Origin of the sequence: Pseudomonas sp. SAR267 (genome assembly GCF_052077595.1) — a bacterium.
GTDB lineage: Bacteria > Pseudomonadota > Gammaproteobacteria > Pseudomonadales > Pseudomonadaceae > Aquipseudomonas > Aquipseudomonas vlassakiae.
Genome location: NZ_JBQIHU010000001.1, coordinates 5,716,757 through 5,773,585, shown reverse-complemented (window position 1 = coordinate 5,773,585; position 56,829 = coordinate 5,716,757). Strand labels below are relative to the sequence as shown.

51 protein-coding genes and 1 pseudogene (2 of these 52 only partly in view) are annotated in these 56,829 nt (G+C 64.4%); 21 read left to right on the top strand and 31 right to left on the bottom strand.

The features are described from left to right. The 5 genes from ACTORR_RS27355 to mnxG form a co-directional block, all read right to left on the bottom strand. Positions 1–21: the beginning of a cytochrome c/ABC transporter substrate-binding protein gene (locus tag ACTORR_RS27355; RefSeq protein ID WP_409521019.1), read on the bottom strand. Its footprint begins 1,344 nt before the window's first position; the window shows 21 of its 1,365 coding nt (coding positions 1–21); its start codon is at positions 19–21; its stop codon lies off the left edge, out of view. A gap of 299 nt (positions 22–320) precedes the next feature. Next, the gene (locus ACTORR_RS27350) at positions 321–956 is read right to left on the bottom strand and encodes an SCO family protein (protein WP_409521020.1); all 636 of its coding nucleotides are present in this window, start codon (positions 954–956) and stop codon (positions 321–323) included. Positions 957–979: 23 nt separating this feature from the next. After that, the gene (locus ACTORR_RS27345) at positions 980–1,636 is read right to left on the bottom strand and encodes an SCO family protein (protein ID WP_313364846.1); all 657 of its coding nucleotides are present in this window, start codon (positions 1,634–1,636) and stop codon (positions 980–982) included. Continuing rightward, positions 1,633–3,621: a cytochrome D1 domain-containing protein gene (locus ACTORR_RS27340; protein WP_441344088.1), complete on the bottom strand. Its 1,989-nt coding sequence runs from the start codon at positions 3,619–3,621 to the stop codon at positions 1,633–1,635. Before ACTORR_RS27340 ends, ACTORR_RS27345 begins: the two co-directional genes overlap by 4 nt. 18 nt (positions 3,622–3,639) lie before the next feature. Then, a complete protein-coding gene (gene mnxG, locus ACTORR_RS27335; protein ID WP_313364845.1) occupies positions 3,640–9,483 on the bottom strand; it encodes a manganese-oxidizing multicopper oxidase MnxG in 5,844 nt (1,947 codons plus the stop codon). 164 nt (positions 9,484–9,647) lie between these two features. Here mnxG and ACTORR_RS27330 point away from each other — a divergent pair. The 3 genes and pseudogenes from ACTORR_RS27330 to ACTORR_RS27320 form a co-directional block, all read left to right on the top strand. After that, positions 9,648–9,831: pseudogene (locus ACTORR_RS27330) on the top strand (hypothetical protein); the annotation flags it as partial. A 211-nt stretch (positions 9,832–10,042) separates the two neighbouring features. Continuing rightward, complete coding sequence (locus ACTORR_RS27325; protein ID WP_054885289.1) at positions 10,043–10,330, top strand: hypothetical protein; 288 nt, start codon at positions 10,043–10,045, stop codon at positions 10,328–10,330. A gap of 84 nt (positions 10,331–10,414) precedes the next feature. Continuing rightward, the gene (locus ACTORR_RS27320; RefSeq protein ID WP_054885290.1) at positions 10,415–11,029 is read left to right on the top strand and encodes a Yip1 family protein; all 615 of its coding nucleotides are present in this window, start codon (positions 10,415–10,417) and stop codon (positions 11,027–11,029) included. Between the two features lie 18 nt (positions 11,030–11,047). Here ACTORR_RS27320 and ACTORR_RS27315 read toward each other — a convergent pair whose 3' ends face one another. From ACTORR_RS27315 to ACTORR_RS27295, 5 genes are all read right to left on the bottom strand, one after another. Beyond that, on the bottom strand, positions 11,048–11,308 hold the full coding sequence (locus ACTORR_RS27315) for a DUF1652 domain-containing protein (RefSeq protein WP_054885291.1): 261 nt from the start codon (positions 11,306–11,308) through the stop codon (positions 11,048–11,050). 214 nt (positions 11,309–11,522) lie between these two features. Next, on the bottom strand, positions 11,523–12,434 hold the full coding sequence (locus ACTORR_RS27310; RefSeq protein ID WP_313364844.1) for a DNA-3-methyladenine glycosylase family protein: 912 nt from the start codon (positions 12,432–12,434) through the stop codon (positions 11,523–11,525). A gap of 139 nt (positions 12,435–12,573) precedes the next feature. Then, the gene (locus tag ACTORR_RS27305; RefSeq protein WP_441344087.1) at positions 12,574–13,461 is read right to left on the bottom strand and encodes a pirin family protein; all 888 of its coding nucleotides are present in this window, start codon (positions 13,459–13,461) and stop codon (positions 12,574–12,576) included. A 100-nt stretch (positions 13,462–13,561) separates the two neighbouring features. Continuing rightward, positions 13,562–14,434 carry an alpha/beta fold hydrolase gene (locus tag ACTORR_RS27300; RefSeq protein ID WP_313364842.1) on the bottom strand — a complete coding sequence of 291 codons (873 nt, stop codon included), beginning with the start codon at positions 14,432–14,434 and terminating at the stop codon, positions 13,562–13,564. A gap of 21 nt (positions 14,435–14,455) precedes the next feature. Next, positions 14,456–15,085, bottom strand: a complete 630-nt coding sequence (locus ACTORR_RS27295; protein ID WP_313364841.1) for a LysE family translocator — start codon at positions 15,083–15,085, stop codon at positions 14,456–14,458. Between the two features lie 124 nt (positions 15,086–15,209). Between ACTORR_RS27295 and ACTORR_RS27290 the strand changes: the two genes are divergently transcribed. Then, positions 15,210–15,689 carry a GNAT family N-acetyltransferase gene (locus ACTORR_RS27290; RefSeq protein WP_313364840.1) on the top strand — a complete coding sequence of 160 codons (480 nt, stop codon included), beginning with the start codon at positions 15,210–15,212 and terminating at the stop codon, positions 15,687–15,689. A 3-nt stretch (positions 15,690–15,692) separates the two neighbouring features. Here the strand turns inward: ACTORR_RS27290 and ACTORR_RS27285 are convergent, their stop codons facing one another. After that, positions 15,693–16,826: an MFS transporter gene (locus ACTORR_RS27285; protein WP_313364850.1), complete on the bottom strand. Its 1,134-nt coding sequence runs from the start codon at positions 16,824–16,826 to the stop codon at positions 15,693–15,695. 351 nt (positions 16,827–17,177) lie between these two features. Between ACTORR_RS27285 and mexE the strand changes: the two genes are divergently transcribed. The 4 genes from mexE to ACTORR_RS27265 all read left to right on the top strand — a co-directional run bounded on the left by mexE (position 17,178) and on the right by ACTORR_RS27265 (position 24,248). Beyond that, positions 17,178–18,419 (top strand): multidrug efflux RND transporter periplasmic adaptor subunit MexE, encoded by a 1,242-nt coding sequence (mexE, locus tag ACTORR_RS27280; protein ID WP_054885304.1) that lies wholly within the window; start codon positions 17,178–17,180, stop codon positions 18,417–18,419. A gap of 12 nt (positions 18,420–18,431) precedes the next feature. Next, positions 18,432–21,611 carry an efflux RND transporter permease subunit gene (locus ACTORR_RS27275; protein ID WP_441344086.1) on the top strand — a complete coding sequence of 1,060 codons (3,180 nt, stop codon included), beginning with the start codon at positions 18,432–18,434 and terminating at the stop codon, positions 21,609–21,611. Then, positions 21,608–23,026 carry a TolC family protein gene (locus tag ACTORR_RS27270; protein WP_313365661.1) on the top strand — a complete coding sequence of 473 codons (1,419 nt, stop codon included), beginning with the start codon at positions 21,608–21,610 and terminating at the stop codon, positions 23,024–23,026. Before ACTORR_RS27275 ends, ACTORR_RS27270 begins: the two co-directional genes overlap by 4 nt. A gap of 166 nt (positions 23,027–23,192) precedes the next feature. Next, positions 23,193–24,248, top strand: coding sequence for a tetratricopeptide repeat protein (locus tag ACTORR_RS27265; RefSeq protein WP_054885307.1), 1,056 nt, complete (start codon positions 23,193–23,195; stop codon positions 24,246–24,248). 35 nt (positions 24,249–24,283) lie between these two features. On the opposite strand, the gene ACTORR_RS27260 is transcribed toward ACTORR_RS27265, so the two are convergent. Further along, positions 24,284–26,350 (bottom strand): response regulator, encoded by a 2,067-nt coding sequence (locus ACTORR_RS27260; protein ID WP_409521040.1) that lies wholly within the window; start codon positions 26,348–26,350, stop codon positions 24,284–24,286. Positions 26,351–26,570: 220 nt separating this feature from the next. On the opposite strand from ACTORR_RS27260, the gene ACTORR_RS27255 reads away from it, so the two are divergent. Together ACTORR_RS27255 and ACTORR_RS27250 are read left to right on the top strand one after the other, a co-directional pair. Continuing rightward, positions 26,571–27,257, top strand: coding sequence for a type 1 glutamine amidotransferase domain-containing protein (locus ACTORR_RS27255; protein WP_054885308.1), 687 nt, complete (start codon positions 26,571–26,573; stop codon positions 27,255–27,257). A gap of 132 nt (positions 27,258–27,389) precedes the next feature. After that, the gene (locus ACTORR_RS27250; RefSeq protein ID WP_262110293.1) at positions 27,390–28,196 is read left to right on the top strand and encodes a CSS-motif domain-containing protein; all 807 of its coding nucleotides are present in this window, start codon (positions 27,390–27,392) and stop codon (positions 28,194–28,196) included. 16 nt (positions 28,197–28,212) lie between these two features. On the opposite strand, the gene hppD is transcribed toward ACTORR_RS27250, so the two are convergent. Continuing rightward, entirely contained in the window at positions 28,213–29,289 is a 1,077-nt protein-coding gene (hppD, locus tag ACTORR_RS27245) for a 4-hydroxyphenylpyruvate dioxygenase (RefSeq protein ID WP_054885310.1), read from the bottom strand. A 301-nt stretch (positions 29,290–29,590) separates the two neighbouring features. On the opposite strand from hppD, the gene ACTORR_RS27240 reads away from it, so the two are divergent. Together ACTORR_RS27240 and rarD are read left to right on the top strand one after the other, a co-directional pair. Further along, a complete protein-coding gene (locus ACTORR_RS27240) occupies positions 29,591–31,177 on the top strand; it encodes a cyclic diguanylate phosphodiesterase (protein WP_313364220.1) in 1,587 nt (528 codons plus the stop codon). A gap of 31 nt (positions 31,178–31,208) precedes the next feature. Next, positions 31,209–32,096 carry an EamA family transporter RarD gene (gene rarD / locus ACTORR_RS27235; RefSeq protein ID WP_054885312.1) on the top strand — a complete coding sequence of 296 codons (888 nt, stop codon included), beginning with the start codon at positions 31,209–31,211 and terminating at the stop codon, positions 32,094–32,096. Here the strand turns inward: rarD and ACTORR_RS27230 are convergent. Beyond that, on the bottom strand, positions 32,059–33,630 hold the full coding sequence (locus ACTORR_RS27230; protein WP_313364221.1) for a TerC family protein: 1,572 nt from the start codon (positions 33,628–33,630) through the stop codon (positions 32,059–32,061). The genes rarD and ACTORR_RS27230 overlap by 38 nt on opposite strands. Before the next feature lie 258 nt (positions 33,631–33,888). On the opposite strand from ACTORR_RS27230, the gene ACTORR_RS27225 reads away from it, so the two are divergent. Beyond that, positions 33,889–34,470, top strand: a complete 582-nt coding sequence (locus ACTORR_RS27225) for a LysE family translocator (RefSeq protein ID WP_313364234.1) — start codon at positions 33,889–33,891, stop codon at positions 34,468–34,470. Positions 34,471–34,540: 70 nt separating this feature from the next. On the opposite strand, the gene ACTORR_RS27220 is transcribed toward ACTORR_RS27225, so the two are convergent. Further along, positions 34,541–35,350 (bottom strand): AraC family transcriptional regulator, encoded by an 810-nt coding sequence (locus tag ACTORR_RS27220; RefSeq protein ID WP_262110296.1) that lies wholly within the window; start codon positions 35,348–35,350, stop codon positions 34,541–34,543. A gap of 10 nt (positions 35,351–35,360) precedes the next feature. Further along, complete coding sequence (locus ACTORR_RS27215) at positions 35,361–35,903, bottom strand: helix-turn-helix domain-containing protein (RefSeq protein WP_054885316.1); 543 nt, start codon at positions 35,901–35,903, stop codon at positions 35,361–35,363. Positions 35,904–36,055: 152 nt separating this feature from the next. On the opposite strand from ACTORR_RS27215, the gene ACTORR_RS27210 reads away from it, so the two are divergent. Next, the gene (locus ACTORR_RS27210; protein WP_054885317.1) at positions 36,056–36,838 is read left to right on the top strand and encodes an aldolase; all 783 of its coding nucleotides are present in this window, start codon (positions 36,056–36,058) and stop codon (positions 36,836–36,838) included. Between the two features lie 33 nt (positions 36,839–36,871). Beyond that, positions 36,872–37,759 carry a dihydrodipicolinate synthase family protein gene (locus ACTORR_RS27205; protein ID WP_054885318.1) on the top strand — a complete coding sequence of 296 codons (888 nt, stop codon included), beginning with the start codon at positions 36,872–36,874 and terminating at the stop codon, positions 37,757–37,759. A gap of 125 nt (positions 37,760–37,884) precedes the next feature. Here the strand turns inward: ACTORR_RS27205 and ACTORR_RS27200 are convergent, their stop codons facing one another. From ACTORR_RS27200 to ACTORR_RS27190, 3 genes are all read right to left on the bottom strand, one after another. Next, positions 37,885–39,303 carry a short-chain fatty acid transporter gene (locus tag ACTORR_RS27200; RefSeq protein WP_313364236.1) on the bottom strand — a complete coding sequence of 473 codons (1,419 nt, stop codon included), beginning with the start codon at positions 39,301–39,303 and terminating at the stop codon, positions 37,885–37,887. A 190-nt stretch (positions 39,304–39,493) separates the two neighbouring features. Continuing rightward, positions 39,494–40,150 (bottom strand): CoA transferase subunit B, encoded by a 657-nt coding sequence (locus ACTORR_RS27195; RefSeq protein ID WP_027916751.1) that lies wholly within the window; start codon positions 40,148–40,150, stop codon positions 39,494–39,496. Between the two features lie 35 nt (positions 40,151–40,185). After that, on the bottom strand, positions 40,186–40,884 hold the full coding sequence (locus tag ACTORR_RS27190) for a CoA transferase subunit A (protein ID WP_262110303.1): 699 nt from the start codon (positions 40,882–40,884) through the stop codon (positions 40,186–40,188). Positions 40,885–41,024: 140 nt separating this feature from the next. On the opposite strand from ACTORR_RS27190, the gene ACTORR_RS27185 reads away from it, so the two are divergent. Next, positions 41,025–41,930, top strand: coding sequence for a LysR family transcriptional regulator (locus tag ACTORR_RS27185; RefSeq protein ID WP_054885321.1), 906 nt, complete (start codon positions 41,025–41,027; stop codon positions 41,928–41,930). Continuing rightward, positions 41,918–42,739: an aldo/keto reductase gene (locus ACTORR_RS27180; RefSeq protein ID WP_441344085.1), complete on the top strand. Its 822-nt coding sequence runs from the start codon at positions 41,918–41,920 to the stop codon at positions 42,737–42,739. The genes ACTORR_RS27185 and ACTORR_RS27180 overlap by 13 nt, the downstream gene beginning before the upstream one ends. Before the next feature lie 112 nt (positions 42,740–42,851). On the opposite strand, the gene ACTORR_RS27175 is transcribed toward ACTORR_RS27180, so the two are convergent. From ACTORR_RS27175 to lexA, 4 genes are read right to left on the bottom strand one after another with little or no spacing between them, the layout of a single operon-like run. Further along, positions 42,852–45,932, bottom strand: a complete 3,081-nt coding sequence (locus ACTORR_RS27175; RefSeq protein WP_313364237.1) for an error-prone DNA polymerase — start codon at positions 45,930–45,932, stop codon at positions 42,852–42,854. Then, positions 45,929–47,347, bottom strand: a complete 1,419-nt coding sequence (locus tag ACTORR_RS27170; protein WP_313364238.1) for a Y-family DNA polymerase — start codon at positions 47,345–47,347, stop codon at positions 45,929–45,931. The genes ACTORR_RS27175 and ACTORR_RS27170 overlap by 4 nt, the downstream gene beginning before the upstream one ends. Positions 47,348–47,353: 6 nt before the next feature. Beyond that, positions 47,354–47,974 carry a translesion DNA synthesis-associated protein ImuA gene (gene imuA / locus ACTORR_RS27165; protein ID WP_054885325.1) on the bottom strand — a complete coding sequence of 207 codons (621 nt, stop codon included), beginning with the start codon at positions 47,972–47,974 and terminating at the stop codon, positions 47,354–47,356. After that, positions 47,974–48,591, bottom strand: coding sequence for a transcriptional repressor LexA (gene lexA, locus ACTORR_RS27160; RefSeq protein WP_054885326.1), 618 nt, complete (start codon positions 48,589–48,591; stop codon positions 47,974–47,976). The genes imuA and lexA overlap by 1 nt, the downstream gene beginning before the upstream one ends. A 93-nt stretch (positions 48,592–48,684) precedes the next feature. On the opposite strand from lexA, the gene ACTORR_RS27155 reads away from it, so the two are divergent. Beyond that, positions 48,685–49,344, top strand: a complete 660-nt coding sequence (locus tag ACTORR_RS27155) for an HAD family hydrolase (protein WP_313364239.1) — start codon at positions 48,685–48,687, stop codon at positions 49,342–49,344. Positions 49,345–49,825: 481 nt separating this feature from the next. After that, positions 49,826–50,554 carry a DUF899 domain-containing protein gene (locus ACTORR_RS27150; protein ID WP_262110062.1) on the top strand — a complete coding sequence of 243 codons (729 nt, stop codon included), beginning with the start codon at positions 49,826–49,828 and terminating at the stop codon, positions 50,552–50,554. A gap of 4 nt (positions 50,555–50,558) precedes the next feature. On the opposite strand, the gene ureG is transcribed toward ACTORR_RS27150, so the two are convergent. From ureG to ACTORR_RS27110, 8 genes are read right to left on the bottom strand one after another with little or no spacing between them, the layout of a single operon-like run. Continuing rightward, a complete protein-coding gene (gene ureG, locus ACTORR_RS27145) occupies positions 50,559–51,182 on the bottom strand; it encodes an urease accessory protein UreG (protein WP_099813962.1) in 624 nt (207 codons plus the stop codon). Between the two features lie 11 nt (positions 51,183–51,193). Next, complete coding sequence (locus tag ACTORR_RS27140) at positions 51,194–51,868, bottom strand: urease accessory protein UreF (RefSeq protein WP_054887302.1); 675 nt, start codon at positions 51,866–51,868, stop codon at positions 51,194–51,196. Then, a complete protein-coding gene (locus tag ACTORR_RS27135) occupies positions 51,868–52,413 on the bottom strand; it encodes a HupE/UreJ family protein (protein ID WP_313431637.1) in 546 nt (181 codons plus the stop codon). The genes ACTORR_RS27140 and ACTORR_RS27135 overlap by 1 nt, the downstream gene beginning before the upstream one ends. A 23-nt stretch (positions 52,414–52,436) precedes the next feature. Further along, positions 52,437–52,928 (bottom strand): urease accessory protein UreE, encoded by a 492-nt coding sequence (gene ureE, locus ACTORR_RS27130; protein ID WP_099813960.1) that lies wholly within the window; start codon positions 52,926–52,928, stop codon positions 52,437–52,439. A 10-nt stretch (positions 52,929–52,938) separates the two neighbouring features. Beyond that, entirely contained in the window at positions 52,939–54,642 is a 1,704-nt protein-coding gene (ureC, locus tag ACTORR_RS27125; protein WP_313365687.1) for an urease subunit alpha, read from the bottom strand. Then, positions 54,639–54,956 carry an urease subunit beta gene (locus ACTORR_RS27120; RefSeq protein WP_054887306.1) on the bottom strand — a complete coding sequence of 106 codons (318 nt, stop codon included), beginning with the start codon at positions 54,954–54,956 and terminating at the stop codon, positions 54,639–54,641. Before ACTORR_RS27120 ends, ureC begins: the two co-directional genes overlap by 4 nt. Before the next feature lie 19 nt (positions 54,957–54,975). After that, complete coding sequence (locus tag ACTORR_RS27115) at positions 54,976–55,278, bottom strand: urease subunit gamma (RefSeq protein WP_027916767.1); 303 nt, start codon at positions 55,276–55,278, stop codon at positions 54,976–54,978. Between the two features lie 9 nt (positions 55,279–55,287). Then, positions 55,288–56,121 carry an urease accessory protein UreD gene (locus tag ACTORR_RS27110; RefSeq protein ID WP_313365686.1) on the bottom strand — a complete coding sequence of 278 codons (834 nt, stop codon included), beginning with the start codon at positions 56,119–56,121 and terminating at the stop codon, positions 55,288–55,290. A 270-nt stretch (positions 56,122–56,391) separates the two neighbouring features. On the opposite strand from ACTORR_RS27110, the gene ACTORR_RS27105 reads away from it, so the two are divergent. Together ACTORR_RS27105 and ACTORR_RS27100 are read left to right on the top strand one after the other, a co-directional pair. Continuing rightward, positions 56,392–56,769: a glyoxalase superfamily protein gene (locus ACTORR_RS27105; RefSeq protein ID WP_313365685.1), complete on the top strand. Its 378-nt coding sequence runs from the start codon at positions 56,392–56,394 to the stop codon at positions 56,767–56,769. Next, a protein-coding gene (locus ACTORR_RS27100) for a hypothetical protein (protein WP_441344084.1) crosses the window boundary here: on the top strand, positions 56,766–56,829 show its start. It continues 296 nt past the right edge of the window; the window shows 64 of its 360 coding nt (coding positions 1–64); the start codon lies at positions 56,766–56,768; the stop codon falls past the right edge of the window. Before ACTORR_RS27105 ends, ACTORR_RS27100 begins: the two co-directional genes overlap by 4 nt.

Genomic DNA, 56,829 nt, shown 5'->3' with positions numbered 1-56,829 from the left:
CACGCTGGCGGGCACGCTCATATCGCTGGCACCGACCCGAGCCATCAGCTGTGCGTCGCTGCTCGAGACCCCTTGCCGATAGAGGCGCTTGCCGGCCTGTTCATTGGCGGTAAGTTCCAGCGCACATGCTGAGCCGCCAATTACCCCAAAAAGGACGAATCCCAGAAGAAAGCGGGCCTTTGCAGGAACGGCCTTGCGTCGCGAAAGGGTCGCGCAGCGGCCCCAGTGACCCAGCACCCACCCATGAATGGCCGGGGCTGCTTTGCAGCCCTTTCGCGACACAAGGCCGCTCCTACAAGAATTGCGCAATTCCATGGCGGCTATCGCCCAGCCAACGGTTGCGCCAGCAGCTGCATGCGCTGGGCGATGGCCGCAGGCGGTGCATCCGGGCGGATCTTGCTCCAGCGCTTGCCGGCCACGTCACCGGCAATCAGCTGCGTCGAATGCTGCTCGGGGCTGGGCAGGAACTGGCCGATGCGCCCCAGCACCAAGTCGACATCAGCCTTGTCGCCGGTGAGGAACAGCCAGTTGGCGCTGTCCACGCCTTGCTTCTCGGCAAAGGCCTTGAGCGCTGCCGGGGTGTCGTTGAGCGGGTCGCTGCTGATCGACACGAAGGTCACCTGGCTGGCCAGCGCTGGCCCCATGGCGTCGCGCACCTCACGCAGCTTGCGGGTGATCAGCGGGCAGGCGTCGGTGCAGCCGGTGAATATCACGTTGAGCATGACCACTTTGTCTTTGAGCACATCGCTGTAGAAGCGCAGCTCGCGGCCGTTCTGGTCCTTGAGCACGGTGTCGGTGAACCACGCCTGCGCATCGCGGGTGCCTCCACCGCTGGTCATGGCCGGCGGTGCCGGTTGCGGGCTGGGCCTCTGTGGCCCATGGCCCTCATGGGCAAACGCTACCGCGCTGAGGATCCACAGCACGGCCACCAGGGCCAGCCAGTCAGTGCTGCGCATCGTGGTGTGGCGGGTTGTGCTGCTCATGGCTGCACCTCACTGCGTTCGGCGATGGCGGTGCTCTTGGCGTGGACGCGACGAGCACTCAGGCGGTTGATTTCCTCGACCAGCACGGCCGGGTCGGTGAAGCCGTAGTAGCGGGTCCAGTGGCCCGTGCGGCCGTCACCCACCAGAATCAGCGGCGGATGCTGGCTGAGGTCGGCACTGAAGCTGCCGAGGCCCTTGAGGGTTTCGGTGACTGCATACTGCGAGCCGGTCAGCCAGCTCCAGCCCGGGCCATGCTGAAAGGCTTTGGCGTAGCCCTGCAGGCGCTTGGCGTCGTCACGTTGCGGGTCGACGCTGATCGACACCAGCTGGATCTCCTCGCCCACCCGCCCCCCCAGCTGTTGCTGGACCTTGCCCATGATCGACGACACCACCGGGCACACCGTGGTGCAGCTGGTGTAGATGAAGCCCATGATCACCAGGCGCTCGCCCACCAGGTCGTGCTCCAGGCGCACCGGCATGCCGTCCTGGTTGAGCAGCGGAACGTCGGCAAAGCGCACGCTGGCCTTTTCCTGGTGGGCCATCGGCGGCGGCCCGGCGTGGCCTTCGGGGTCATGGCCGGCATGGGCCAGCGCCAGGTTGCTGGCCAATGCCAGGCTCAGGGCAAGCAGCTGGAAAGAATGCTTGGCGTTCATCGCACATGCCTCACTTCGGTCTGGGAAGCAGTAGCCGCTGCGGCTGGCAGCACGCGCAGGCTGGTGTAGTTTTCTTCGGCGAACGAGCGCCCGAGCGATGGCGATTGCACATGCAGGTACCAGGCGCCGGCTTCGGGCAAGGTCAACGCCGCCTGGTACACGCCCTCACCCACCTCTTCGAGCGGCAGGTTGCGCGGCAGCGAAGACGGCGCCAGGAAGTAGCGCAGGGTCAGGTCGCCCAGGCCCAGCCGTGGCCGACCGTCGTCGCCGACGATGCGTACCTTGGCGGTGAATTCCGTTTGCTGCGCCATGGGCTGGTCGAGGCCGATGAACTCGGCATGCGCCCCCCGGCGCTTGCTTGCCGCTGGCGCCGCGGCCACCTCGGTGCTGAAACAGTGGATGATCTGCGGCTGGTTGAGCAGGAAGGCCACATCGAACCTGCCTGCCGCCGGCATCTTCACCGTCGAGCCATACACGCCGGGTGCCAGCTCACGCAGGCTGCGGTCGATGACCAGGGTCGCGCGGGCCTGGTGACCACGGTTGTTGTAGCCAGACATCGGGGCGTTCATGCCCTCGGCGTAGAAGTAGGTGGTGTTGTCCACCGGGTTGACCACGAATACCGAATTGTCGTCACGCGACACCGCCAACCCTTGGGCCAGTGGCAGGTCGCCGGCCTGGCGGGGCGCCGCGGGGCCGGCTTCGAAACCCTGCACGATCGGCTGGCGCCCTTCGCCCAGGCTGCTGAGGTTGATCATGCTGACCTTGGGCGAGGCCAGGCCGCGGATGTAGGCATAGCCTTTGGTGAAGGTCAGCTGGTACGGTTCGGCCGCCACCGGAACCCGATGGATCAGCTTGTCGGTACTGGCATCGATCACCAGCGCCTGGTTGTCCAGGGTGTTGAGCACGATGCCATAGCGGCCATCAGCGCTGAAGCGCATCGGCCCGAGGCCTTGCTCGGCCTTGACGATGTGGCGCAACTGATGGCTGCTGGCATCGATCACCCGCACCGTGCCCTCTTCGCCGTCGGTGACGCAGACCGCCTGGGACAAAGCCGAGTAGGCCATCGACAGCGGGTGCGGGCCGACCTCCAGGGTTTTCACCAGGCGCATCTGGGGGATGTCGATGATGCTCAGCGTGCCGCCGTCGCGGTTGCTGACAAAGGCGTAGCGTGAGTCGGCGCTGAAGGCGATTTCGTGGTGCCCGGAGCCGGTGGCGAATGACTTCAGGGTGCTGCGCGCGGGAACGTCGATTACCGTGACCCCGCCTTTGGCCGGGTCGCTGCTGTTGTTGCCGACCCACAGCCGGTGCTGGTCCGGCTGCAGGGCCACGCGGACCGGTGACTCACCGGCCTCCAGGGTGGCCACGCGGGTGAAGGTCTCGGTATCGATGACTGCCACCTGGCCACGCTCCGGCATCGACACGAAGACCTGCTTGTCGTCGCCGGTGGCCGTCCAGTCCATGGGCCGGCCCGGCAGGTCGATGCGCGCCAGGGTACTGGTGATGCCGCCCACCGACACGGTCGGATCGATCACGGTCAGGCTGGCGTCCTTGTTCAGCACCAGCAGAAAGTAGCTGTTCAGGTCGAGCAACGGGCGTGCACCGATGCTGCTCTTGAGGAACAAAGCAACACGGGCCTTGCAGCTCTGGTCGCGGTTGCCGCCTTCTGCCGGTGCCGACTGTGCCGGGTCGATCCAGGCCCCCGGCGCCATGCCCGACAGCGGCTGGCCGCTGGCCTGGTCGGTGACTTTGAAGCGGATGTTGGCAAACGCGCCTTCACGCACGTCGCCGCCGGCCAAGGGGCGCGCCTCGAACTCCACCGTCACGCCGTCGCGGCTGAGCCGGTGCAGCGCCTGTGGGTCGTCAGGCTCCTGCAGCAGCTCGCGCGGGTCGCACCAGAGCTTTTCATACGCCACGCCCAGGCCGATCAGCGCCGCACCCAGCATCACCCCCAGTACTGCAGGCCGAGTCTTCTTGTTCTTGTACATGCTCGCGCTCCCCTACCCTTACTGGCTCGCCGCAGTTGCCGGCGGCGCATCGTTGGTCACCCGCAGGATGCCCCACAGCCCCGAGAGGTTGCCGTAGGCGGCATAGTCGCGGAACAGATAGTCGCCGGGCACTGCGTTGGCGCCACCGGCACTGGGCAGCATGAAGCTGAAGTGCGCGGCCGGCAGCACGCTTTCCTGGGCGCCGATGTACATGCTCATCGGGTTGTTGGCAAAGCGCACCGAGCCGATACCAGGCAGGTTCATCGGGTAGCCGTCGGTGTCGTTCTTCTCGGCCTGGTATGCATGCAGCGGCCAGACATGCCCATCCAGCTGGTAGACCATGCCGCGGCTGCCACCGCTGGGCATGACGATGTGGTTGCGCACCGGCTGGCCCGGCCTGGCGTACAGCACCGGGGTCAGCGGGTCGCCACCGACCAGGGCATTGGCGTAGGCCATGTGGGCGTTGGGCACATCGGCGAAGCCCAGGCCGTTGGCGTGGCCGAACGGCGAGTCCGGGGCCATGCCGAAGCGCAGCCACAGCGGTTCGGTGCGGTAGTTGACGGCCATGTTGCCGTTATCCTGCGGGTCGCCCGCCGCACCATTACCTTCGGCGTTGATGCCTTCCACCGGGCGACCATCGGCCCAGCGCATGTTCAGCGCGCGCTGCCAGACCGTGACGAAGTCGCGGTAGTCCGGCTGGCCGGTGACCTTTACCGTGGCCTGGGCGCGAGTGGCCGTGTCTTCGCTCCAGGTGGCGGTCTGAGGCAGGACACTCATGGCACCGACCAGGCCCTTCTGCGGTTGTTTGATGAAGTCCGCCGGGGTCAGGTTGAGGCCGCCGAACTCGATCGCCGTGGTGTTGATGTTGTCCACCGTGCGGCCCAGTTGCAGTACCGGCTTGCCTTCACGCTCCAGGTGGCCGGCGTAGTACTGGTACACCTTGCTCGGGTAGGCGCCACTGTTGCCGACCCGGGGCGGTACGGTCTGCACCGGGTTGAGACCAACGTTGGCACCATCGGACTTGGTGATGTCGTAGGCCAGCAACTGGGCGTGCAGGCCGACATGGCTGGATGGGCGCATCAGGTTGTTGGCAAAGGCGGTGGCGCCTTCGCTGTCGAACCGGTCACGCTTGACCACGTTGTGCATCACCGCGGTGCTGGGCAAGTCCGGCATCACCTCGGGCAAGCGGTTCTCCAGGGTGATGCTGATGCAATCGCCAGCGTTGGCCCGCAGGATCAGCGGCTCCACAGGTACGCCGGCTTTCAGCTTGCCGGTGCTGGCATCGAGGTCGGCCTTGCGCACGTACAGAATGGCCGTCGGGTCGTGCAGCGGCGCACTGTGGCCACCGATGCTGAACGGCATGCCGTCCTCGGGATCGACACCGCTCACCAGCGGGATGCTGGTCTTGCGATTGTTGAACACCAGGGTGCCGCCGTTGGCCTTCAGCGGCCCGCCGACATGCTGGCCGATACCGGCGATATCGTTGATGGCGACGCCGTTGCGGTTGTCGAGGATGTCGTTGGCCAGCGCGGCGACGATCTCGTAGCTGCGCTTGACGGTGGCGCGGGTACCAATGCCATTGGGGTTGGCCGTGGTTTTCGGGCAGATACCGTCGAAGTTGACGGTGTTGCGCATGGCCACCGGCTGCGGGTTGTTCGGCAGCGGGAACAGGTCGGCACGCTGGGCGGTGTAGTTGCGCATGATGCCCCAGATGCCGTTCCAGTAGCCTTCCAGCGCTGCGTCCAGCGAATACAGGTAGTCACCGTTGGTGGCGGCGGAACTGGAAATCATCGACACCGGTGCCAGGAAGCCAAGCTGCTCGGATATGCCGATCATCTGCGATGACTTCCAGCCCGAGTTGGAGCTGTTGCCGAAGCCGGAGCCATTCTGCAGCCATTTCACGCCGTGCAGCGTCACGTTGTGCTCCTCTTCATGGCCGCCGGCATGCATGCGCAGGCGCACATTGTCGCCGCTGTAGGTGCGCAGCATCGGCGTGAACGGGTCGCCCGGCTCGCTACCACCGCGGTTGATGTGCGGTGGGAATAGCGTGGTGCCACCGGTTGGGCCGACCGCCGAGGTGATCGCCGAAGGCGCCAGGTTCATGGCCGGGATGGCGCGGTCGGTGCGGGTCTGCAGCGCGTAGCTGAGGTCACCGCCAAGGCCCTCGGCCTGCATGCCGCGCTTGCCGTCCGGGCCGACCTTGTTCGGGTCGAACACGCGCAGGGCCAGCGGTTCGTTACGGTAGTTGACGACGAACATGCCAGGGTCATCCACCGAGATCGCCTGCGGGCATGGCCGGCTTGGGCAGCCCGGATTGATGCCGCCACGTTCTTCGACGATGGCTTCCAGCAGGTTCGACGCCTTGCCGCGTACCGGCGGGTTGATGGCGTAACGGAAGCTGTCGGCAGTGGCCGGGAACGACTGGGCATTGGGGATGCCATCCGGGCCGGCACCAACATATACCCCCGCCTCGTAGGCATGCTGGAAGTCGCTGTACTCGAGGAAGAACTCGCGGTAGCTGTCGTTCTTGCCGTCACCGTCGTTGTCGCCGGTGTGGATCACCGCTTGCCACGAAGTCGGGCCGCCATCCTGGCGGGTGGCCGGGTTGTACAGCTTCTCGCCAGTCTCGGCGTGGTACCAGGTGGAACCGGCCGGCTCGGCCAGCACGGTGGCGTACAGCCCGAGTTGCTGGTGGGTCGATGGGCCGAGGTGGTCGTGGGTGAAGATGGTGCCCAAGCCACGGTCGACGTTGAACACGTTGACCAGCGGGTCGGCGAACCAGCGCTGCATGGCGGTGCGCGCGCCCAGCCAGTCGGCCCGGCCGAAGCGGCCGAAGTACGGATGCTGCTTGGCTTTCGGGCAGGCAGCGGTGCCGTCGCGGGGGTCACCCTCGGTGCAGTTGTTGAAGGCACGGATGGCATGCACGCGCTCGACCACACTGCCGGGCGAGAGGATGCCATCTTCGTAGTTCCAGCCGTTGGCCGAACCGTCGGCAGCGGTCAGGTCCCACTTGGGCAGGTGGATGTGCTGGCCGATGACATCGGTCGGGGTGCGCACCTGGTAGTCGTCCATTTCATAGAACGACGGGATCAGGTTGGTGTGCTGGTACATGGTGCAGTCGAAGGTGTTCATGCGCATCACCAGTGGCTCTGGCGGGCGCTGCTTGGTGATCACTGGCCAGGCGTCTTCCCACAGGGCGATGATGCGCGCCTGCGGGAAGTGGTAGCCGACCTTGTTGTACACCGCGTCGAACTGGATGTTGGCGCCCTTGTAGATGCGCGGGCGATCGGCAGTGAAGGCAGACGCGCCACGGAAGTTGATGCCGCTCGGGCTTTCGCCGCTGAAGAATTCGCCAGCGCCCGAAGACTGGGTCAGGCGTTTGCCACGGTCATCCATGCACGGTTCATAGAATGGGGCGCCTGCGGTCGGCAGCGCGCCGTTGGTGCGGAAGGCCTTGGGCACCGGTTGGCTGCCAGGGACCAGCGCGTAGCTGGGGTGCTCGGCTGTGGCATGGAACTGCATGGCGGCCTGCTCGACGTCGGTACCCTCTTCCGGCAGGTAGATCGGCCTGGCCCGGTGCACCACCTTGGAAAAATCCAGTTTGGTGGTGCTGGTAACGGCTTCGCCGCCAGCGGATACACCGTCCAGCGCATGGCGCCCGAGTCCACCGTCCCAGCCATCGACCTGGTTGGGGTCGAGGTTGGCCCACAAGGCTTTGCCGCTGTCCTTGAGCTGCCGGGCCAGGGCCGGGTCGAGCATGTCCAGTGGCGGGGTTGGCGGGCGGTTGCCGACGCTGCTTTCCATGCCGCCGATCCAGAACGGGTAGCCCGGGTTCTTCAGCGTACCGTCGGGATTGCGGTTGGCCTCGCTGCGGTCGACCAGGGCCAGCGAGCCGATCGCCTTGGCAGCGCCAGGCTGCTGGGGGTGGTCGTCATCACCTTCGCTTTCAGGGTGGTCATCGTTGTTGGCGACCGTCTGCCCGGCAGCGAGCTTGGGCACCACCACCACCTTGCCAGGCATCGGCGCCATGGCCTTGCCTGGCAACGGCACAATGGCCGGGATTGGCGTGCCGGCAACGATCTCGCCATCTGGCAGTGCCCGGGCGCCCGCCGCTGGCTTGCCGCTGCGCAGTGCGAACGGGGTGCTGTGAAAACCGTTCTCGCCCTGCCCGCTGACATCCAGCCGGGTGCCTTCCTCGAACACGTCATGCACCCGCCACATGGCCCACATGCCTTGGGCGAAATGCGGGTAGAAATGGCAATGATAGATGGCATCGCCAGCCACCCGGTTGCGGTTGCCCGAGCCACCGTTGGCGATCTCATAGGTGTAGCCGACGCCGGCACCGATACCCTGGGCATCGATGTAGTCGGAATTGTCGTCGTTGGGGTTGAACAGCCACTGATGCCCGTGCAAGTGGAAGATGTGCTGCTCGTGACCGTTGTGGGTGTTGCGGAACTTGGTGAAGTCACCAATGTAGCTGTGGTGCACGTTGGCCGGTTCCGCCGGGTACAGGGCCATGCTGGCCTTGACCCCGGTGGCGCTTGCCGGCGGCACTTCGCCGGGGCGGATATGTTCGAGGCCGACGTTGGCCGGCACATCGACCAGGGTGCCGATATCGCCCACGGTGTGCGCACTGAGGAAGAACTCTTCGTAGGCGCACGACAGGCAGTCATGCATCGGCCCCACGCCCAGGCGGTTGGCGACCACCTCGGCGCCCATGCCACCGGAGCCATAGTTGATCATGAACGCGTCGCGCGCCGGTTCCAGTACATGCCCCATCACCGGGTCTGCCCAGTAACCAGGGAAGGCCTGGGTGCCGGCCACCTCATCGGCGAACTGCGAGGCGAAGTCGCGAAACGCCTCGAGCCGGTTGGGCAGCGCCGGGTTGCGCTTGCCGATGCTTTCCAGTGGGTAGGTGGACTTGGGGAAGCTGCCATCAGGGTTGGGGCCCATGACGATGGCGTCGGTTTCGCTGCTGAGGATCTGGTTGCCGTCGATCATCGCGATGATCGGCTTGCCGGCCTTGCCCTCGGTGATCCAGGGTTCGCGCTGTGGATAGCGGGCCTCATAGTCGATCACCGGCTGGCCAGCGGCGGTGCGGCCGGTGGTGGCCAGGCGCATTTCTTCTTCGGTCAGGGTGTTGCGGTAGGTTCGCCCGCCTTTGGGGACCACCACCACCTGGCCGAACAGGCCGTTGGCGACATTGCCGGCAGCCCCTTCGCCGCCAAAGGTGGCGGCTTTGCTGGTAGCGGCGAACGCCCCTTCGCGTTCGGCAAACAAGGTGTAGCTGCGGGTGCTGCCGGGGCTGACCAGGAAGTTGCCGTTACGGCCGGTGTTGGCAGAGATGTCGGCGATGCTGTTGACCGCCTGCATGCCGTTGACCTGAAAGCCGACCATGCGCTCGGCGACTTGCTCGTCGGCGACGAAGCCTTCGGCAGCTGGGTCTTTCGGCAGTTCGAGGCCTTCGACTTGTTCCGCCTCGATGCCATGCTTGTTGGGGTTGGCCCGGTAGTCGAGCAGGTTGGTGAGGTTGACCGTGAGGCAGTCGCCGGCGGCCACGCGCAGCACGATCGGCCGTGGTCGCTTGTCTGGCCGCAGGGTGACCTTGCCCGGCACTGCGGCACCGCCCCTGCTCAGCGGGACCTGGCGGTCATCCACCACATCCTCGCGCAGGGCGAAGATCATGCCGTTGGCGTTCTGCGCACCCAGGCGGTTGAACATCAGCGGCTGGTCCAGGGCTACCACGTTGGCCACCAGGGTGCGTTGGCACTGCACGGCGGCCTCGCTCTCGCTGGTCGCTTCCCAGCCAAACAAGGCCAGGACAAGTGATGTCAGGACGGGGCCTTTGGACGAGATCGACATGCTGCACCTCCGGGACGCAGGAACACTGCATAGAGGGCAGCAAGGTGTGTGCCACAAGGAAATAACTTGCTATTTCAGTAAGTTAGCAATGGAAAAGGACCAATTTGGGGAGGATCCCCCATGGAAATTCCCCGAATCGGGGGGATGATATGCATTGTCGTTTCGGTGAAATGCAGGGCAAGAGGAACTGGCAACTGCCGTTCTGGGCCGTGCTGTTTCCTTACAACCTTTTGCCTAGCTATCTGCTGGTACGTCATCTGCCGCCTCTTCAATGTACGAGCAGCACCTGCGCCACCCGAAGCGTTCGAAGAAGTACCTGTTCAATCCACCAGGCTTGAACGCAGATGATCCACTGCAAAGCGGCTGACTGACGAGGCGCCGGGCCACGCGGCCCTTCGTCGGCCCACTGCAAAAAAACCGTGAAACCCCATGAAACAAGTTGAACATACAGCTCCGGTAAGCTTCCAAAAGATGATACGTGCCATCCTTTTGCCAGGAGCCTGCCGCCAATGCCTACCCAGTCTTCCCTTCCGTGCCAGCGCCCAGGAGCCCTGCGGCCATGAAGATGCCAGGCCGTGCGCCCAATTCCAGCCTGCAACTCGACTACGTCCGTGACACCCTGTTCGGCCCGGTCGCCCTGAGCGTGGAATGCCAGTGCCAGCTCGCCCCTCTCAATCTGCAGGGCCGCCCTGGCCTGCGACTGCATATCTGTCCACCCTTGCCAGACAAGGTCGAGCGCGCCCACAGCGTGGCGTTCGTGTGGGACGGGCGCAGCTATCACGGCGTGGTCCGCGATCAAGGCAAATGCGGCGATGGCGGCCTGAACCTGCTGCTGGAACTGCAATAAGCCGATCAACGGCCAGATGTCAGGCTGAACCTGATACAAGCGGCGGATCTCCATAACTACAAGGCTTGCCTTCTGGAGATCGCCATGAACAGCCCGTTGCTCAAGCTCTTCACTCGCCCCTCCGACGCCTGGATCGACATCCGCCGCGCCGAAGAGGACCACCCGCAACAATACCTGCCGCGCCTGCTTGCGCTGGCGCTGGTCCCTGCCCTGTGCCTGTTCGTAGGTACCACCACCTTCGGCTGGAGCCTGGCCGCCGAAGACCGTGTGCGCCTGAGCATGGCCAGCGCCGCGCAACTGGCCGGGCTGCTGTATGCCACCACGGTGGTCGGGGTGATGCTGATGGGGGTGATGATCCGTTGGATGTCGCGCGGCTTCGATGCGCAACCGACGCTCAACCAATGCATCGGCTTTGCCGCCTACTGCGCAACGCCCTGGTTCTTCGCCGGCGTCGTTGGGCTGGTGCCGATCCGCTGGCTGGCACTGCTGGCGCTGGTCGCCGCGTCTGCCTATGCCACGGTATTGCTGTACGGCGGCTTGCAGACCTTCCTGCGCCTGCGCAAAGAGCAGGCCATGCTGTTTGCCAGCTGCGTATGGGGGGTGGGGTTGCTGTTGCTGGTGACCATCCTGGTTTCGATGATCCTGTTCTGGAGCCACGGGCTGATGCCTGAATACGTGCGCCCGGCCAGCCTCGGCTGACCGGTACGCATCGGCTGCTCAGGCGATGGCCCTGAGTGCCGCCGGGTGGCTGTCCCGCAGGGTGTGCAACTGACCGACAAGATTCACCAGGTCGCGACAACTGTTCAAGCTCTGCAATGAGACCCCGGAGAGGGTCACGCCCTCCTCCAGGCTTTGCCCCTGACCCAGGCGAATGGTCAGGGTGGTGCCGTCCGGGCAGCTGACTTCGCAGCGGTCGGGCAGGCAAGCCTGCTCGATGATCTGCCGCATTTCCAGCATCGAAACTCCTATCAACGACATAGTACGACCCTCTCTGTACTGGATGGCCTGTTGTGTGTGAGTACGCCTTTGGCAGGCAGGGTGCCAATTGATATTGCGCATGCCCAAGCGGCCGTCCATGCGCTGGGGCAATGATCGTGCGAGGAATCACTTAGCACCTTAGTGGAAGAACGGCGGGCAGCACCGCTCGTTCGATCGAATGCTGGCACTTCACGACAGGCGGTCGCTGAACGGACTATTTGTCGCCCAGGGACGCCCATAGATGCTGCGCCGCATAAGCGCGCCAGGGGCGCCAGTCCTGGGCACGTTCGGCCAATTGGGCGTCGGGCCCTTCCAGCAGACGCAAGGCTTTGACCAGCGCTACATCGCCCAGCGGCAACGCATCAGCGGCGCCTGCCTGGCGCAGCGCCAGATACAGGGCGCTCCAGGGGCCAATGCCTTTCAGCCGGCAGAGGTTGGCCAACAGCGGCTCCAGGCCCTGGCCCTTTCGCAGCAGCTCTGGTTCTGCCAGCAGTGCCCGCGCCAATGTACCCAGGGTGGCAGCGCGTGCCCGGGGCATGCCCAGGTTTTCCAGGTCGGCGTTGGCGAGCACGTGCGGCGTCGGAAAGACATGGGTCAGGCCATCGGACGGCTGACGAAGTGGCTGGCCATGACGCGCCACCAGGCGCCCGGCCAGGGTCATGGCACCCGCCACGCTGATCTGCTGGCCAAGCACCGTGCGCATGGCTTGCTCGCAGGCGTCCCAGCCCTGAGGGACGCGCAAGCCCGGGCGGGCGGCGAGCAGCCTGGCCATCAAGGGGTCGCGACACAGTTCGGTGGCGATGCGTGTCGGGTTGGCGTCGAGGTCGAAGAAGCGGCGAATTCGGGCGATCAGGCTGGGGACAGCGGCGGCAGGCACGCCGCTGAGTTGGATAAACAGGCGATTGCCACTGGCGGGCCGGGCTTGGAGTACACCGTGTTTGCCAGCCACGGGGAAACTGCGGCGATAGGTGCCAGCGCTGAAGGTTTCGATGCCGGGGATGCAGCGCGCGGCCAGGAAGGCCTGGGTCGAAGGCCAATGGTAGGGCGTGGGGTAGCGCAGCCACAACGTGTGCTGGCCGAAGGCATTGAACGAGCGGTGAACGGCGTGCAGTCGGGACAGAGGCATCGCAGCATCATGCCAATATTTGCAGGGTTTGTACCGGCCTGTTCGCGGGCACGCCCGCCCCCACAGGTTCATCACTCACCTTCAGGCAGTGACAATCCTGTGGGGGCGGGCGTGCCCGCGAACAGGCCGGTACAGGCAATCAATGATCCAGGCCAGCCCCCTCGCCCGCCATCTGCCCAAAGCGCCCAGCGTGGAAATCATCGAACGACTCGGCAATCTCCGCCTGGCTGTTCATCACGAACGGACCATAACCCACGATAGGCTCATCGATCGGCTCACCGCTGAGCAGCAGCAGGCTGGTGCCTTCGAGCGCCTCGATCGCCACATCCTCACCACCGCGTTCCAGCAACACCAGGCTGGCCGGGCCGGCTTCGCGCTCGCCGTTGACCCGCACGGTACCGCGCAACACCACCAGAGCAGCATTGTGGCCGTCGACAATCGGCAGTTGCAGGCTGGCACCCTCTTTCAGGCGCAGGTCCCACACATCCATCGGGGTAAAGGTCCGCGCGGGGCCAGCATGCCCCTGATAGCCACCGGCGATGACCCGCAGGCTGCCGGCATCGCCTTCCAGTTGCACCACGGGGATATCCGTCGACAGCAGCGTCTGGTATCCGGCAGCCGCGCGCTTGTCACGCGCCGGCAGGTTGACCCACAGCTGCACCATCTCCAGCGAACCGCCACTGCGGGCAAATGCCGGTGAGTGGAACTCTTCATGGATGATGCCGTTGGCAGCGGTCATCCACTGCACGTCACCAGGGCCAATAAGGCCACCGGCACCGGTCGAGTCGCGGTGCTCCAGCTCGCCCTGATAGACGATGGTCACGGTTTCGAACCCACGGTGCGGGTGCTGGCCGACACCGCGGCGATCGCTGGTCGAAGTGAAGTCGTACGGGCCGGCATAGTCCAGAAGCAGGAACGGGCTGATCTTGCTGGCCAGGTTGTCGTAAGTGAACAGGCTGCGCACAGGGAAACCATCCCCCACCCAATGGGCATGGGGGCTGCGGTGGATACCCAGAATCTTTTTCATGAGAAATCTCCTCTCCAAGCTGGGTTAACCTTACCAATCAGCCCAATAAGTCGGTAGCGGGCTTAAATGGCACTGATCGTTCCATAAATGGAACAGCCATTCACGCTTGCAGGTAATCGAGCACCTTCTGCGCGGCCATCGCCGGATCCTCCTGCATGAAGCAGTGCCCACCAGGGACCTGAACGGCGTTCACCGCCGGGTTGAGGCTGGCCAGGCGCCGCACCGAGTGGGGCACGAAGGGATAGGTGTGTTCGCCATAAAGCACCAGCGTCGGCACCTGGATGGCAGCCAGCTGCGCCCACATGCGCGAGGGGAACGAGCTGAAGATCTCTACCTCGCGGCTGGGCCGGCACTTGAGCACCACGCCTTCGCCGCAATCACCGATCGCATGCTCGACATAGGCCTGCAGCGCCGCGTCGGTCCAGCCCTTGAAGATGCCACGTCCGTGCAGCGATGCCCGCGCCGCCTCACGGTCCGGCCAATGGCTGCGTCGGCTGCCCGCCTTGCGCGCCAAGGCATGGCGGCGGTGCAGGCCGACCAGTGCAGCGGCGCCCATCACGCCGATCATGCGCCGGCTGAACAGCACCGGATCGAGCAACACGGCGCGGGCGAACAAGCCCGGCTGGCTGGCCAGCATCAAACCGGTCAGTACGCCACCGAAGCTATGCCCCACTGCGTAACGGGTAACCTCCCCATATTCCCCACGGCCGGCCTCGAAGGCTTCCACCGCCAGCGCAGCGGTCCGGTTCCAACCACGGAATTCACCACCATGGTCGCTGTCACCATGGCCCTGCACATCGCAGAGCCATAGATCGAAATGTTCACTCAGGCTCAACAGCAACGGCTGGTAGGCCAGGCAGCAAAAGCCGTTACCGTGCAGGAAATGCAGCAACGGCTTGCCGCTGGCTGGCGAGCGCCAGCCACGCAGGGTGAAGCCTTCGGAGCTGTCGAAGGACCAGGGAATCAACTGCATCGGCTTGCTGTACTCATGGGTTCATGAAAACGCCGATTCTACAAACAGCAGCGGGTAGAGTGAAATCACCAGCAGCAAGGCCATCAGGACATTGAACAGCATCAGCCAGCGAGGGTTCTGCAACAGGTTGCGCAGGGCGCTGCCAAACATCACCCAGACGCCGACGCTGGGCAGGTTGACCAGGGCGAACAGCGCAGCAATTACCACCACATTCATCACATAGCCCTGGGCCGGTGTGTAGGTGGTGATCGCCCCCACCGCCATCACCCAGGCCTTGGGGTTGACCCACTGGAATGCCGCAGCGCCCCAGAACCCCAGCGGCTTGCGCGCGCTCGGCGAGTCGCCGCCGAGCGGCCCTGAGCTGGCGATCTTCCAGGCCAGGTACAGCAAGTAGGCCGCACCGGTATAGCGCAACACGGTGTACAACGCCGGCCAGGCCTTGAACACCTCGCCCAGGCCCAGGCCCACTGCCAGCACCATGACCATGAAGCCGACGCTGATGCCCATGGCATGCGGGATCGAACGGCGCACGCCGAAGTTCACGCCCGAGGCCAGCAGCATGGTGTTGTTGGGCCCCGGTGTGATCGAGGAAACGAAAGCAAACAGCACGAAGGCAGTCAGCAGGTCGGCAGAGGCAAGCATGGCAGGCATTCCAGAATTGTTGCAGGTGCTGTCACACTAACGGAGTCGTCCTGATCTGCTACCGGTACAGTTGTATTAAATTATGCAGATACACTTCACTGTACCGTTAATTAAAAACCAAGGAAGCCCCTGCATGAGCCTGACCATCCGCCCCGCCGCTCGCACCGATGCCGCGCAGATTCTTGCCTACATCACCGAGCTGGCCGAGTACGAGCGCGCCCGCCACGAAGTGATCGCCACCGTGGCCGATATCGAGCACAGCCTGTTCGACGAAGGCAGCACGGTGCACAGCCTGATCTGCGAGCGCGACGGCAAGGCCATCGGCTTTGCCGTGTATTTCTACAGCTATTCGACCTGGCAGGGCCGCAACGGCATCTACCTGGAAGACTTGTACATCACCCCTGAGCAGCGTGGCGGTGGCGCGGGTCGGGATGTGCTGCGGTACATCGCACGCGAAGCGGTGGCCAAAGGCTGCGGGCGCTTCGAATGGAGCGTACTGGACTGGAATGAGCCAGCGATCGGCTTTTACAAGTCGCTGGGCGCCGAGCCGCAGGATGAATGGGTGCGCTACCGGCTCGATGGGGACAAGTTATTGGCGTTTGCCAAGGGCTGAAACTCAAACTACCCTGGGCGCGGCTCGCGCCCGGCGCATCACCACGGTGACCAGCAATATGTTGGTCAGCGCCAGCAGGCACAGCGTCAGCAGCACCCCCATCGAGCCAAAGTGCTCGAACAGAAAGCCCCCCACCACGGGCGTGAGTGCCTGCCCGATCAGCGACGGCCGCGACATGCGCCCCATCAGCAGCACATATTGCGCAGGAGGCATCATCGCCAGCGGCAACAGCCCGCGTACGATCGCCCGCAGGCCATTGCCGCAGCCGAACACCAGCAAGCCTACCGCCGTAGCTGCCGGGATAAAGGTCACCATCAGCAAACCGATCAACACCAGGCTCACCCAGGCGAGCGCGGTCCAGATCGGGTGACGCTTGCCCGCCAGAATCTGCAACACCCGCGACGCCACCTGGCTGGGCCCGAGCATCGCCGCCAGGCCGATGGCCACCGGCAGCGAATGACCCAACCCCTGAAGGACGGCCACCAGCTGTACGGCGATGGCGGTCATGATGATCGCGCCAATGGCGAACATGCTGGTCAGCAGCCAGTAGAGCTGGCGGTCGACGCCAAGGGTTTCGCCTTTTGCCGGCGTCTTGGCGGGGACTTCAACCCGGCCACCTGCGGGTAGCACTCGCCAGTACAGCGGCGCCACCACCACCATCAGCACCAGTGCATAGCACACGCACGTCGCCCGCCAGCCGAAGTGTTCAATGGCCAGGGCCACGGTCGGCCAGGACAGTGTCGAAGCGAAGCCGGCAATCAGCGTGATGCCGGTAATGGCCTTGCCCGCGCCTTCGCCGTACAACCCGCCGAGGGTGGCGAACAGCGCTTCATACAAACCCATGGCCATGCCAATGCCGATCACCGCCCAGGCCAGCAGGAACAGGCCGAGGGTGTGGCTGGCGGCCATGATCAGCAACCCCACTGCCACCACCGCGCCGCTGGCGGCCATTTGCGGGCGACCGCCGTAGCGGGCGACCAGTCGGCTGGACAATGGGGCCATCAGCGCCGAGACCATCAGGCTCAGGGACAACGCGCCATAGACCCATTGGCTGGGCCAGCCGGTGTCGCGGCTGATCGGGTCGGCCATCACTGCCATGAGGAAGAACGAGCCGCCCCAGACCAGGATTTGCAGCACGCCGAGGAGGACGATGCTGAGGGGGCCGGGCAGGCGGTGGTAAGTGTGCAAGGTGGGGCCTATTTCAGTCGCTGTGCGGGGGGCTGCACGGGCCTGTTCGCGGGCACGCCCGCTCCCACAGGGACCGCACTTCTTTCAGAGCTTGTGCAGGACCTGTGGGAGCGGGCGTGCCCGCGAATAGGCCAGTACAGCCTTAGAGAGCTTACCCGCAGTCACCGTCACATGCCCGCCATCGATGTTGGATGCGGACATATCATTGCGCGTGATAATAGCTTTCGCTCCGTTCGATTCGTGCGTCGCGCGCAAGACACTCACACTCCGCCCACTACTAATACATTGGCGGAGTTCTCCATGGATCACTCACTCAAACCCTTGCGCTTCCCCCTTGCTGCCCTGGCAGTGGTGGTGCTCAGCGCTTGTGGCCGCACCCCCGACGCCGTGCAGGCTCCCGCCGCGCCCAAGGTCAGCGTCGCCAAGGTCATCGAGCAGCCGATCAACGAATGGGACGAGTTCACCGGCCGCCTGGAAGCACCGGAAACCGTCGAAGTGCGGCCACGGGTCTCCGGCCAGATTGACCTGGTGGCCTTCACCGAAGGCGCCCAGGTGAAGAAAGGCGACCTGCTGTTCCAGATCGACCCGCGCCCGTTCCAGGCTGAAGTCCGTCGCCTCGAAGCCCAGTTGCAACAGGCCAAGGCCACCGCCATCCGCAGCGCCAACGAAGCCCGCCGTGGCGAGCGCCTGCGTGACAGCAACGCCATTTCCGCCGAGCTGGCCGAGTCGCGCAGCAGCGCCGCTGCCGAAGCCCGCGCCGGCGTCGACGCGATCCAGGCCCAGCTCGACCTGGCCCGCCTGAACCTCAGCTTCACCCGCGTCACCGCGCCGATCAGCGGGCGTGTCAGCCGTGCCGAATTCACCGCCGGCAACATCGTCACCGCCGATGTCACGCCACTGACCAGCGTAGTGTCCACCGACAAGGTGTACGCCTACTTCGACGCCGACGAGCGCGTGTACCTGAAGTACACCCAGCTGGCGCGCGAAGGCCAGCGCGGCCAGAGCACCCCGGTGTACCTGGGCCTGACCAACGAAACCGGCAACCCGCACCTGGGCCAGATGAACTTCGTCGACAACCAGGTCAACCCGCGCACCGGCACCATCCGCGGCCGCGCCGTGTTCGACAACCGTGACGGCCAGTTCACCCCGGGCCTGTATGCACGCCTGAAACTGGTGGGTAGCGCCCAGTACGACGCCGTGCTGATCAACGACGAAGCGGTCGGCACCGACCTTGGCAAGAAGTTCGTGCTGGTCATGGACAAGGACAACAACGCCGCCTACCGCGCCGTGGAACTGGGGCCGAAGCTCGAAGGCCTGCGCATCGTCCGTAGCGGCTTGGCCAAAGACGACCGCATCGTGGTCAAGGGCCTGCAGCGCGTGCGCCCTGGCTCGCCGGTGACCCCGGAAGAAACCCCGATGGCCAGTGAACAGACCCTCGCCGCCCTCGCCCAGCAGCGCCAGGCCCTGGAGGCCAGCAACCCGGCGCCTAAAGTGGCCGGCTCCACTGAAAAAGTCGCCAGCGCCCAGGCGCCACGCGGTTAAGGGACCCCATCGATGAACTTCTCGAAATTCTTCATTACCCGGCCGATCTTCGCCGCGGTGCTGTCGCTGGTGCTGCTGATCGCCGGTTCGATCTCGCTGTTCCAGCTGCCGATCAGCGAATACCCCGAGGTGGTACCGCCGACCGTGGTAGTGCGCGCCAACTTCCCTGGTGCCAACCCCAAGGTCATCGGCGAGACCGTCGCCGCGCCGCTGGAGCAGGCTATCACCGGTGTCGAGAACATGCTGTACATGTCCTCGCAGTCCACTGCCGACGGCAAGCTGACCCTGACCATCACCTTTGCCCTGGGCACCGACCTGGACAACGCCCAGGTGCAGGTGCAGAACCGTGTCACCCGCACCCAGCCCAAGCTGCCGGAGGAAGTGACGCGAATCGGTATCACCGTCGACAAGGCTTCCCCTGACCTGACCATGGTCGTGCACCTGACATCGCCGGACAACCGCTACGACATGCTCTACCTGTCCAACTACGCCATCCTCAACATCAAGGATGACTTGGCGCGCCTGGGCGGCGTCGGTGACGTGCAGCTGTTCGGCATGGGTGACTACTCGCTGCGCGTGTGGCTCGACCCGAACAAGACCGCGTCGCGAAACCTGACCGCCAGCGATGTGGTGGCCGCGATTCGCGAGCAGAACCGCCAGGTCGCCGCCGGCCAGCTGGGCGCCCCGCCCGCCCCCGGCTCTACCAGCTTCCAGCTGTCGATCAACACCCAGGGCCGCCTGGTCAACGAGGAAGAATTCGAGAACATCATCATCCGCGCAGGTGCCGATGGCGAAATCACGCGCCTGAAGGACATTGCCCGGGTCGAGCTGGGCTCCAGCCAGTACGCCCTGCGTTCGCTGCTGAACAACCAGCCGGCGGTGGCTATCCCGATCTTCCAGCGGCCAGGCTCCAACGCCATCGAAATCTCCGACGAAGTGCGGGCCAAGATGGCCGAGCTGAAGAAGGACTTCCCGCAAGGCATGGACTACAGCATCGTCTATGACCCGACCGTGTTCGTCCGTGGTTCCATCGAAGCCGTGGTGCACACGCTGTTCGAAGCGCTGGTGCTGGTGGTGCTGGTGGTGATCCTGTTCCTGCAGACCTGGCGCGCCTCGATCATCCCGTTGATGGCTGTACCCGTCTCGCTGATCGGTACCTTCGCGGTCATGCACCTGTTCGGCTTCTCGCTCAATGCGCTGTCGCTGTTCGGCCTGGTGCTGGCCATCGGTATCGTGGTGGACGACGCCATCGTCGTGGTGGAGAACGTCGAGCGGAACATAGGGCTGGGGTTGAAACCCCTGGAAGCCACGCAAAAAGCCATGAGCGAAGTGACCGGGCCGATCATCGCCACGGCGCTGGTGCTGTGCGCGGTGTTCGTACCGGCGGCATTCATTTCCGGCCTGACCGGGCAGTTCTACAAGCAGTTCGCCTTGACCATCGCCATTTCCACCGTGATCTCGGCGTTCAACTCGCTGACCTTGTCGCCAGCGCTGGCTGCCGTGCTGCTGAAAGACCACCATGCGCCGAAAGACCGCTTCTCGCGGTTCCTCGAGCGGCTGCTGGGCAGCTGGCTGTTTGCCCCGTTCAACCGCTTCTTCGACCGCGCCAGCCACGGCTACGTCGGCGGCGTACGCCGGGTCATCCGCTCCAGCGGCATCGCCCTGTTCGTCTATGCCGGCCTGATGGGCCTGACCTACCTGGGCTTTGCCTCCACGCCGACCGGTTTCGTGCCGGCGCAGGACAAGCAGTACCTGGTGGCGTTCGCCCAGCTGCCCGACGCCGCCAGCCTCGACCGTACCGAGGCGGTGATCAAGCGCATGAGCGAAATCGCCCTGGAGCAACCGGGCGTAGCCGATTCGGTAGCCTTCCCGGGCCTGTCGATCAACGGCTTCACCAACAGCCCGAACAGCGGCATCGTGTTCACCCCGCTCAAGCCGTTCGACGAGCGCAAGGACCCGAGCCAGTCGGCTGCGGCGATTGCCGCTGCGCTGAATGCCAAGTTCGCCGACATCCAGGACGCCTACATCGCGATCTTCCCGCCACCGCCCGTGCAAGGCCTTGGCACCATCGGTGGCTTCCGCCTGCAGATCGAGGACCGCGGCAACCTCGGCTACGAAGCGCTGTACAAGGAAACCCAGAACATCATCGCCAAGAGCCACAACGTGCCGGAACTGGCGGGCCTGTTCACCAGCTACCAGGTCAACGTGCCGCAGGTCGATGCCGCCATCGACCGGGAAAAGGCCAAGACCCACGGCGTGGCGATCACCGACATCTTCGACACCCTGCAGGTCTACCTGGGCTCGCTGTACACCAACGACTTCAACCGCTTTGGCCGCACCTACCAGGTCAACGTACAGGCCGAGCAGCAGTTCCGCCTCGATGCCGAGCAGATCGGCCAGCTGAAGGTGCGCAACAACCTCGGCGAGATGATCCCGCTGGCGACCTTCCTCAAGGTCAGCGACACCTCCGGGCCTGACCGGGTGATGCACTACAACGGCTTCATCACTGCCGAGATCAACGGTGCCGCAGCCCCAGGCTACAGCTCCGGCCAGGCCGAGGCGGCGATCGAGAAGCTGCTCAAGCAGGAACTGCCCAACGGCATGACCTTCGAGTGGACCGACCTGACCTACCAGCAGATCCTCTCGGGCAATACCGCGTTGTTCGTGTTCCCGCTGTGCGTGCTGCTGGCCTTCCTGGTGCTGGCCGCCCAGTACGAGAGCTGGAGCCTGCCGCTGGCGGTGATCCTGATCGTACCGATGACCCTGCTGTCGGCCATCACCGGGGTGATCGTGTCGGGTGGCGACAACAACATCTTCACCCAGATCGGCCTGATCGTGCTGGTGGGCCTGGCGTGCAAGAACGCGATTCTGATCGTCGAGTTCGCCAAGGATGAACAGGCCAAGGGCCTCGACCCGCTGGCTGCGGTGCTGGAGGCCTGCCGCCTGCGCCTGCGGCCGATCCTGATGACCTCGATCGCCTTCATCATGGGCGTGGTACCGCTGGTGTTCAGCTCCGGTGCCGGCTCGGAAATGCGCCATGCCATGGGTGTGGCGGTGTTCTCGGGGATGATCGGCGTGACTGTGTTCGGCCTGTTCCTGACCCCGGTGTTCTTCTTCCTGATCCGCCGTTTCGTCGAGCGTCGCCAGGCCCGCAAGGCCGAACACGCGCCTGTGCTGGAGAACCATGCATGAACCTGCTCAAACCCCTGACCCCGAGCCTGCTGGCGCTGGCCCTGGCAGCCTGCGCGGTCGGCCCGGACTACAAGACCCCGGACACCGAGCCCGCACACTTCGACAGCACGGATGTGCAGGCCAAGGCCTTCGACCTCAGCCGCTTCGAAAGCGTGTGGTGGAAGCAGTTCGACGACCCGGTGCTGAACCAGCTGGTGCAGGCATCGCTGGACGGCAACCGTGACCTGCGCGTGGCCTTCGCCCGGCTCAAGTCGGCACGGGCGATTCGTGATGACGCCGCCAATGACCAGTTCCCCGTGGTCACCAGCCGCGCCAGCAGCGAGATCGGCAAGGGCCAGATTCCCGGTCAGACCACCCAGCGGGTCAATCAGGAACGCTACGACCTGGGCCTGGACATGGCCTGGGAGCTTGACCTGTTCGGCCGCATCCAGCGCCAGATCGAGGCCAGCGAAGCCCAGGAAGCAGCGGCCCAGGCCGACCTGCAACAGCTGCAGGTGAGCCTGATCGCTGAGCTGGTGGACGCCTATGGCCAGCTGCGCGGGGCGCAACTGCGCGAAAAGATCGCCATGGCCAACCTCAAGACCCAGCAGGAGTCTCGCAGTATCACGCTGACCCTGCGCGACGCCGGGGTTGGCAACGATCTCGACGTCGTCCGTGCCGATGCCCGCCTGGCGGGGGTCGAGGCCACCGTGCCGCAGTTGCAGGCCGAACAGGCCCGAGCGCGGCACCGCATCGCCACCCTGCTCGGTCAGCGCCCGGACGCGCTGAGCGTCGACCTGTCGCCCAAGGCCTTGCCGGCGATCGCCAAGGCCTTGCCGGTGGGCGACCCGGCCGAGTTGCTGCGCCGCCGCCCGGATATCCGCAGCGCCGAACGCCAGCTGGCCGCCGCCACCGCCAATGTCGGCGTAGCCACTGCCGACCTGTTCCCGCGGGTAAGCCTCAGCGGCTTCCTTGGCTTTACCGCCGCCCGTGGCTCACAGATCGGCTCCTCCGCAGCCAATGCCTGGTCGCTGGGGCCGAGCATCACCTGGGCCGCCTTCGACCTGGGCAGCGTGCGGGCCCGCCTGCGCGGGGCCAAGGCTGACGCCGAAGGCGCCCTGGCCAACTATGAACAGCAGGTGCTGCTGGCCCTGGAAGAGTCGGCCAACGCCTTCAGCGACTACGACAAGACCCAGCAGCGGCTGTTGTCGCTGATCCGGCAGAGCGAGGCCAGCCGCAAGGCAGCCGACCTCGCCTCGGTGCGTTACCGCGAGGGCACGGTGGATTACCTGGTGCTGCTCGATGCCGAACGCGAACGCCTGAGCGCCGAAGACGCCCAGGCCCAGGGTGAAGTCGAGCTGTATCGCGGCATCGTCTCGATCTACAAGGCCCTCGGCGGTGGCTGGCAGCCTGAAACCGTCGCCAGCGCGCGCTGATCCTCTGTTTGCAACGACTCCTTTGGTTGGTTCCTCCCCCAACCGTTTGCCCCGCCGGCCTTGGTCTGCGGGGCTTTTTTATGGGCCGCTGGCGACCCGTTCGCTTGCAGCCTAGGGCATTCTGCCCCAAGCTCTGCCTTCCGACCGCCATGGACCGCTGCGTACGATGCCCAGACGCCACCGCTACCTGATCGCCGTGTTGTTGCTGATCCTGGTGTCGCTCGCCATCGTTTTCCTGCGCCGGGACGACAAGCCCGCGCCACCGGTGCTGCCGCCACACAGCTACGGCAAGGCACTGCGCCAGGCCCATGACGGCCTGCCAGGTGCCGCCCGGGTGCTTTACCAACAGCTGCAACGCGATGACCTGACGCCGATCCGCCGCGCCGCGCTGTATGCCGAATTACCCAACTACCCCTCGCCGCAAGCGCTCAAGCTGGCGCGCCTGGACCTGGAAAACGAGGACCCGCTGGTGCGTCGCGCAGCCATTGCCAGCATCCGCAAGCTACTGCCGCCCTCTCAGCGCAGCCTGGTGCTGGGGCCGTTGCTGGACGATGACGAACAGAGCGTGCGCTTCGCCGCCGTGGACGCATTGCTCGGTCTCGACCCCGATGCCATCGGCCTGTACTTCGGCCCGTTGCAGAGCGCACTGGAGCAATACCAGCAAGCCCTGGAAAAACAACCCGACGACGCCGAGGCCCAGGTACATCTGGCGCGCCTGTACTTGCACGAGAACGACTACGATCAGGCCGCCGCTGCCCTGCAGCGCAGCCTCGCGGTGGCCCCGGAAGGCCTCGACGCCCTGGCCACACAGGTGCGCCTTCTGGAGCGCCAGGGCCATCACGAGCAATCCCGCCAGGTGCTGGCCAAGGCCCTGGCGCTGCGTCCGGACTCAGCGTTCCTGCAATACGAGCTGGGGCTCTGGCTGATCCGCCATGATCAGCGTGAATACGCCCTGCTCGCCTTGTCCCGCGCGGTGGAACTGGAGCCGGAGAATGCCGACTATCGCTACACTCTGGCGGTCACCTTGCATGAGCTGGACCAGTCCGATGCTGCGCAAAAACAACTGGAAACCCTGCTCAGCCGCCAGCCAGCCAACCGCCGGGCGCGGGTGCTGCTGATCCAGTACTGGAAAGCGTCCGGCCAGTTGCAGAATGTCCAGGTCTTGCTGGCTGAACTGGAGCGGCAGAACCCGGACGATCCCTTCCTGCAGCAGGGGCTGTGACTGGCATTGGCCAGTGGGTTGCCGAAGGGGCCGGTTCAGTCGCTCAGCATCAGCAGGGCCTGACTCATCAGGCTGGCCAACGCGAACGGCTTGAGCATCAGCGCCGTGCCGGGCGCCTCGGACAGTTGCGGGTCCAGCGGTTGGTCATTGAACCCGGTGATGAACAGAATTTTCTGCTCCGGCACAAGCATGCGCATCGCCCTGGCGACCTGCCGCCCACTGAAACCTCCGGGCAGGCCGATGTCGGTGATGACCAGGTCGAACGGGCCGTGGTGGCGGAAGCGATCAAGCGCCGAATTCGCATCCCTCGCATCGCACACGTCGAAACCACGTTCCTGCAGATACTCCTTCATCACCGAACGCAGGTTTTCATCATCATCTACCAGCAGCACCCGTTGGCCAATGGCCCGGGTTACCACCGGAACCGGCTGCGGGGGCTGCTGCGCCACGTGTTCAAAGCATCGCGGAAACAACATGCAGACCTTGAAACCGTGGTCAGGTGCTGATTCAAGCCATACGTGGCCACCCGACTGGCCGACGAAGCCATACACCATCGCCAGGCCCAACCCGGCACCGTGACCCATGGGTTTGGTGGTGAAGAACGGCTCGAATGCCCGCGCCAGATCCACTTGGGGCATACCATGGCCATCGTCGATCACATACAAGGCGACATAGTCACCAGGCGGGACACCTTGGTCGTCGGGGCTCGCCGCCTCGAGGCGCTTGTTGATTGTACGCAACGTCACCACGCCACGGCCAAGGCACGCCTCGCGGGCGTTGGCTAACAGGTTCACCATGGCGGTTTCGAGCTGCGCAACATCCAGGCAGACTGCCCAGGGTTGTACGTCCAGCTCCAAGCCCAGTAGCATTTCAGTGCCCAGCACCTGATGCAACAGCGGTTCCATGGCGGCCAGCTGGCGATTGATGTCCACCGGCTTGGGTGACAGCGGCTGATGACGCGAGAACGCCAGCAGACGGTGTGTGAGCTTCATGGCGCGCTGTACAGAATCGCTGGCCAGGGACACATAACGGTCGATGTGCTCCAGGCACCCTTGCTCCATGCGTCGTTGCAACAACTCCAGGCTGCCGCCAATACCCGACAGCAGGTTGTTCATCTCGTGGGCCATGCCTCCGGCCAGATGGCTGACCGCATCCAGCCGCTCGGTTACCCGTAAAAGGCTATCGGAGTGGCGCAAGATATCTTCATGTTCCTGCGAAATGTCCCGCCCTACGGCCGTCAGCAGCGTGCCGTCGAAACTCGCCGTCCAGCGAAACAACCGGTAGTGCCCGTCCTTGTGGCGTAACCGCGTCTCGAGCTGCTCAAGCCCGCAGTCGTTGACGAACTCCATCACCGCCACCTCAACTTCGGCTCTGTCCGCAGGATGGACCAGTTCCAGGATCGGCTTACCGACCACCTCGCCTTCGGTCCAGCCCAGCACGCGCTGCCAGGTCGGGTTGGCCGCTTGCAGCCGCAGGTCGGCAGTCACGGCGATCATCGCATCGCGAGAAAGTTGCCAGATGTGATCACGATCGGCCAAGACGGACTGGATCATGCGCTCGAACGCCAATGCCTGCTCGCGCCACTGATGATGCGTGTCGACGCTGGCGCTGGTTTCGATCACCGTATGCAGAAACCCGACCACTTCGTGCTGTTCATCGCGTAACGGTGTGTAGCTGAAGACATAGCAGGCTTTGTTGCCCGTTTGCTTGTTCGTCAGCCATAGCGGCTGGTCTTCGCCAAAGATCGCCCCCCCTTCAAGCACCTGGAACACGCAAGGGCCAATGACTTTCCAGGCTTTTGCCCACAGTCTGTCGAACGCCTGCCCCAGGGCGTGACCGTCACATTCGAGCAAATTCGCGTAAGCATCATTGTGAACCACGGTCATCCCGGCGCCCCAGACCACCGCGCAGGGAAACGGCGAAAGCACCATCATGTCGACGGCGATACGCAACGGTGCCTGCCAATGCGGCAGCGGCCCGAGCGCGCTGTAACACCAGTCGAACCGCGTGACCTGCTCAGCCATGCCCGCTGCCGTTGCCGGCCGCGTGGCGAGTTCCATGCCTTGGGCTGAAGGTTTGCGCGGCGTGTCGTTTACCAGCACTGTCGTTTCCACCGTTGCGTTGGGATGAAGATTCCGTTTGCGCATCATCTGCCCGACCATCTGCCACTGCAATAGCTGCGCATCCAGCGTGCGCAGGCACCGACCACCAGCATAGGCCCGTTACCGAAGTAGCGCCTTGGCAAACGGAAGCTATGCTTAACAGGTTTTCCCCGCGCCACTGACCCCATTGCCCCACGACGACAGACCCGGGAGCGAGGTGATGAGCAAGAAGATTCTGGTAGTACTGACCAACACGGCCAAGTACCCGAGCCTGAAGCGGGCCACGGGCCTATGGCTGGGGGAAGCCGTGCACTTTGTCGAGGTCGCGCTGAAAGCTGGGTATGAAGTCGATTATGTGAGCCCGAATGGCGGCTATGTACCCATCGACCCGCATAGCCTGCAAATGGCCCCGGAGCTGGACTGGCAATGGTATGACGACACATCGTTCATGAACCGTCTGGGCGCAACATCAAGCCCAGGCGAGGTCAGGGCAAGTGATTACTGCGCCATCTACTACACGGGCGGCCACGGTGTCATGTACGACTTCCCCGACAACCCGCCATTGCAGGAGCTGGCACGCAGCATCCATGAAAACAACGGCGTGGTTGCCGCGGTCTGTCACGGCGTGGTCGGCCTGTTGAACATCAAGCTCAGCGACAACAGCCTGCTGCTCAAGGACCGGCAGGTCACCGGGTTTTCCAATACCGAAGAAAAACTGGCAGAGCTGGACAAGGTCGTGCCCTTTCTTACCGAGACCGAACTGATTGCCCGGGGCGGCAACTACAGCAAGGCCGACGAGCCGTGGAAGCCGTTCGTGGTTTGCGACGACCGGCTGATTACCGGGCAGAACCCAGCCTCGACGAGCCTGCTGGCCGAGCAGGTCATTGCTGCCCTTTCGCGGCGATGAGTCCTACACCTCAGCAGCGTAGTTCACCAAGCACGCATGGTTATGGATTACAGCAAGTACAGTAATTGATTCATAGGCTCACCACTTGGGCTGCCCATCTCGGGCAGCTTGGAAACTGGGGGCCGAACATTCATGTCGAGAATCAAAACTGCTGGGCAGGGTTTGATAGAACTGTTGCTGACTTTGGCAATAAGCCTGCTGCCGGTCGGCACCGGGCTGATGGTCATGCTTTATCAGCAGGACAAGAAGCTTGAAGAAACCGCACGAATCTCTGTGAAGGAAGCGATCTATTCCGTGGACCTGGCACTGGATCGCATACACGCATCCGCGTCTGCTGCACTGAAGTTGGCAGGGACCGCCTGCGAGAGTGCCCTGCCGCAATTGGTCGATCAGGTCACAAAAGCGCCGCATCTGCGTTCGTTGGCTTTGACCGTTGATCGCCGCACCTATTGCAATACCTTGAAAACGCCTTTTCCACCCGATGACATTTTCCCGGATACTCGTTCGCAATTTCGTCTGGTGCTGGATGCGCCAGCAACACCCAATGCGGTTCTGCTCGCCTATCAGCTGAGTGAGAATAATAAAGGGATCATTGCCACGTCCTATGGCCAGTTGCTGCGCAATGAGTTGCGGGCATTTCAGACGGGGCTGACGTTACTGCTCGAATTTGATGAGTTTTACATCTGGGCCGACGGCGATAGCCGCGATGCAGCGCGCCCATCACAAGTCGAGTTTTACCAGGAGGGGGGCTCGAGCAAGTATGGCTATACCGTCAAGGCAGGCTATGCCCACGGCTATGCGGCACACCAGACACACCAGACATTGAAACAGCTTTTCCCTATCTTGGCGCTGATAGGCGTCATTACCGGCTCGATCACGTACTGGGGCCTGTTCAGGCAACGTCGCCAGCGTGCTCGCAGCGCCGCCAGCAAAGGCTGACGGCGCCACAATTCACTCATTCGGCATTGAGCACGCCACGGCGCACCTGGTCACGCTCGATGGACTCGAAGAGGGCTTTGAAGTTGCCTTCACCGAAACCGTCATCCCCTTTACGCTGAATGAATTCGAAGAACACCGGGCCAAGCAGGGTTTCCGAGAAAATCTGCAGCAGCAGGCGCTTGTCACCCGGCTCGGAAGCGCCATCCAGCAGGATGCCACGGGCCTGCAGCTGGTCGACTGGCTCGCCATGCCCTGGCAGGCGCTCTTCGAGCATTTCGTAATAGGTCTGCGGCGGTGCGGTCATGAATCGCATGCCAAGGCCCTTGAGGGCATCCCAGGTCTTGAGCAGGTCATCGGTGAGGAAGGCCACATGCTGGATGCCTTCGCCGTTGAACTGCATCAGGAACTCTTCGATCTGCCCTGCACCCTTGGATGACTCTTCATTGAGCGGAATGCGGATCATGCCGTCAGGCGCGGTCATGGCCTTGGAGGTCAGGCCGGTGTATTCGCCCTTGATATCGAAGTAGCGGATCTCGCGGAAATTGAACAGCTTCTCGTAGAAGCCAGCCCAGTAGGCCATGCGCCCGCGATAGACGTTGTGGGTCAGGTGATCGATGATCTTCAAGCCTGCACCCGCCGGGTTGCGATCAACACCCTCGATGAAATTGAAGTCGATATCGTAGATCGAGCTGCCTTCATCGAAACGGTCGATCAGGTAAAGCGGAGCACCACCAATGCCCTTGATGGCCGGCAGGCGCAGTTCCATCGGGCCGGTTTCGATCTCGACTGGCTGGGCGCCCAGCTCCAGGGCCCGGGCGTAGGCTTCATGGGCGTTACGCACACGGAACGCCATGCCGCACACCGACGGGCCATGCTCGGCGGCAAAGTAAGAGGCGATGCTCTTTGGCTCATTGTTGAGGATCAGGTTGATGCCGCCCTGGCGGTACAGGTGCACGTCCTTGGAGCGGTGAGTGGCCACCTTGGTGAAGCCGAGCATCTGGAACACCGGCTCCAGCACGCCTGGTGTCGGCGAAGCCAGTTCGATGAACTCAAAGCCCATCAGGCCCATTGGATTGTCAAAGATATCAGCCATGTTCGTACCCTCATCTGCAGCGGAAATTAATGATTGCGTAGGATGTGGAACGGCGATGGTGGAGAGCATGGGATACCGCGCACGCTGCGGGCGAGGAAGTCACCAATGATCAGCTTGAACCCATGGTATGTCATATGGACCCATTCTCTGCGAGGGTTGACCCTTCAGAAACGAAGGACCTTATTGTTGTATTCGTAAACCGATTCTACAGTGCGTAAATTGCTTTGTCGCGCTTTAGTTCGCCACCTGCGCCGACAAACGGCTATCCTCAACACGTCAATCATCAGGAAGATCCCCCAGCATGCCGCTCACCGCCAAACGCCCCGCTCGCTGGAGCTGGCGCACGCTGCTGCCCTGGATCGTCAGCGTGGTGCCGCTTGCCTGCGGCCTGGCGGTAATGAACTGGCAGATCGAGCGCGAATTGCGCGCCAGCAGCGAGGCGACGACACGCCAGGTGATCGAACATGTCGACCATATTCTGGACAACCTGGCCAATGCCGCGCTGACCCTGCTGCCACTGGCCGGCACCCCCTGCGCAGATGCCCAGCTGGCCTTGCGCAGCCAGGTCACGCGCAATGCCTTCGTGCGTTCGACCAACCTGTTCCAGCACCATAACCTGTACTGCAGTTCGCTGTTCGGCGATTTCGACGAACAGGTCGAGACCAATGACTACACCGATGGTCGGCTATGGCTGATGGATGGCAATTCGGTAACGCCTGGCCATCCCCTGCTGGTCTATCGCGCCAGCGATGGCGACCGCGGCGCGATCACCACCGTCGATGGCGACCATCTGCTCACAGCCTTGCGCCTGATTGGCCCGGAGGAAATCCTGCAGATCCGTGTCGGCAAGGCCTGGATGGGCAAGGACGGCGTAGTGCATGAAGGCGTGCCACCGGCAGCCGCCGCCGCCGATGTGACGCTGGGCTCGACCCGCTACCCGTTCAGCGTGCACGGCGGCTACGAAGCCGGCAAACAAGGTGAAGTGCTACGCAGCCACTACCCCGCCCTGCTCAGCCTGCTGCTGGTACTCGGCGTGGTGGCCGGTTGCGCCTGCCGCTGGCAGATTCGCCGGGCCAGCTCGCCGCGTGCCGAGCTGCGCCGGGCGCTGGAGGCGGACGAGTTTCTGCCGTACTTCCAACCCGTGGTGCGCAAGGGCGACTACCGCTGGGCCGGAGCTGAAGTGCTGATGCGCTGGAACCATCCCCGTGAGGGCCTGGTGCGTCCGGACCTGTTCATCCCCTATGCCGAACACAGCGGCCAGATCGTCGCCATGACCCGTGCCCTCATGCTGCACACTGCGCAAAGTCTTGCCCCCTACACCGCGCTGTTGGAGGACGGTTTCCACATCGGCATCAACATTACCGCCGATCACTGCCGCGACCTGAGCCTGCTCGACGACTGCCGCACCTTCCTCCAGCATTTTCCCCCAGGGCGAGTCCGGCTGACCCTGGAGCTGACCGAGCGCAAGCTGCTTGAAGCCACACCGGTAGCCCTCGAACTGTTCACCAAACTGCATGACATGGGGGTGATGATCGCCCTGGATGACTTCGGCACCGGCCAGTCGAGCCTCAATTACCTGCGCCAGTTCAAGGTCGACTACCTGAAGATCGACCAGAGTTTCGTGGCCATGATCGGTGGTGACGCGCTGTCGCAACACATACTGGACAGCATCATCGAACTGTCCGCCAAGCTGGGCCTGGGCATCGTTGCCGAAGGGGTGGAAACCGACGTGCAGCGTGACTACCTGGCACGCAGCGGGGTGGACTTCCAGCAAGGCTATCTGTTTGCCCGGCCGATGCCGGCGGCCGACTTCCTCAAGGCACTCGCTACCCACCCGGCGGTTGCGCGGTTGCCGCAAGACGCGGCCCCTGAGATCATGCGCGGCTGATCCACCCGCTCACTCCCTATCCGAGGCATTCGTGTCAAAAGGCATTATTTCGTCGGTCATGGCGTCCTGTCTGTTCGCCGTGATGTATTTCTATACCTCCTTGCTGTCGCCGCTCGACGGCGAAGAGATCTTTGGCTGGCGCACGTTGTTGACCCTGCCCTGCCTCACCCTGTTCATGTTGGCCAGCAAAGACTGGAAGCGCGTCGGTGAACTGCTCGCCCGCGTGCGCCGGACGCCGACCCTGCTGCTGGGCATGGTCGGTACCTCGTGGTTGATGGGGGTGCAGCTGTGGCTGTTCCTCTGGGCGCCGTTGCACGGGCGTAGCCTGGAAGTGTCGATGGGCTATTTCCTGCTGCCGCTGGCAATGGTGCTGACCGGGCGCCTGGTGTATGGCGAGCGCTTGTCACGCCTGCAACAAGTGGCGGTCGGCTGCGCCGCGCTGGGTGTCGGGCACGAGTTGTACCAGAATGGCAGCTTCGCCTGGGAAACCTTGTTGGTGACGATCGGCTACCCGATCTACTTCGTCTTGCGGCGACGCTGCCGCACCGACCACCTGGGTGGCCTGTGGTGCGACATGTGCCTGTTGCTGCCCTGGGCGCTGTATTTCGTCACCCAGGGGCCGTTGACGACGGCCGATCTGCACCAGCACCCAGGCCTGTATGCTCTGATTCCACTGCTAGGGGCGATCAGCGCCTGCGCACTGATCGCCTACGTGCTGGCCAGCCGCCTGTTGCCGTTCAGCCTGTTCGGCCTGCTCAGCTACGTCGAGCCGGTGTTGCTGGTGGGCGTCGCCCTGCTACTGGGCGAAACCATCGGCCCGGATCAGTGGCTGACCTACCTGCCGATCTGGGCCGCGGTGCTGGTGCTGGTGCTTGAAGGCTTCAAGCACCTGATGCGTCAGCGTCGGCGCTCGGTGTAAGGCGCACCTGGCGTACCCGGCGCTCCTCCACCGCCACCACAATCATGCGCCAACCGTTCCAGGCCAACTGGTCACCCACCACCGGCAGGCGGTCCAGCAAGCTCATCACCAGTCCTGCCAGGGTCTGGTAGTCCTCGGTGGCGCGGGCGCTGAAGCCTGTCCGCGCCTGGACCTGGCTCAGGTTCAGGGCACCACTGACGACAAAGCTGCCATCTTCCTCGATGATCGCCGGGCCTTCCACCTCGCTGGCATCCGGCAACTCACCGGCGATCGACTCGAGAATGTCGGTCATGGTCAGCAGACCAGTGAAATCGCCGAACTCGTTGATCACGAAGGCAATGTGCGTTGACTGGCTACGCATTTGCTCGAGGGCGTTGAGGATGCTGAAACTCTCCAGCAGGTTCAACGGCGCCCGGGCCATGCGCTCCAGGTCCGGCTGGCTGCCAGACAGGAATTCCTTGAGCAACTCCTTCTTGTGCACGAAGCCCAGCGGTTCCTCGATATGGCCGTCGCGAATCAACGGCAGGCGTGAATACGGCGAGTTGGCCAGCGCCTCGGTAATGGCCTGCGCGGGTTGCGCCAGGTCAAGCACGTCGACCTCGGCACGCGCGGTCATCACCGTGCGGATCGGCCGCTCGGCCAGGTTCAGCACGCCGCTGATCATCACCCGCTCACGGCGGTCGAACAGCACCTGCTCTTCGCCCCCTTCGACCAGGTCGGCGATTTCTTCGCCCACCTCGTCAGCCTCGACCCGGCGGCCACCCAGCAGGCGCAGCACCGCATGCGCGGTACGCTCACGCAGTGGCCGGTGCTGCTGCAGGCTGCGCTTGCGGCGGGCACGGGCCAACTGGTTGAACAGCTCGATGAGAATCGAGAAGCCAATGGCCGCGTACAGGTAGCCTTTCGGGATATGGAAGCCCAGGCCTTCGGCGGTGAGGCTGAAACCGATCATCATCAGGAAGCCCAGACACAGCATGATCACCGTCGGGTGCGCGTTGACGAAACGGGTCAATGGTTTGCTGGCGACGATCATGATGCCGATCGAGAAGATCACTGCGATCATCATCACCGACAATTCTTCGACCATGCCAACGGCCGTGATCACCGCGTCCAGCGAGAACACCGCGTCGAGCACGACGATCTGCGCCACGATCGGCCAGAACAAGGCATGACGCACGGCTCCCGTAGCCTGGGTGGCATGCCCTTCCAGGCGTTCGTGCAATTCCATGGTCGCCTTGAACAGCAGGAACACACCGCCGAACAGCATGATCAGGTCACGGCCAGAGAAGCTTTTGCCGAACACTTCGAACAGCGGTGCGGTCAGGGTGACCATCCACGAGATACTGGCCAACAGGCCCAAACGCATGATCAGCGCCAGGCTAAGGCCGATGACCCGCGCGCGGTCGCGCTGATGCGGTGGCAGCTTGTCGGCGAGGATGGCGATGAACACCAGGTTGTCGATACCCAGCACCAGCTCGAGGACGATAAGGGTCAACAGGCCTAGCCAGGCCGTAGGATCAGCTAGCCATTCCATTAGCGGGTACTCACGAAGAAGGCGTCACGCAGACGAAGGGGGGATGGCCGGGACGGCCAGGGACTGGGGGGTTCCGCGAAGGTGCTCATATAGGCCTTGATTGAAAAAGGAAAGACGATGCTACAAGCACAGCAGATTTTTCTGATAGCGCGAAACTATTACAAAACCTGTAACCAGCTTTCAGGGGACTTTTATTCAATACCACCGCTGCGCAAGGCTAGAGGATGGCGGCATTCATCAATCCACGGAGTTACGGAAATGAGCCTGTCCCTTTCCATGGCCGCATTCGCCCTCGCCGCTTCGATCTCGCCCGGGCCGGTCAATGTCGTCGCCCTTGGCAGCGGTGCCCGCCATGGCTTGCGAGCGAGTATGTGGCATGTAACAGGCGCGACGCTGGGCTTCTGCCTGTTGCTGGTGCTGGTCGGCCTGGGGTTGCATGAACTGCTGTTGCGCTGGCCGCGCCTGGAGCTGGCGCTGCACTGGGGTGGCGTGGCGTTTCTGCTGTACATGGCCTGGAAGCTGGCCAGCGATGATGGTCAGCTGGGTGGCTCGGATCAGCCGCGGGCTCCCTCGGCCTGGCATGGCGCAGCGATGCAATGGCTCAACCCCAAGGCCTGGCTGGCTGCGGTGGCGGGTGTGGGCGCCTACACCGGTGGCGAACAGCATCTGTTGTGGTTGTTCACCTGGATCTATGGGCCGATCTGTTTCGTCTCGGTCGCCTGCTGGGCCTGGGCCGGGAGTGTGATCCGCCAGTACCTGCGGGAGCCGCGGTATCTACGGTTGCTGAATCGGGGGCTGGCGGTGTTACTGGTGGGGAGTGCGGTTTATCTGCTGGTTTGATGTCGCCAGTGCCGGCCTATTCGCGGCTAAAGCCGCTCCCACAGGGACCGCGCCGGATCTGAAGCTGGCGCTATGCCTGTGGCTTTAGCCGCGAAGAGGCCGGCACTGCATCTCGGTAATGCCCGGGTGTCGCCGCCAGGTGCTGTTTGAACGCCCTCTGAAGATGCGCCTGGTCGGCAAAACCTGCCTCCAGTGCCACGTCGGCGATCGCCCTGCCCTTGCGCAGTTGCGCCCGCGCATGCTGCACCCGCTGATCCAGCAAATAACCGTGAGGGGTCAGGCCGAAGCGCTGGCGGAACGCACGGATCAGATAGGACCGGGACAGGCCGCACGCCGCGCAGATATCTGCCAGGCCAAGCGAGTCGCTCCGGTGCGCACGAATGAATGCCGCAGCAGCATCCAATTGCGGATGTTCGCTTGGCAGCTTGTGCGCATTGGGGTGCAAATAGCCGGGAAGATCGGCAAAAAAAGCGGCCAGCCGTGCTTCTCGATCATTCAACTCGGCGTCGAACAGGTCGGCAAACAATTGCAGCAGCCGGCTGTACAACCCAGCAGAGGCACTGAACGTCTGCGCAGGCAGGACGAAGCCCCGAGCCAGCAACCACGGCATGTCGACGAACAGCATCAGGTACGACCAGGGCTGGCCGGCGATCGGGTTGCAGGTGTGCACCACACCCGGGTTCATCAATACCGTGGTACCGGCCATTACCTCGACCTGACTGGCGCCGCTCAGGTAGGTACTGCGCCCGCCAGTGATCACGCCGATGGAAAAGCTCTCATGGGAATGCGCGGCATAACAGACCTTGCGCCCATCCCCCACGCGCCGGGCTTCGACGAAGGGCAATGCCGGATCCCGCCAGAACCGCGACACCTCGATCATCGCCCGGCCCTCATTCGCCGCCGTGCTGCACCACTACCAGCAGCTGCGCCGGCTGCGCGCCGACCGAGCGCAAGCGGTGCGGTGTCTGGGCATTGAAGTGCAGTGCATCGCCCTGCTCCAGCAACACCCGCTCATTGATGAAGTCGACCTCCACCTGGCCGGCGTGGACGAACAAGAACTCCTCACCGTCATGCTCTTTGAAGGTCGGGTCGCTGAACTCGGTCGGCGGCTTGATCAGGAACGGCAACAGGCTGTGCTGCCCGAACTGACGGGTCAAGGCTGCGTAGCCCGGCCCATGGCCATCGCCCACCAGCGGCTGACGCTCGCCCTGGCGTACCAGGCTATAGCGGCTCTGGGCGGCCTGCTCCTCGGCGAACAAATCTTCGACGTTGACATTCAGCGCCCGCGCCAGCTTCAGCGCAGCAGCGATGGACGGCGTATTCAGGCCACGCTCCACCTTGGACAGGTAGCTCTTGGTCATGCCGGACTTCTCGGCCAGCGCCTCAAGCGTGACACCAAGTTTTTTTCTCAATACTTTCAATCGGTTAGACATGCGACGCGATTTTCCCGGGTCCACAGGCTTGCTTATGACACTTTGTGTCATATAGGATTATTTGTGTCACGCACCGGCAGATTCCTCGACCGACCAAAGCTTCGGAACCGGCCAGCGCTGACATCGCTCATCACGCCACAGAGGAAAACCCCATGGCCAAGACCCTGACACTCAGCAAGGACCAACTGGTCCAGCAGGCGCTGACGCAGATGCAAGGCTCGCTTGCCGATAATACGTGGACTGTACGAGAAAAGCTGGCCCTGACCTGCCGAATTCTGTTCGATCATGGCCACGACTCCGGCCTGGCCGGGCAGATCAGCGCCCGCGGCCCGCAACCCGGGACTTTCTACACCCAGCAGCTGGGGCTGGGTTTCGATGAAATCAGCGCCAGCAACCTGTTGCTGGTCAACGAGGACCTCGACGTGCTCGAAGGCCAGGGCATGCCCAACCCGGCCAATCGCTTCCACAGCTGGGTGTACCGCGCCCGGCCGGATGTGAACTGCATCATCCATACCCACCCGACCCACGTTGCCGCCCTGTCGATGCTGGAAGTCCCGCTGCAGGTCTCGCATATGGACCTGTGCCCGCTGTACGACGACTGTGCCTTCCTTGAAGCCTGGCCTGGCGTGCCGGTGGGCAACGAGGAAGGCGAGATCATCAGTGCCGCACTGGGGGACAAGCGCGCCATTCTGCTCTCGCACCATGGCCAGCTGTCCACCGGCATCAGCATCGAGCAGGCCTGCGTGTACGCTCAGTTGATCGAGCGCGCCGCACGCCTGCAACTGCTGGCGATGTCGGCTGGCACCCTCAAGCCCATCGACCCGGCACTGGGCCGTGAAGCCCACGACTGGATCGACCGGCCCAAGCGCCATGCCGCTGCCTTCAACTACTTTGCCCGGCAGTGCCTGCGCACCCACGCCGACTGCCTGAACTGAACCCTGAATGCCTTGCTTGCGGAGCCTTTTAAAATGACCACTGAAATCCACGGCATCATCGGCTACACCATCACCCCCTTCAGCGCTGGTGGCGAACAGCTCGACCTGCCCGCGTTGCGCCAGTCCATCGAACGCCTGATCGACGGCGGCGTGCAGGCCATCGCGCCCTTGGGCAGCACCGGCGAAGGGGCCTATCTCAGCGACAGCGAATGGCAGCAGGTGGCCGAGTACAGCCTTGCGCAGATCGACAAACGGGTGCCCAGCATCGTCAGCGTGTCCGACCTGACTACCGCCGGTGCCGTGCGACGCGCCCGTTTTGCCCAGGCCCAGGGCGCCGACGCGGTGATGGTACTGCCGGCCGCCTACTGGAAACTCAGCGAAGCCGAGATCCTCCAGCACTACCGCGCCATCGGTGAGGCCATCGATATCCCGATCATGCTCTACAACAACCCGGCCACCAGCGGCACCGACATGTCGGTGGAGCTGATCCTGCGCATCGTCCGCGAAGTGGCCAACGTGACCATGGTCAAGGAAAGCACCGGCGACATCCAGCGCATGCACAAGCTGCATTTGCTGGGTGAAGGCCAGGTGCCGTTCTACAACGGCTGCAACCCGCTGGCGCTGGAAGCGTTCGTGGCCGGGGCAAAGGGCTGGTGCACGGCAGCGCCGAACCTGATTCCGGCACTGAACCAAGGTTTGTATCAGGCAGTGCTGAAGGGAGACCTGGCGCAGGCCAGGGCGCTGTTCTATCGGCAGCTGCCCTTGCTGGATTTCATTCTCAAAGGCGGGTTGCCGGCAACCATCAAGGCCGGGCTAGAAATGACCGGCCTGTCAGTGGGCGAACCGCGGCGACCCGTTTTCGGTCTGGACGCGCCAGGGAAAGCGACCTTGGCAGCATTGTTGGCAAAGCTGGCTGATTGAAAACCTGCACCGGCCTCTTCGCGGGTAAACCCGCTCCCACAGGATCCTGACAAGCTTCAAGGGCGGTGCAGTACCTGTGGGAGCGGGTTCACCCGCGAAGGGCTGGTGCAGGCAGTACAACTAGTTCAAGGCATCACCGGGGGCACGTATTGCAAGGTAGTGCCCAAGGCCCAGAGCAACACCAGCACCAACGGCACATGCACCAGCAACTGCACGAACGAGAAGCCTATCAGATCACGCGCCTTGAGCCCCAGCACGCCCAGCAGCGGCAGCATGTAGAACGGGTTGATCAGGTTCGGCAACGCCTCGGCAGCGTTGTAGATCTGCACCGCCCAGCCCAGGTGGTACTGCAGGTCGTTGGCCACCAGCATCACGTAAGGCGCTTCGATGATCCACTTGCCTCCCCCTGACGGGATGAAGAACCCCAGCACGGCAGAGTAAACGCCCATCAGCAGCGCGTAGGTGTCATGGGTGGCGATCTGGGTGAAGAACAGCGAAATGTGGTGAGCCAGGGTCTGTTCATCCACCCCCTTGACCTGGGTCAGGATCGCTGCGATCGAGCCGTACAGGGGGAACTGGATCAGCACCCCGGTGGTGGTCGGCACAGCGCGGGCCACGGCATCGAGGAAGCTGCGCGGTCGCCAGTGGAGCAAGGCACCGAGCATGATGAACAGCAGGTTATAGGTGTTCAGCCCGGAAATCGCCGTTATCGCCGGCTTGGTGGCGAACTCCTGGTACAGCCAGCCAGCGGCCAGGGCCACCAGCATCAGGATCAGGATCGGGCTGTGCTCCAGCCATTCACCGGGGCGGGTACGCTTGGCTGGCGCTGGCGCGGTAAAGCTGGGGTCGACGCCACAGGCTTCGGCGCTACGCGCACTGTTCGGGCCAGGCGCCGTGGCATAGGCGATCACCAGCGAGACGATCACCAGGGCTGCCAGCATCACGCCGGACTGCCAGAGAAAAATGGTCTCGGTGAACGGGATCACGCCCGTGATCGACAGGATCGATGGCGGCAGGCTGGCCGGGTTGGCCTGCAACTGCGCGGCCGAAGACGAAAGGCCCAGCGCCCAGACAGCGCCCAGGCCCAGGTAGGCGGCAGCACCTGCGGCGCGATAGTCCATCTTCAGCTCGGTACGACGGGCCAAGGCACGGACCAGCAGGCCGCCAAACACCAACGACAGCCCCCAGTTGAGCAGCGAGGCCAGCATCGAGATCAGCGCAACCCAGCACACCGCCGACCGGCCATTGCCGGGGATGCGCGCCAGCCGGTCGATCAGCCGGGCCGCCGGTGGCGAGCTGGCCACCACGTAGCCGCCGATGACCACGAAAGCCATTTGCATGGTGAACGGGATCAGGCTCCAGAAGCCATCGCCGAACGCTTTGGCAGTGTCGGTCGGCTTGCCGCCCATGGCCAGGGCGCCGATGCACACCAGCAACACGGCGAGGGCGGCGAATACCCAGGAGTCGGGGAACCAGCGTTCGGCCCAGTTGGAACAACGCAGGGCAAAGCGGGCGGAGCGGCTGTCTTGGATTTCAGCGGCCACGGTTACTTCCTTTTATTGGTCTTATCGGATTTTTCTGCATGAACGCAGAACCCCCTGTAGGAGCGGCCTTGTGTCGCGAACGGGCTGCGAAGCAGCCCCAGGATTTCAGCTTCACAGCCGAAATTGCCGGGGCCGCTCTGCGGCCCTTTCGCGACACGAGGCCGCTCCTACAGGGGGACAGTGTGATGCTTTAGAAGGTCATTTCCTTTACATCATCCGGCACGATCAGCTTGCCGGCGGTTTTCTCGATGATCTCCTCGACGCTCACCCCCGGCGCGGTCTCGCGCAGGATGAAGGCGCCGTCTTCGATTTCCAGGTAGGCCAGGTCGGTCAGGACCTTGCGGATGCAGCCGGCACCGGTCAGCGGCAGGCTGCAACGCGGCAGCAGCTTGGACTCGCCATCCTTGGAGGCGTGGGTCATGGTGACGATGATGTTCTCGGCACCGGCGACCAGGTCCATGGCGCCGCCCATGCCCTTGACCAGTTTGCCGGGGATCATCCACGAGGCGATGTTGCCTTCCACATCCACTTCGAAAGCGCCCAGTACAGTCAGGTCGACGTGGCCGCCACGGATCATGGCGAACGATTGCGCCGAGTCGAAGATCGACGCGCCACGTCGGGCGGTGACAGTCTGCTTGCCGGCGTTGATCATGTCGGCATCGAGGGTGCTTTCGGTGGGGAATTCGCCCATGCCGAGCAAGCCGTTTTCGGACTGCAACATCACGTCCATGTCGGCCGGTACATAGTTGGCCACCAGGGTCGGGATGCCGATGCCGAGGTTGACGTAGTAGCCGTCCTTCAGTTCACGGGCGACGCGTTGCGCCATCTGTTCGCGGGTCAGTGCCATGGTCAGGATCTCTTTGTTGTTCTGATGGACGGCGCTCAGGCCTTGACGGTGCGCTTTTCGATGCGTTTTTCGAAGGTGCCGACGATCACCCGGTCGACATAGATGCCCGGGGTATGGATTTCGCTGGGCAGCAGCACGCCAGGCTCGACGATTTCTTCCACTTCGACCACGGTGATCTTGCCAGCGGTGGCCGCCAGTGGGTTGAAGTTCTGCGCGGTGTTGCGGTACACCACGTTGCCGTAGTGGTCGGCCTTCCAGCCCTTGACGATGGCGAAGTCGCCGGTGATGGACTCTTCGAGGATGTACTTGCGGCCCTTGAACTCGCGCACTTCCTTGCCCTCGGCAACCGGGGTGCCGTAACCGGTCGCGGTAAAGAAGGCCGGGATGCCTGCACCGCCGGCGCGCATTTTCTCGGCCAGGGTGCCTTGCGGGGTCAGTTCGACTTCCAGCTCGCCACTGAGCAGCTGGCGTTCGAATTCGGCGTTCTCGCCAACGTAGGAGGCAATCATTTTGCGGATCTGCCGGTCTTCCAGCAGAACGCCCAGGCCGAAGCCGTCGACACCGCAGTTGTTGGAGACCACGGTCAGGCCCTTGACGCCAAGGCGCTTGATTTCGGCAATCAGGTTTTCGGGGATGCCGCACAGGCCGAAGCCGCCGGCCAGTACCGTCATGTTGTCGGTCAGGCCTGCCAGGGCCTCTTCATAGGTTGCTACGCGCTTGTCCAGTCCGGCCATGCTGATCCGCCTTTTGTAGTTGTTGAACCGACGAGGCTGTCGGTGAGCGTGTGAAGCCATCTTCACCGCTGGCGACTGATTTGTTAATTTTGTTTTCATCATCGATTGATAACTTTTCCAAAACAGCGCTCGAGACTGTCATGAACGTCAAGCAACTGCGTGCCTTCGTCACCGTAGCCAAGTACCAGAGCTTCGCCCAGGCCGGTGAACACTTGCATGTGTCGCAACCGGCCCTGAGCCTGACCATCAAGGCGCTGGAAGACAACCTCGGCGGCGCCCTGCTCACCCGCACCACCCGCAGCGTCAGCCTGACTGCCGAGGGCGAGGTGCTGCTGCCGCTGGCCCGGCGCCTGCTGGCCGACTGGGACGACACCGAAGAGATGCTGCGCCAGCGCTTCACCCTGCAGCTTGGCCGCGTCTCGGTGGCGGCGATGCCAGCCTTTGCCGGCAACCTGCTGCCGCAATCGCTCAAGGTGTTCCGCCAGCGTTATCCCAAGGTCAACGTCACGGTGCACGACGTGATCAACGAACAAGTGCTGGAACTGGTGCGCCATCGCCGCGTCGAACTGGGCATCGGTTTCGAGCCGGATAACAGCGAAGGCCTGAATTTCCACCCGCTATACATGGACCGCTTCGTCGCCGTGGTGCCGGCAGACTCGCCACTGGCTTTGCAGTCCGAGGTCACCTGGGCGCAGTTGCTGGCCGAAGACTTCATTGCCTTGCAACGCCCGTCGGCAGTGCGTCTGCTGCTGGAGCAGAATGTCGCGGCGCGCCACGGCAAGCTGGCGGTGGCCTTTGAAAGCCATCAGCTTTCGACCATCGGCCGCATGGTTGCCAGTGGCCTTGGCGTGAGCGCTGTGCCTGCGCTGTGCATCAACCAGATGCAGGAACTCGGCGCACGTTGCGTGACGCTGGTAGAACCCACGGTGGAACGGCGCATCAGCGTGATCGCCCTGGCCGACCACAAGCTTTCCACTGCAGCCCAGGCGCTGCTCGACGTATTGCTTTCCCATACCCAGACTCCGGAGGTGACATGCGTTACGTGAAACTGGCAGGTTGCAGCGTGCCGGCCATTGGCCAGGGCACCTGGTACATGGGCGAAGACCCGTCGCACAGGGCCGCCGAAGTGGCGGCCTTGCAACAAGGCATCGAACAGGGCCTGACTCTGATCGACACCGCCGAGATGTATGCCGAGGGCGGCGCCGAAGCCGTGGTCGGCCAAGCCATCGCCGGGCGCCGTGACCAGGTGTTTCTGGTCAGCAAGGTCTATCCGCACAACGCCAGCCGCCGCGGTGTGGCTGAAGCCTGCGAGCGCAGCCTGAAGCGCCTGGGCAGCGAAATGATCGACCTTTATCTACTGCACTGGCGCGGCCAGTATCCGCTGGAGGAAACGGTCGAGGCCTTCGAGCGCTTGCGCGAGCAAGGCAAGATCGGCCGCTGGGGGGTGTCCAACTTCGATGTCGACGACCTGCGCGAACTGCACAACCCGGATTGCGCCACCAATCAGGTGTTGTACAACCCGGCGCAGCGGGGCATCGAGTTCGACCTGTTGCCCTGGAGCCGCCAGCGCGGCTTGCCGACCATGGCCTATTGCCCGCTGGCCCAGGCCGGGCGGCTGTTGCAGCACCCGGTGCTGAGCGAAATCGCCGAGCGCCATGGCGCAACGCCGGCGCAGGTCAGCCTGGCCTGGGTGACGCGGGAGAATGACGTGATTGCCATTCCCAAGGCTGTATCTGCCGAGCATGTGCGGTTGAATGCGGCTGCCGGGGCGTTGACCCTGACCCTTGAAGACCTGCGGGCGATGGACCGGGCGTTTCCGGCACCGACGCGCAAGCATCATCTGGCGATGGTCTGACAGACCGGGTTGGTTTCTTCGCGGGTAAAACCGCTCCCACAGGTACGGCGCCGGCTTCGAAAACTGTGCTGACCCCGTGGGAGCGGGTTCACCCGCGAAGAGGCCAGTGAAGTCAGTGAAAATCTCGGCTCTTTACATCCAGCCCCTGCAACAAGGGGCTGATGTCCTCCAGCCGCCGGGCGATCAGATGCCGCACCCCGTTGTCCTGCTCCAGCCGCCCGCTCACCTTGAGCAGCTGCGACCCCACCAGCGCCCGCCGCTGCCGCTCGGCCAGGTCACGCCAGACCACCACGTTGACCATGCCGAACTCATCCTCCAGCGTAACGAATGTCACCCCGCTGGCGGTCTGCGGCCGCTGCCGCCCCACCACCAGCCCGGCCACGGCAATCGCATCGCCATGCTCAAGCCCCGCCAGCTCGCCGCAACTGCGACAGCCCAACGCCCGCAGCCGTGAGCGCAACAGCCTGAGCGGGTGCGGGCCCAAGGTGGTGCCCAAGGTGGTGTAGTCAGCAACCAGGTCTTCGCCGACCGTGGGTGCGGGCAATGCTACCTGTGCTTCCGGCACTGCCTGCACCTCGGCGAACAGCGGCAACTGCGCCTGCACCGCCGCCACCTGCCAGCGCGCCTGGTGACGGTCGCAGGCCAGGGCTCGCAGTGCCCCCGCATCGGCCAGCCGGGCGCGGGCACGGCTGTCGAGACCTGCGCGCAGGCACACGTCCTCGACATCCCGCCAGGGGCGTTGCGCCCTCGCCTGCTCCAGCCGGCGAGCATCCGCCTCGCTGAAACCACGGATCTGTCGCAGCCCAAGGCGAATGGCCAGGACCCCGTGCTGATCGGGCTCCAGCGTGCAGTCCCATTCGCTATGGAACACATCCACCGGACGTACTTCGATGCCTTGTCGCCGCGCCTCCTGCAGCAGCTGATCCGGGCTGTAGAAGCCCATCGGCCAACTGTTGACCAGGGCACAGGTGAAGATCGCCGGTTCATGGCACTTGAGCCAGCTGCTGGCATAGCACAGCAAGGCGAAGCTGGCCGCGTGCGATTCAGGGAAGCCGTAACTGCCAAAGCCTTTGATCTGTTCGAAGATGCGCTCGGCGAACGCCAGGTCGTAGCCGTTGCGCAGCATGCCCTCCACCAGCCGCTGGCGATGGGGCTCGAGCCCGCCATGGCGCTTCCAGGCCGCCATGCTGCGGCGCAGCTGGTCGGCCTCGCCGGGGCTGTAGTCGGCAGCGACCATGGCCAGCTCCATCACCTGCTCCTGAAACAACGGCACGCCCAGGGTGCGCTCGAAGACTTCCTTGAGCTTTGCCGAGGGGTAGGTCACCGGCTCCTGCTTGAGGCGCCGACGCAGGTAAGGGTGAACCATGTCACCCTGGATTGGGCCGGGGCGCACGATGGCGACCTCGATCACCAGGTCATAGAAGGTCTCGGGCTTGAGCCGCGGCAGCATGGCCATCTGTGCCCGTGACTCGATCTGGAACACGCCCATGGTTTCGGCGCGGCTGATCATCGCATAGGTCGCCGGGTCTTCGCCGGGGATGGTCGCCAGGGTCAGCTGCAGACTCCGATGCCGCTGCAGCAGGTCGAAACAGCGGCGCAAGGCGCTGAGCATGCCCAACGCCAGGACATCGACCTTGAGCAGACCGACCATGTCCAGGTCGTCCTTGTCCCACTGGATCACCGTGCGCTCGGCCATTGCGGCGTTCTCCACCGGCACCAGGTGGGCCAGCGGCTGTTCGGAAATGACGAAGCCACCGGGGTGCTGGGACAGGTGGCGTGGAAAGCCGATCAGTTCACCGGCCAGCACCAGAATGCGCCGCAGCGAAGGGCTGCCGGGCTCGAAACCGGCCTCGGCCAGCCGTTGCTCGTCCGGGATACGGTCGCTCCAGCGGCCGCAGCATTTGGCCAGGGCATCCACCTGGTCGGCCGGCAGGCCCAGCACCCTGGCCACATCGCGAACAGCACCGGCAGCATGGTAGGTATTGACCACCGCGGTCAGCGCAGCGCGATGCCGGCCGTAACGGCGGAATACGTACTGGATCACCTCTTCGCGCCGGTCATGTTCGAAGTCCACGTCGATATCGGGTGGCTCGTTGCGCTCGCGCGACAAGAAGCGTTCGAACAACAGCCGATGCTCCATTGGGTCAAGCTCGGTGATGCCCAATACGAAGCACACCACCGAGTTGGCTGCCGAGCCACGGCCCTGGCAGAGAATATGCTGGCTGCGGGCGAAGGCGACGATGTCGTGCACGGTCAGGAAATAGCTTTCGTAGCCCAGTTCCTCGATCAGCGTCAGTTCCTTGTCCAGCACCGCACGGACCTTGCTGCTCGGCCCTGACGGCCAGCGCTGCGGCAAGCCCCGCTCGCACAATGCGCGCAGCCAGCTGGCGGGTGTCTGGCCCTCGGGCACCAGTTCGCGTGGGTACTGGTAGCGCAGTTCGGCCAGGTCGAACTGGCAACGTTCGGCGATGGTCAGGCTCTCGGCCAGCAGATCTGCCGGGTACAGCTCACCCAGTTGCTCCAGCGAACGCAGGTGACGCTCGCCATTGGCGAACAGGTGGCGCCCGGCCTCGGCCACGTTGCAGTGATGGCGAATCGCGGTCATGCAGTCCTGCAGGGCGCGCCGGCCCCGCACGTGCATATGCACGTCACCACAGGCCACAGCGCGGACACCCAGCTGCGCCGCCCGTTCGCGCAAGCGGGCCAGGCGCCGGGCATCATCGCTGCCCCGGTGCAGGTGCACGCCCAGCCACAGGCGCTCGGCGAACATCTCGCACAGCCATATGCCCGTCGCCTGATCGTCGGCATCATCGGCGATCCACAGCGCCAGCAACCCTTCGTGATGAGGCTCAAGATCGTCAGCGAGCAATTGGTAGTCACCCTTTTCGGCCCGCCGTCGGGCACGGGTGATCAAGGCACAGAGGTTCTGGTAACCCGTGAGGTTCTGCGCCAGCAACACCAGTTTGGGGCCATCCTGCAGGCGCACTTCGCTGCCGACGATCAGGCGCATCTGCTGGTCTTTGGCTGCTTGCCAGGCGCGTACGATACCGGCCAGGGTGCACTCGTCGGTGATCGCCAGCGCCTGGTAACCCTGCTCGCGGGCGCGGCGGAACAGCTCTTCGGCGCTGGATGCACCGCGCTGAAAACTGAAGTTGGACAGGCAATGCAACTCGGCGTAGCCCGGAGCACTCATGCGAACCAGCCCTGCAGCCACAGCGGGCCGGGTTGAGCCAGGTCGCGATAGGCCCAGCCACGCAGGCCATCACGGGTTTCGATGCGGTAGTAGTCACGGCGCACGTCGCCACCGTCCCACCAACCTGACTCGATCCGTTCGGCCTGGCCCAGCAGCTTGTGGTCAGCCGTATCCAAGGCCTGCGGCGTGGGCAGCAACCAGCCTGGGCGGCTACCCGGCATCACCGGCAGGTGACCTTGGGCGCCCTGCTCCGCCTGCTGCCAGGCGCACTCGGGGCGGTGGTCAGCCTCGGCACGCAACCCGTTGACGGCCTCATCACCGAGGCGAGCGCGCAGGCGTTCGCGCAGTTGCTCCCAGGGCTGGGCCTGCTTGGCGCGGGGGTCGAACAGTGCCTGATGCTGGGGCACGAAGGCAGGCAGGTCATCGGCGACCAGCCGCAGGTTGCGCACCGGTGCCGGAATGCGCAGCGGCTCAAGGCGCCCGCGGGCCAGTTCGAACAGCAGGGCGGCATCCCGCTCAGCAGACAGCAGCCCAACGTGCAGCAGGGTGTCCGGCCCTTCGACGTGCTCCAGGTGCAGGCTGAAGCGCTGCACACCGCAGTCGCGCCCGGCGAGGAAGGCCGCCAGGTCATTGAGCATGCGCCGCAACGGGAACAGCAAGGCCTGATGTGATTCAACGTCGAAGTTGAGTTCCAGGCGCGATTCGAAGCGGTCTGGCGGCTGATAGAAGTCCAGCCCCATGGAACGCAGCCCAAGCAATCGGTCCAGGTGCAACTGCACATCGGCGCAAAACCGCCTGGCCAGCGCCTCGCGCGGCAAGGCCAGCACTTGGCCCAACTGGCGCAGGCCCATACGCGCAAAGGCCTGGGCAGCGTCCGCTGGCAACCCCACCCGGTCGACAGGCATGCGCGCCAGTGCCGACCGGGTTTGCTCGGCGCAGGTCAAAGCCAAGCCATCATGGCCGTTGGCAAGCATCCGAGCCGCGACCGGGTTGGTCGCGAGCACGATGCGCTGGCGCAAGCCCAGGGCAGTCAGCTCTTCGCGCAAGCGGGCTTCGAACAGTGGCCATGGGCCGAACAACTGCAAGCTGGAGCCGACTTCAAGCAGCAAGGCGCGTGGGTAATGCAGACTGACCTGGGCACTGAACCGGTAGGCCCAGGCCGCGAGCAATTGCTGCAACCGCTCGATCCGGGCCGGGTCGGCCTCGACACAATGGAAGCCATCGGCCAGGGCCCGCGCTGCCGTCAGCGCCTGCCCCGCCCGCAGGCCAAGCGCCGCCGCCGCCGGGTTGACGGCTTGCAGCAGGCGACGCTGCACAGGGCCGCCGATCAGCACCAGTGGCGTATCGGCGTCGTCCCGTTCACGCAGGATCGAGTCCAGCGCCAACTGGGGCAGGAGGATGCAGGCCCAGAGCATGGTGCATCAGCCCCGCCCTGGGCAGGCGATGGGCAGGGCCGGGGGCATGCCGCCACGGCACTTGAGTACACGCCATTGTGCCGGGCGCGTATCCACGGCAATACGCAGCGCAGCGGGCGACGGATTGTGCGCCGCCTGTTGCGGGCGACAGGCAAAGGCCAATGCCTGCCCTGTCTCGGCGGCCACCTGCAAGCGGCGCAAGGCGCGGTCATCGGCACGCTCCGGCCAGCACAGCACCGCCGCGCAGCTGCCGGAGCGCAAGCACTGTTCGGCCGCCCACAGGGCATCGGCCGGCCCGGCATCGACCTGCACCAGCCAGCGCAGGTCCACACCTGCTGCCTGCCAGGCCGGTGCATAGGGAATGAACGGCGGCGCCACCAACACCACCCGCCCGCCCTCAGCCGTCAGGCGTGACAGGGAGGGCCAGAGCAGCTGCAATTCACCACAGCCCGGGCTGGCCAGGAGCAGCTCGCTGAGGGCTGCGGCTGGCCAGCCGCCGTCCGGCAGGCACTGGTCGAGCAGCGCATGGCCGGTGGGCTGCAAACCGGCCGGGCGCACCTGGCCCTGCCGCCCACGCCAGACCTGGCGCTGGTCGAGCAGCCGATCGAGATCGACCACCGCGCCCATCAGTCGCGCCTCAGCAGGCCACAGAACACGCCTTCGATGAAGAATTCGCGCTCAGGCCCCACATCGATTGGTGCATAGGCTGGGTTGCGTGGCAACAACCGGTAACCGCCGGGCTGGCGTTGCAGGCGCTTGATGGTCACCTCGCCGTCCAGTCGCGCAACCACGATCTGGCCATCACGTGCCTCGCCCTGCTGGAGGATGCCGACCAGGTCACCGTCGAAGATGCCATCTTCGATCATCGAATCGCCGCGCACCTTGAGCAGGTAATCCGGGGTGCGGCGAAACAGGCTGGGGTCGAGCAGCAATTGTTCGTGAATGCCCAGGTCCGGGCCGATCGGCGCGCCGGCAGCCACTTGCCCGAGCACGGGAATTTCGAGGATTTCCGGCCGCCGCAAGGGCTCGGCCAGGCGAATGCCCCGCGCCTGGTTGGGGGTGACATCAATGAAGCCGGCCTGGCACAACGCAGTGATGTGCTTGCGCGCGACGCTACGCGAGGCGAAGCCGAAGCGGCTGGCGATATCGGCCAGGCTCGGTGGCTGGCCATGGTCGGCAATGCGCTCGCGAATGAAATCGAGGATTGCACGGCGTTTTGGGGTGAGATTGTCCATGGAGTACATTTGTACTCTTTTCAGTGTGCGCTGAACAGCCCCCTTTGTCGTCAGGTTTGGTTATCATCCCCTGGCGTTTGTTCTTGAATCCCTGGATACCTGATGCTGACTGCCCTGCTGTTCGATCTCGATGGCACCTTGACCGACACCGATACCCTGCACTTGCAAGCCTTCCGTCAACTGCTGCACGACCATGACGGCCGCGAGCTGACCCAGGAACAATTCGATGCCCAGGTCAGCGGCCGAGCCAATGGCGAACTGTTCGCCGAACTGTTTCCACTTGCTGGTGCGTCCGAGCGCAAGGCGCTGGCCGACCGCAAGGAAGCGCTTTTTCGCGACCTGTCCCCCGCGCTGCAACCCATGCCCGGCCTGCTGCGGCTGATGGACCATGCGCGGACCTGCAACATCGGCATGTGCGTGGTGACCAATGCGCCGCGGCTGAATGCCGAGCACATGCTCAAGGCCATGGGGCTTGGCGATCGCTTCGAGCATGTGCTGGTGGCCGAGGAGCTGGAGCGGGCGAAGCCTGACCCGCTGCCTTATCTGGCCGGGCTGCAGCGTCTGGAAGCGGTGGCGGGCGAGGCGCTGGCGTTCGAGGACTCGTTGCCGGGGGTTACGGCTGCGAGCGGGGCCGGGATCTTTACCGTGGGCGTTGCCACTACCCAGACGCCGGAGCGGCTGCTGGCTGCGGGGGCGAAACTGGTGGTGCAGGATTTCAATGACCCACAGCTGTGGGAATTGATCGAGACCATGCACGGGTGAGGGCCTCTAGGTGCCCGCCGGGAGGCATTCAGCGCCTGTGAGATCGAGCGCCGCCCGCGCGGCGCATCGCGGGCAAGCCCGCTCCCACATCTGTTTCGGGCCAGTTACTCCTGTGCCGCCAACAGGGACCGCCTTGTTGGCATGGCGATGCATCTCGGTGGAAGCTGACAGGGCATGGCGATGCATCTCGGTGGAAGCTGACAGGGTATGGCGATGCATCTCGGTGGGCGCTGATGCGACACAACCTGTCTCCAGTCATGCACCAAGGCGGTCCCTGTTGGCGGCACAGGAATGACTGGCCCGAAACAGATGTGGGAGCGGGCTTGCCCGCGATGCGCCGCGCGGGCGGCGCTCGATCTCACAGGCGCCGCAACCCTACCGCCCTACACCCGCAAACCACTCTTCGGCCCTGCTCCAGGCCTGTCGATCCACCTCCCCTTCGGATCGATCACTCACTGAATCCCTTCACGGAGTCAGCCCCATGAGCACCCCCGATCCCAAACACCCAATCGCCTCGCGCGAGCAATGGCTGGCCGCCCGCCGCCAGCTGTGGCTGCACGAAAAGGCCTTCACCCACCAGCGCGATGAACTGGCTGCTGCCCGTCGTGCCCTGCCCTGGGTCAAGGTCGGGCAGCCCTACCGTTTCCAAGGCCCGGACGGCGAACTGAGCCTGGCCGACCTGTTTGCCGGGCGCAGCCAGTTGCTGGTCTATCACTTCATGTTTGCCGAGGGCTGGAACGAAGGCTGCCCAGGCTGCTCGTTCCTCGCCGATCATTTCGACGGTGCCAACCTGCACCTGGCCCATCACGACGTCTCGCTGGTCGCCGTGTCGCGCGCGCCCTACGCCGAATTCCAGGCTTTCCGCCAGCGCATGGGCTGGCGATTCCCCTGGTATTCGTCGAACGGCAGCGGTTTCAACGAGGACTTCGGCGTCAGCGTCGGCACCGAGGGCCAACGCCAGTACAACTATGAGCCGTACACCGGCAACGAGGCCGAACTACCGGGCCTGAGTGCCTTCTACAAAGACCCGGACGGCGCGCTCTACCATACCTACTCCACCTACGCTCGCGGCCTGGACATCCTGGTCAACACCTACAACTTCCTCGACATCGCCCCACTGGGGCGCAACGAAGCCGGGACCATGGACTGGGTGCGGCATCATGATCGCTACGAAGGCCAGCACGGCAAACCCCATTGCTGCCATGAGTGAGCGGTCAGCCCCTCACACCCAGCATGCCCCGCTCCACGATGAAGTCGATCACCGCCTGCAAGCCTTCGCCCTTCTTCAGGTTGCTGAAGGTCCAGGGCCGCTGCGGGCGCATGCGCTGGGTATCACGCTCCATGACCTCCAGCGAGGCGCCGACGTAAGGCGCCAGGTCGGTCTTGTTGATCACCAGGAAATCCGACTTGGTGATGCCGGGCCCACCCTTGCGCGGGATCTTCTCGCCCTCGGCCACGTCGATGACATAAATGGTCAGGTCGGCCAGCTCCGGGCTGAAGGTGGCACTGAGGTTGTCGCCACCGCTCTCGACGAAGATGACTTCAAGGTTGCCGAACTTGCGCGCCAACGCTTCAACGGCAGCCAGGTTCATCGAGGCATCTTCGCGGATGGCGGTGTGCGGGCAGCCGCCGGTCTCGACGCCGACGATCCGATCAGGCTCCAGGGCGCCGGCTTCGGTGAGGATGCGCTGGTCTTCCTTGGTGTAGATGTCATTGGTGACCACGGCGATCTGGTAGTGATCGCGCATGGCCTTGCACAGGCATTCGAGCAGCGCGGTCTTGCCAGAGCCGACCGGGCCGCCGACACCGACGCGCAGGGGTTGCTGATAGCTTTGCATGTAGGCAGTCCTCAAGAACGGAACAAACGGGTGTATTGGGTTTCGTGACGCGAAGATGCGATTGCCAGCAGCGGCAGGCCGCCGCCGAGCTGGTCATCGGCCAAGGCCAGGGCCTGGTCCAGCACGCCGGGCAGTTCAGCACCCAGGTCGCGCAGCAGGGTCTGCGCCGCCTGCTGGCCGAACGGCACCAGCTTGACCCCGGCCATCACCGCGCCTTCGAGCCAGGCGAAGGCATGGCCGAGGGCGAGTTGACGCAACGGGATCTGCCAGTGCGCGGCGAGCCAGGCCATGCCGCCAAGCTGGCTGAGTTCAAGGCTGGCGCGCCAGGCCGGGTCCTGGCCCAGCTGCCAGCCGTCGAGCAGGCGCGCCAGGGCCGAGCCACGCTGCTGTTCTTCCAGGCGCAGCTCGGCAGTTTCGCGGTTGGCCAGCAGGAACCTGCTCCAGTGCGCAAAGGCCTCTGCATCGCCTGCCTCGCAGGCGCGATACAGGCGCGCCAGCACCGGCCAATCCAGACAAGCCAGGGTGTCGTGCAGCTGCTCCCGTTGCCAGGCGCTGAAGCTGGCAGTATCACGCACCCAGCCAGCCTCCACGGCCCACTCCAACCCTTGCGAGTAGGTGAAGCCACCCACCGGCAGGCCAGGGCTGGCCAGCTGCAGCAGACGCAGCAGTGCCAGGTCGCTGTTCATCAACCGGCCAGCACCAGCGCGGCGCCAGCCAGCATGCCGCCACCGAAGGCCTTCTGCAGGCCGCTATGACGACGCAGCAGGCATCCGACGCCGAAGCCGACGGCCAGCAGCAGGCCGCTGACCGTGACGAAGCCTGCGCTGAACATCCAGAAAGCGCTTGGCGTGGCTTCCACGCCGTGTGCCCAGCCGTGGAACAAGGCAAACACCGGCATGACCAGGGCCAGCAGCAACTGACGGCGCGGCAGCAGCACGGCAACGGCAGCCACCAGCACCGACACGGCAATCATGCTTTCCATGCCCAGCACATCGCCGAACAGGTGGCCGCACACGGCGCCAGCGAACATCGACGCCAGGGTGGCCAGTGGCAGGGCAAGGTTGCGCCGGGTCAGCGCAGCCAGCACTCCGGTGCCCAGCAGCATCAGCAGGTGGTCAAGACCGGTCAGCGGGTGCAGCAAGCCATCCTGCAGCGGGTTGCCGTCGTGACCAGGGTGGGCGAAAGCTGGCAATGCGACCATTAGCAGTGCAAGGGCGAAAGTCTTTTTCATGGTGGGCTCCTTGGATGAGGGATTCAGGGATGGGCTGGCAGGCGCACGAACGGATGGTCGTTGCCATGGCTGTGACTGTGGCTATGCGGTGCGCTCTGGTAGGCGCCGGCTTCAGGCTCGAACGGTGCCTGCTCGGCCAGCACCGTCAGGCCCAGGCCACGCAGCATCTCGTCGAGCACATGATCGTGCTGGTAACGCAGCAGGCCTGGCTCGATCTGCAAGGGCACATGGCGGTTACCCAGGTGATAGGCGGCACGGGCCAGCAGATGCGGGTCGTCGCAGCGCACCGTCGAAACCGCTTCAGGTGCAGCGAGGATGCGGATCACCTGGGTGCCTGCGGCATCGGCAAGCAGCTCGCCACCGCGCAGCAGGTGGCCACGTTCGAGCATCAGGCCGGCTTCGCGGCCGTCATCGAGGACCACGCGCAGGCGGCTCTTGATGCGGCTGTCGACGTCCAGGGTCACAGTACCGGTGACGCTCTCGGATGCCTCGATCCGACGGGTCAGGACAATCATCTTCACTCCTTCAGAACAGGAAATAACGCTGGGCCAGCGGCAGTTCGCTGGCCGGCTCGCACACCAGCAACTCGCCGTCGGCGCGTACCTGGTAGGTCTGCGAGTCGACTTCGATCACTGGCTGCAAGGTGTTGTGGACCATGTCGGCCTTGCGCACCCGCCGGCAGCCGTGGGCCACGCCGATCAGGCTCTGCAGCCCCAACTCCTGGTGCAGGCCACGGTCCATGGCGGCCTGGGGCAGGAAGGTCATGCGCGTGGCGTGACGGGCCGCACCCAGGCCACCGAACATCGGCCGGTAGTGCACTGGCTGCGGGGTTGGAATCGAACCGTTGATGTCGCCCATTGGCGCGGTGGCGATCATCCCGCCCTTGATCACCAAGGCCGGTTTGACCGCGAAGAACGCCGGTGACCAGAGCACCAGGTCGGCCAGCTTGCCCACTTCCACCGAACCGACTTCATGGGCGATGCCGTGGGTCAATGCCGGGTTGAGGGTGTACTTGGCGATGTAGCGCTTGACCCGGAAGTTGTCGCTGTAGCCGGTGTCTGGTGCCAGCGGGCCGCGACGCAGCTTCATCTGGTGCGCCACTTGCCAGGTGCGCAGCACCACTTCGCCGACCCGGCCCATGGCCTGGGAGTCGGACGAGGTCATGGCGAAGGCGCCCATGTCGTGGAGGATGTCCTCGGCGGCAATGGTCTCGCGGCGGATGCGCGACTCGGCGAAGGCCACGTCTTCGGCAATGCTCGGGTCCAGGTGGTGGCAGACCATGAGCATGTCGAGGTGCTCGTCGACGGTGTTGACCGTGTACGGCAGGGTCGGGTTGGTCGAGGACGGCAGCACGTTGGCCTGCCCCGCCGCACGGATGATGTCTGGCGCGTGGCCGCCGCCGGCACCTTCGGTATGGAAGGTATGGATGGTGCGGTCGCCGATGGCCGCCAGGGTGTCTTCGATGCAGCCCGACTCGTTCAAGGTGTCGGTATGGATCGCCACCTGGATGTCCATTTCTTCAGCCACGCCCAGGCAGCAGTCGATGGCGGCCGGGGTCGAGCCCCAGTCCTCGTGAAGCTTGAGGCCCACGGCACCGGCGGCGATCTGCTCGCGCAGCGCTTCGGGGCGCGAGGCGTTGCCCTTGCCCAGCAGGCCGATGTTGATCGGCAGGCAATCGGCGGCCTGGACCATCCGCGCCAGGTACCACGGCCCGGGCGTGCAGGTGGTGGCATTGGTGCCGGTGGCCGGGCCGGTGCCGCCGCCAATGAAGGTGGTGACGCCACTGGTCAGCGCCTCTTCGACCTGCTGCGGGCAGATGAAGTGAATGTGCGAATCGATGCCGCCGGCGGTGACGATCTTGCCCTCGGCGGCGATCACCTCGGTACCTGGGCCGACCGGCACGGTCACGCCCGGCTGCACGTCGGGATTGCCGGCCTTGCCGATGGCAGCGATGCGCCCGCGCTTGACGCCGATATCGGCCTTGACGATGCCCCAGTGATCAATGATCAGCGCATTGGTCAGCACCAGGTCCATGGCCTCGGCCGCGAGCATCTGGCCCTGGCCCATGCCGTCGCGGATGACCTTGCCGCCACCGAACTTGACCTCTTCGCCATAGACCGTAAAGTCCTTTTCGACCTCAACCCACAACGCGGTATCGGCCAGGCGAACGCGGTCGCCGACGGTGGGGCCGAACATGTCGGCATAGGCCCGACGGGAAATACGGCTCATGCCCTACCCTCCAGTGCGCCATTGACCTTGCCCTGGAAGCCGTACACTTCACGCTTGCCGCCGTAGGCCACCAGTTGCACGGTGCGCGCCTGGCCCGGCTCGAAGCGCACGGCGGTGCCAGCCGGTATATCGAGGCGAAAACCACGGGTCGGTTCACGCTCGAACACCAGCGCATCGTTGACCTCGTAGAAGTGGTAGTGCGAACCGACCTGCACCGGCCGGTCACCATGGTTGGCCACGCTGACGCTGACCGTGTCACGGCCGACGTTGAGTTCGATGTCGCCAGCGGCGACCTGAATTTCACCTGGGATCATGCTGAGCTCCTGCTCCAGGTCAGACGATAGGGTCGTGCACGGTCACCAGCTTGGTGCCGTCGGGGAAGGTCGCCTCGACCTGCACGTCATGGAGCATCTCGGCGACGCCCTCCATGACCTGCTCGCGGCCAATCACTTCGCGGCCCAGGCTCATCAGCTCGGCCACCGTGCGGCCATCGCGGGCGCCTTCGAGCACCGCAGCGCTGATCAACGCCACCGCCTCCGGGTAGTTGAGCTTCAGGCCACGGGCCAGCCGCCGTTCGGCCAGCAGCGCGGCGGTGAACAGCAGCAGTTTGTCTTTCTCTCTCGGGGTCAGCTCCATGGCGCTCTCTCAAGTGGCCCAGATGCGCGGCGGGCATGCGGCCAGGCCAAGAACGGCCGGGCGCAGGGCATGCCAGAGGCGCTGCAGGGTATGTTGCAGGTGTTGGTTGTCGTGATCGAGCAGGCGGATCACCAGCAGCGAACCGAGCAAGGTGGCGCCCGCGGGGGTTTCAAGTTCCTCGAGCAGCGCGCGCACCTGCTCCAGCACGGCCGGGGTTGCAGGCGCTGCGCAGAAGGTGGCGACCAGCGGGTGGCCGCCGACCTTGGCCAGTTGGCCGCCGGCGATGCGCAGGCGCTCGTGCAGGCCGGGGTCGCCTGGCAGCTCGATGCACAGGCGGCTGTCCAGTGCACCTTGCTCGAAACGCTCGTTCATCACGGGCCGGCCCAGGCACAGGGTTTCCCAGGCCAACAGCTTCGCCCCCGGTTCCAGGATGAAGCGGCTGTCGAGGCTGGCGCGGGCGCCGTTGAACAAGATGCTGTCCTGCGGCAGCCATTCCAGGGTGCTGCCGGCCTGCAGGTGGAAGCGCTGGGCCAGCCGCGCGGTGGGGCCGATGCTGCGGTAGAACTTGCTGGCACCTGGCATGGTCAGCAGCGCGTGGCTACCCGGCTCGAGGTGGATATCCAGCTCCAGCCGGTCACCTGCGACGATGCCGCCCGGCGGGTGCAACACATACACGTGGCACGGTCCACCCTCTGGGTAGAACGGGCGCTGCACCAAAAGCGGGCCGAAATGCCGGCGCGCACCAATGCGGGTCACCCCGTCGCGCTCGACAAAGCGCAGACGCAGGTGGGCGCTCCAGCCTGCATCTTGTTCAGCGAATTCCACCTGCTTTGCCAGAAACATCCTATAGCCCTTGAATTGCGCGGCCTGCCGGTTGATCGGAGCAACCGGCACCCTGCAGCGCGACGCTGGCAGGCTGACCACTCGATCAAATTTCGTTGGCTGGATATAGCAGGTTGCGGGCCAACTACGCAGGTGAATGAAGATGAAACCTTCATGGCAATGGCTCTGGCATGGGGCGTACAGCGCGACAGCGCACATTGCGGGGGCGGCACTTGGCCCTGTTTCGGTGCTGCGCTAAAGTCTTCGTTTGTCTTTGGCCAAGGACTCGCCATGTCACTCGCCCCCGCCATCCCGGTCCTGCGCATCTTCTCGGTCGACAAGGCCAAGGAGTTCTACCTCGACTTCATGGGCTTCAAGCTCGACTGGGAACACCGCTTCAGCCCGGACCTGCCGCTGTACGCGCAAATTCACCGCGACGGCCTGATCCTGCACCTGAGCGAACACCACGGCGATGCCTGCCCCGGCTCGACCGTGTTCGCCCGCACCGAAGACCTGCTGGCACTGGAGCGCGAACTGCTGGACAAGCAGTACGGCTATGCCCGCCCCCAGGCCGAACGGGTCGATTGGGGCCTGCAGATGCAGATCCGCGACCCGTTCGGCAACCTGTTGCGCTTCTGCCAGCAGATCGATGATGAGGATGCCCAGTGAAAGCCATGAGCAAGCGCGACCTGGCGCGACTGGAACGCGAGCTGGTCGCCTGCCTGACCG

Coding starts and splice junctions, on each gene's coding strand:
- ureG (WP_099813962.1), bottom strand. CDS start 51,182: ATGCAAAGCTATCAGCAACCCCTGCGCGTCGGTGTCGGCGGCCCGGTC.
- ACTORR_RS27265 (WP_054885307.1), top strand. CDS start 23,193: ATGCCCAGACGCCACCGCTACCTGATCGCCGTGTTGTTGCTGATCCTG.
- ACTORR_RS27215 (WP_054885316.1), bottom strand. CDS start 35,903: ATGTCTAACCGATTGAAAGTATTGAGAAAAAAACTTGGTGTCACGCTT.
- mexE (WP_054885304.1), top strand. CDS start 17,178: ATGGATCACTCACTCAAACCCTTGCGCTTCCCCCTTGCTGCCCTGGCA.
- ACTORR_RS27175 (WP_313364237.1), bottom strand. CDS start 45,932: ATGAGTGCTCCGGGCTACGCCGAGTTGCATTGCCTGTCCAACTTCAGT.
- imuA (WP_054885325.1), bottom strand. CDS start 47,974: ATGGGCGCGGTGGTCGATCTCGATCGGCTGCTCGACCAGCGCCAGGTC.
- ACTORR_RS27350 (WP_409521020.1), bottom strand. CDS start 956: ATGCGCAGCACTGACTGGCTGGCCCTGGTGGCCGTGCTGTGGATCCTC.
- ACTORR_RS27250 (WP_262110293.1), top strand. CDS start 27,390: ATGTCGAGAATCAAAACTGCTGGGCAGGGTTTGATAGAACTGTTGCTG.
- ACTORR_RS27225 (WP_313364234.1), top strand. CDS start 33,889: ATGAGCCTGTCCCTTTCCATGGCCGCATTCGCCCTCGCCGCTTCGATC.
- ACTORR_RS27110 (WP_313365686.1), bottom strand. CDS start 56,121: ATGTTTCTGGCAAAGCAGGTGGAATTCGCTGAACAAGATGCAGGCTGG.
- mnxG (WP_313364845.1), bottom strand. CDS start 9,483: ATGTCGATCTCGTCCAAAGGCCCCGTCCTGACATCACTTGTCCTGGCC.
- ACTORR_RS27310 (WP_313364844.1), bottom strand. CDS start 12,434: ATGCCTCTGTCCCGACTGCACGCCGTTCACCGCTCGTTCAATGCCTTC.
- ACTORR_RS27230 (WP_313364221.1), bottom strand. CDS start 33,630: ATGGAATGGCTAGCTGATCCTACGGCCTGGCTAGGCCTGTTGACCCTT.
- ureE (WP_099813960.1), bottom strand. CDS start 52,928: ATGATTGTCCTGACCCGTCGGATCGAGGCATCCGAGAGCGTCACCGGT.
- ACTORR_RS27340 (WP_441344088.1), bottom strand. CDS start 3,621: ATGTACAAGAACAAGAAGACTCGGCCTGCAGTACTGGGGGTGATGCTG.
- ACTORR_RS27190 (WP_262110303.1), bottom strand. CDS start 40,884: ATGGCCGGACTGGACAAGCGCGTAGCAACCTATGAAGAGGCCCTGGCA.
- ureC (WP_313365687.1), bottom strand. CDS start 54,642: ATGAGCCGTATTTCCCGTCGGGCCTATGCCGACATGTTCGGCCCCACC.
- ACTORR_RS27320 (WP_054885290.1), top strand. CDS start 10,415: ATGAACAGCCCGTTGCTCAAGCTCTTCACTCGCCCCTCCGACGCCTGG.
- ACTORR_RS27270 (WP_313365661.1), top strand. CDS start 21,608: ATGAACCTGCTCAAACCCCTGACCCCGAGCCTGCTGGCGCTGGCCCTG.
- ACTORR_RS27170 (WP_313364238.1), bottom strand. CDS start 47,347: ATGCTCTGGGCCTGCATCCTCCTGCCCCAGTTGGCGCTGGACTCGATC.
- ACTORR_RS27180 (WP_441344085.1), top strand. CDS start 41,918: ATGCGTTACGTGAAACTGGCAGGTTGCAGCGTGCCGGCCATTGGCCAG.
- hppD (WP_054885310.1), bottom strand. CDS start 29,289: ATGGCTGATATCTTTGACAATCCAATGGGCCTGATGGGCTTTGAGTTC.
- ACTORR_RS27115 (WP_027916767.1), bottom strand. CDS start 55,278: ATGGAGCTGACCCCGAGAGAGAAAGACAAACTGCTGCTGTTCACCGCC.
- ACTORR_RS27195 (WP_027916751.1), bottom strand. CDS start 40,150: ATGGCACTGACCCGCGAACAGATGGCGCAACGCGTCGCCCGTGAACTG.
- ACTORR_RS27155 (WP_313364239.1), top strand. CDS start 48,685: ATGCTGACTGCCCTGCTGTTCGATCTCGATGGCACCTTGACCGACACC.
- ACTORR_RS27105 (WP_313365685.1), top strand. CDS start 56,392: ATGTCACTCGCCCCCGCCATCCCGGTCCTGCGCATCTTCTCGGTCGAC.
- ACTORR_RS27205 (WP_054885318.1), top strand. CDS start 36,872: ATGACCACTGAAATCCACGGCATCATCGGCTACACCATCACCCCCTTC.
- ACTORR_RS27290 (WP_313364840.1), top strand. CDS start 15,210: ATGAGCCTGACCATCCGCCCCGCCGCTCGCACCGATGCCGCGCAGATT.
- lexA (WP_054885326.1), bottom strand. CDS start 48,591: ATGTACTCCATGGACAATCTCACCCCAAAACGCCGTGCAATCCTCGAT.
- ACTORR_RS27325 (WP_054885289.1), top strand. CDS start 10,043: ATGAAGATGCCAGGCCGTGCGCCCAATTCCAGCCTGCAACTCGACTAC.
- ACTORR_RS27295 (WP_313364841.1), bottom strand. CDS start 15,085: ATGCCTGCCATGCTTGCCTCTGCCGACCTGCTGACTGCCTTCGTGCTG.
- ACTORR_RS27150 (WP_262110062.1), top strand. CDS start 49,826: ATGAGCACCCCCGATCCCAAACACCCAATCGCCTCGCGCGAGCAATGG.
- ACTORR_RS27300 (WP_313364842.1), bottom strand. CDS start 14,434: ATGCAGTTGATTCCCTGGTCCTTCGACAGCTCCGAAGGCTTCACCCTG.
- ACTORR_RS27140 (WP_054887302.1), bottom strand. CDS start 51,868: ATGAACAGCGACCTGGCACTGCTGCGTCTGCTGCAGCTGGCCAGCCCT.
- ACTORR_RS27345 (WP_313364846.1), bottom strand. CDS start 1,636: ATGAACGCCAAGCATTCTTTCCAGCTGCTTGCCCTGAGCCTGGCATTG.
- ACTORR_RS27210 (WP_054885317.1), top strand. CDS start 36,056: ATGGCCAAGACCCTGACACTCAGCAAGGACCAACTGGTCCAGCAGGCG.
- ACTORR_RS27275 (WP_441344086.1), top strand. CDS start 18,432: ATGAACTTCTCGAAATTCTTCATTACCCGGCCGATCTTCGCCGCGGTG.
- ACTORR_RS27305 (WP_441344087.1), bottom strand. CDS start 13,461: ATGAAAAAGATTCTGGGTATCCACCGCAGCCCCCATGCCCATTGGGTG.
- ACTORR_RS27185 (WP_054885321.1), top strand. CDS start 41,025: ATGAACGTCAAGCAACTGCGTGCCTTCGTCACCGTAGCCAAGTACCAG.
- ACTORR_RS27120 (WP_054887306.1), bottom strand. CDS start 54,956: ATGATCCCAGGTGAAATTCAGGTCGCCGCTGGCGACATCGAACTCAAC.
- ACTORR_RS27135 (WP_313431637.1), bottom strand. CDS start 52,413: ATGAAAAAGACTTTCGCCCTTGCACTGCTAATGGTCGCATTGCCAGCT.
- ACTORR_RS27240 (WP_313364220.1), top strand. CDS start 29,591: ATGCCGCTCACCGCCAAACGCCCCGCTCGCTGGAGCTGGCGCACGCTG.
- ACTORR_RS27255 (WP_054885308.1), top strand. CDS start 26,571: ATGAGCAAGAAGATTCTGGTAGTACTGACCAACACGGCCAAGTACCCG.
- ACTORR_RS27220 (WP_262110296.1), bottom strand. CDS start 35,350: ATGATCGAGGTGTCGCGGTTCTGGCGGGATCCGGCATTGCCCTTCGTC.
- ACTORR_RS27315 (WP_054885291.1), bottom strand. CDS start 11,308: ATGTCGTTGATAGGAGTTTCGATGCTGGAAATGCGGCAGATCATCGAG.